Source organism: Enterobacter cloacae complex sp. 277I4 (assembly GCF_050031465.1).
GTDB lineage: Bacteria > Pseudomonadota > Gammaproteobacteria > Enterobacterales > Enterobacteriaceae > Enterobacter > Enterobacter cloacae.
The window spans coordinates 2,739,966-2,797,636 of the sequence record NZ_JBLGWC010000001.1 but is presented as its reverse complement, the minus strand read 5'-3'; the positions used below and the strand labels follow the sequence as shown (position 1 = coordinate 2,797,636).

The following is a 57,671-nucleotide window of genomic DNA, read 5'->3' as shown; positions in this document are numbered from 1 at the left end:
TGACCATATCTCTGTCGCAAGCATATGAGCGTAGACAGCTGCTCAGGGCCTGGCTTACAAAAGTGTTGGACCAAAGACAAAAGACCGTACTGGTGAGACAGGAAAAAATAATATGATTACTTTAGAAGTAATAGTTTGATTATTGGGATAAGCAATACCCCTTTCCCAGGGCTTGGTAAATACAAGGTAAATGGCCGGGAATTGAAGAACCTTTCTAATGCAGTGCTGTGGAAATAACTGGTAATTATAGTATTAACAAACAACTCTTCATAACCTTGCAGGCTGTTGGCTAGGTGTGTTTTTTTGCACCGCTGAGAACGGGTTCATGCACCACTGCTTAGACTAAATGTATTGCATGACGATTGTCATGTTATCGGCAGGATTTCCTGCGAGTTGGAGCGGCAAGGTTGCGACTGATTGAGCTATCATCCCGGCGGCAGCCTTCAACTAGCTCACAAAGCCTGCACAGAAAATTGAGTGAGTGGTGGAAAAGAAGTTGGTGCCTTATGTTCCTCTATTACTATATAGGTGTTTTCTGTGGCCATTCCTCTTATGCCAAATTACGCAGTCGCTTTGAGGCGGAGTAGGTGAAGTTATTAAGATCGTCGCTGATTACTCATCAGTATTTAAATTAATAGGTAAAGCGCGTATGGTTTAGCATATACTGGAATATGCAAAGCCCCAGCAGTTTTGCGGATGCCTCAATGTCGGCGATTCAGTTGTAGTTCTCATATTTGTTGACGAAAATGCTGAAGAACTGCTCAAATGTTGCGGTCTCAAAGTAAAAAGATGGATCTGATTATTTAATTTGAATAGGATATAGCGTATTACTTATTCCGTTCCGTGACTTTACTTACGATGAGAATAAACGCCCTAGTTTTGGGGTTATACCGTAAAGGAACTCGAATGGATGTCTTATGTGCAATAATATAATAAAGAATATCTGCGTAATAATATATTGATAAGAGATGTTGCCACGTCAAAATTTCTGTGTGACTGCTCTATGTAGCAATTAAATGCCCTATTTGATTTTATGGTCAAGAAATATTAATGCTGTCGACTATGGTGAATGGAAGAGAATGTCAACATTCCCATTTCAGGTTTTTTAGCTGAATGCTTTAGGAAGACACCATTACAATGTGAGTAGGGTTATAGTAAGAATTACCCAAATTTCGTCATGTATTTCAAATTATCTATAACCCCAATGATGGGGTTATTCTCTCATATTTGTGCTTTATTTGGCTTGCTGTCATTTAAGTTGTGACAAGAACCAAGCATACTATGGTACGCATAAATGCTCAGGCAGAATTAAAATTATATTCCGCCATGTTGTTGTATAAAAAAACAGATCAGTTACAGCCCTCAGTTTTAGAGGGGAATCTAAAATTCCCATTTCTATAAAGACCTTATTTTTCATGAGCAGACGAGTAACATCTTTCATGCTGTTTTTTGTTTAGTAATTTTCTTCCAGCTAAAATAAATGGTTTCTCAATTGTAACATATAAAACTGAGGCCAGTAAAATTGATATTGACATCATAATAAAAAGTTTACTAAAGCCAACCCCAGTTGATAGCAAAGGGATCGTTGACTGATATTCTTTAAATATGAAGTGTGTAATTATATGAGTTAGGTAAAGACTATATGAAATATTGCCTAAAAACTCTAAATAGCTGCGCGGAATAGTAGATCACTGAAAGGGAACTCAGCCCGGATTGCGCGATCTGATCATTCGCCAAACCAACCAAAACCACCAACCGGACTGAGCGATGCCGATCATAGCACCAATACCCCGTGGCGAACGACGCCTGATGCAGAAAGCTATTCATAAAACGCGCGATAAAAATCATGCCCGCAGACTCACGGCCATGCTGATGCTTCATCGGGGTGAACGGGTCAGCGATGTTGCCAGAACTCTCTGTTGTGCCCGTTCATCCGTTGGTCGCTGGATTAACTGGTTTACGCACTCAGGTATTGAAGGCCTGAAATCCTTACCCGCAGGGCGCTCCCGACGCTGGCCTTTTGAACATATCTGCACCCTGTTACGTGAGCTGATAAAGCATTCTCCCGGCGATTTTGGTTATCAACGTTCACGCTGGAGCACCGAATTACTGGCAATAAAAATCAATGAGATAACCGGTTGCCAGTTACATGCAGGAACCGTTCGCCGCTGGTTGCCATCTGCGGGGCTTGTATGGCGCAGGGCCGCGCCAACTCTGCGCATCCGTGACCCACATAAAGATGAAAAGATGGCGGTAATCCACAAAGCGCTGGATGAATGCAACGCAGAGCATCCGGTATTTTATGAAGATGAAGTGGATATTCACCTTAATCCTAAAATCGGTGCGGACTGGCAGTTGCGCGGACAGCAGAAACGGGTAGTGACGCCGGGGCAGAACGAAAAATACTATCTGGCCGGCGCACTGCACAGTGGCACGGGTAAAGTCAGCTACGTGGGCGGCAACAGCAAAAGTTCAGCGCTGTTTATCGCTCTGCTGAAGCACCTGAAAGCCACTTACCGGCGGGCGAAAACAATCACGCTGATCGTTGATAACTACATTATCCATAAAAGCCGCGAAACACAGCGCTGGTTGAAAGCAAATCCCAAGTTCAGGGTAATTTACCAGCCGGTTTACTCGCCGTGGGTGAATCATGTGGAACGGCTATGGCAGGCACTTCATGACACGATAACCCGTAATCATCAGTGCCGCTCAATGTGGCAGTTACTGAAAAAGGTCCGCCATTTTATGGAAACCGCCAGCCCATTCCCCGGAGGAAAACATGGTCAGGCAAAAGTGTAGCGGTATTAGGCGCAGCTATTTAGCGTCTTATTTTTCTTCATCCCATAAACCTTCTCCCATGAAATAACACATACAAATAAAATCAGAGAGATAACGCCATATCCTTTAGGGCCAATAAATGTACCATATCCCGACATGTAGCAGTATATAACATAAGAAAAGCCTACTGAAATGCAAAAATTAAAAATATATTTGTTGTTGATGTTTTTTAGGTAATCTAAGCAGTTATGGAGTGAAAAGACAATTAAGCCTATAGCAAACTCTAGCATCATTGGAGAGGAATATATTTTTATTAGCCCTATAAATGGACCATCATAATTCGCTGACGTTGAAGCTGTAAGATTATACTCTCCATTATTGAAATATGTCTGAAGAGTTAAATTAATTACTAAAATAATGAGAATACATAGCATTACTCGATGTTTGTGATTTAATGCCATGGCCACCATAAACAGCACATAAAACGCAATCTCATATGTTAATGTCCACGCAGAAAATATGGCCGTATAACCATATACTGGAGCATGATCGTCATAATTTAAATGTATAAAAAATATAGATTTAATAAAATTCAAATCAAAAGTTTGGGAAGTGCTAAAAAATAATAACAGAAGGCATGTTATATAAACAGGATAAATCCTAAAGAATCGCTTGGAAAGAAATGACAATTGAGACTCTTTTTTTTGAGTAGCATAGGCAATTATAAACCCGCTAATCATAAAAAATAAATCGACACCTATCGCTCCGTGCAAGAATAAAAGATTACCTAGATCATTTTGCGCATATACGCCGTTCACTGCCCCTCTAAAATGGAATAGCACAACCAAAACACAAGCTATGCCCCTCATATAATGTAATGAATAGATTTTATTGTCGGCTTTCATTTTTCAACTGAATTTTATTTTAACATTACAACATAATACACTATCTCTGAGGGTAAAGTAAATAATGACGATTTTCAACGTACGCGCGTAATTGCATGGTCTTCCCATGATGGAAATGCCACTAAACTTCCGAATCTCTTAAAGTTGGAGTCAAATAAGGTAGGATTTTGAATTTTGTTTTACGCCATGCCACCATATCTGTTCATTGAAGGCGATGTTCTTGTTGATATGCCTAAGATAGGTATTCTTACGCACCACATTCATCCTGTATCGAATGACGCAAACGCCATCAACAAGTAGTAATCGAAATGCGTATATGACATGTATCTTTCCAGGATTTTCTCGTCTTATCATTCCAGTCGAGCCATCCGTTTGCGAAACTGAGTGCTCAACCGTGTTACCATAAAACTTGAAGCATTCTGCTAGCAGCCGCAGTTTCGACACGCGCGTTGATCAATGGCGGTCTGTTATACTATGCTGGAACGTCGCTGCAGAATATCAGATAGAGGTGGAGCCGACCTTTGTTCGCACGAAAGAAAAACTATGGTACCGAGCACGTCGTTTTACGACCAATAGGCACCGTGCCTTAAGCTATGTCGAGGTCGGCTTCATCGGCCAGATAAGATAGCTCCAACAGCCCATGTTTCGATTGAGACTGTTGGAGCAAAAAAACAATGTGTACAAATGTGCGTATTAAAACTCAATATTAATAGCGGCGCCTGTACTTATCACATTGATTTTAAATGGAAATAAATGCAACCCGATAATCACTATCGTAAGGCATACCATTCCTTATGCTTCAACGGGTTGGCCATTGCACCCAAAATATCGGAAATCACGTTAACAATAATCACCAGCGAACCAATCACCATGACGCCTGCTGAAATGGCGGCGTAATCCTGCTGACGAATGGCGTTAATGAGCCACCGGCCCAGACCTGGCCAGCTAAAGACCATCTCGGTGATCATCGCCAGGGTCAGCATGGTCGAAAACTGCAGCCCAAGGCGCGGAATAACCGGCGGGAGCGCGTTGTGCAGTACGTGACGACGCAAGATAGTCAGGCGTGAAAGCCCGCGCGTGGCCGCAGCTTTAACGTAGTTCTGATCAAACACTTCCATGGTGCTCAGGCGCATCAGGCGGATCACTTCGGTTGTTGGCGCCACCGCAAGCGTTAGCACCGGCAACACCATATGACGCAGGGCGCTGACGATCATTTCGTGACGCCAGACGGAATCAGATAGCCATGCATCAATAATGGCGAAACCGGTCACCGATTTAACCGTGTAGAGGAGGTCAAAGCGGCCTGAAACCGGCAGCCAGCCCATCGTCAGAGAGAAGAAAAGCGTCAGCAACAGCGCCAGCCAGAAGACCGGGATAGAAAAGCCGAGCAGGGCGAGGGCGCTGATAAATTTATCCTGCCATTTATTGCGATAAATCCCCGCCAGCATGCCCACCGGAATGCCCACCATCAGGGCAAAGCCGAAGGCCAGAATGCAGAGTTCCATCGTGGCCGGGAACACGTCTTTCAACTGCTCAGAGATAAGCTGTCCGTTGATACTGGAGACGCCAAAATCCCAGTGCAGCAGGCCGTTGAACCAGAACAGCCAGGCATCCCACAGCGACGATCCCTGAAGCGGGGCGTGCGGCGTAAAGTAGCTCAGGCTGAAGCCCACGAAGGTCAGTAAAAAGAGCGTCACCAGCAGTAACAGGAGTCGACGCAAGGTAAAAATGATCATGGTTTTTTCACCTCTTGTTCTTTTTCACGGTCGACCCCGGCGAAGGAGGCGTTGCCAAACGGGCTCAATACCAGGCCTTTAATATCGTAACGATAGGCCTGCAGACGCAGGGAAGAGGCCAGCGGCAGCACGGGCAGTTCCTTAGCGAGGATCTTTTGCGCTTCATCATAGGCATCAATGCGTGACGAGAGCTGTTGTGACGCCAGCGCTTTTTGCAGAACGGCGTCAAACTCGCGGTTGCACCAGTGAGCGTAGTTGGTCTGTGAGTTTATTGCCGCGCAGCTTAACAACGGACGGAAGAAACTGTCCGGGTCGTTACTGTCAGTCGCCCAGCCCGTCAGCGTAAGGTCATGGTTCATATCCATCAGGCGCGCTTCCTGGAAACGCCCTTCAACCGGAACGATGATCACTTTTACACCGACCTGCGCCATATCGGCCTGCAGCAGCTCGGCGGTTTTCAGCGGGCTAGGGTTCCATGCCTGAGAGCTGGTCGGTACCCAGAGCTGCAGCGTCAGGTTTTCAGCGCCCAACGCTTTAAGCTGTTCGCGTGCTTTTGCCGGATTGTATTCCGTGATTTTGGCTTCACCGTCATACGCCCACGAGGCGCGCGGTAGAATAGAGGCGGCGGTTTCCGCGGTGCCGTAATAAATGGACTGCATCAAACGCTGGTTGTTAATGGCCAGCGCCAGCGCATGACGAACTGCCGGGTTATTCAGCGGCGGCTTATCGGTGTTAAAAGCGAGATAGGCAATGTTCATACCCGGGCGCAGCGTCAGGCGCAGGCGCGGATCGTCGCGTAAAATAGTGAGCTGGCTGGCGGCAGGCCAGGCCAGCACATCACATTCGCCGGTCAGCAGCTTTGAGAGCCGTCCTGTACCGCCAGACCCGAGGTCGACCACAACCTGCGGCATCAGCGGCGTGCCGCGCCAGAAGTGTTCGTGGCGCTGCAGGCGAATATATTGCCCGGCGCGGTATTCGGCCAGCTGGAACGGACCGGTGCCGACCGGCTGGCGGTCAAGCAGCTCCTGACGATCCTGCTTGTTCAGCTTTGCCGCGTACTCAGCGGACATGACGGACGCATAGTGGGTCGCCAGATGCCAGAGGAAAGAGGCATCCGGGCGCGTCAGGGAAAATTCAACCGTCCGGTTATCCAGTTTGCGCACGCTTTTAACGGTGTCGGCAAACTGCAGGCTGTCGAAATAGGGGAAGTTCCCCCCGTTGACGTTATGCCAGGGGTGATGGCGGTTGAAGATACGCTGGAACGTAAAGACCACATCGTCTGCATTCAGCTTGCGCGTGGGGGTAAACCACGGCGTATGCTGAAACGCAACGTCATCACGCAGACGGAAACGGTAAGTTGCGCCGTTGTCCAGCACCTCCCAGCTTTCCGCCAGCTCCGGCACCAGACGGTAGGTGTACGGATCAACATCAAGCAGACGGTCGTAAAGCTGAGCGGCGAGAGTATCCACAATCAGGCCGCTGCCCGCTTTTTGTGGGTTGAAGGTATCAACCTGTCCGCTGACGCAGTAGACGAAGCCACTGTCACGAATATCAGGCTGCTCAGTTGGCTCGGGGGCAGCAAAGGCCTGGCTACTGAACAGACTGAGTGCAAAAAAGGACGATAAAACCAGACGCATAATTTTTAAGGTATGATATGTTAAGTGGCTATCTTACTAATATTAAACGAAATTATCCAGTGTCGTTTATCCCTGAGGGCATCCTGGGGGCAGTAGCGTTTGCAGTCGCTCATTCAGCATACCAACCTGATCGGCATTCATACCGACTCTCCACTTTGAATATACCTCATAAACCATCTTAGCATTTTCATGCCCTGTCTGACTCGCTATAAACGAAGGATTCGCCCCGACAGACCGTATGCGGTTAGCAACTGCGTGCGTGATTGGCTGATGGAACTCACGACTGACATCTTCCCGTTACCTCGCGATGCGATATTGGGTGGGCAATAAAACCCCATAATAAAGTGCGCGCTGTTTATCCTGTGCAAGCATGATGTGATGGCGTGAATTATTATTGAGTCGATGTATTACAATAAGAAATATTCACTAAACGTATACTTGCTTAATTAATGGTTGCGTTACGAGTAATGTTGATTTATATACTGACCCTCTGATCCTGCAATTTGGCAGGGTGAAAGAAAAAAAGAATAAAATGAATCATCATAACATCTAAGAAAATTACAGTTTTCTGTTGGGGCATACCGAACGGCACTGCGCCTGATTGTCTGCTTTTTTATATTTAATGTTAAATCTTTTTCATCATGGACGTCTCGCGTCTTTCTCATGGCATGAGAAGTGACCAAAACATCAGAGAGTTAGAGAATGATTGAACCTTTGGGGCTAATTAAGAATTTTGCACGCGTTCGCACGCGCATATTCGTGACGATTGCGTTTTTCTCATCGGTCATAAATATACTGATGCTGGCACCATCTATTTATATGTTGCAGGTTTACGATCGCGCGCTGTCATCCGGGAATACCACAACGCTTTTTATGTTGACGCTGCTGGTGTTATTTATGTTTGCCGTCATGGCACTCCTTGATTACGCGCGTGGCATCGTCATCATCCGATTGGGTAATCAGTTTGATAATGCGCTTTCGCCTGCAATCTATACCGCTGCATGTGAAAGTAATCTCGTTAAGCACAGCCCGAATGCCGGGCAGGCTATCAGCGACCTCACCGTTATACGCCAGTTTGTTACCGGCCCGGCGTTATTTGCGGTTTTTGATTCCATTTGGTTTCCCGTTTACCTCGGCGTTATTTTTCTTTTTAACACCTGGCTCGGGGTGTTCTCGCTTTCAGGCGCATGTCTGCTGCTGGCCCTGGCGTTTATTAACGAAAAAACGACGCGTCAACTTTTGAATGAAGCGGGGGGGTATGCCTTGATCTCAAATCACCAGGCTAACAGCTCCTTACAATCTGCTGAGACGCTGCATGCCCTGGGGATGACTGACAACGTTAAGGCGCGCTGGTGGCGCGGACATCAACAGTTCCTTTATAGCCAGAGTGCGGCCAGTGAACGCGCTGTATTGATGTCTGCCGTCACCAAAACCGTACGCATGGCGCTTCAGTCCCTGATGTTGGGGCTGGGCTGCTGGCTGGCGATTCTGGGAGACATCTCGCCGGGTATGATGATCGCGGGCTCAATTTTGCTCGGAAGAGCGCTGTCACCGGTGGAACAACTCATCAGCGTGGCGAAAGGCTACCGGTCAGCTCGTCTGGCATGGGAACGCGTGGTTCGTCTGACGGGAGACTTTCCCCCGGCGCAGGAGAGCATACGCCTGCCGGCTGCGCAGGGAGTGCTCACGGTTGAGAATGTCACCGTTTTCCCTCCGGGAAACCCCCGGCAACCCATACTGCAAAACATCACTCTGCGGGTAAACCCGGGTGAGGTGCTGGGAATTGTGGGAGCCAGTGCATCGGGGAAATCCTGTCTCGCCAGAGTGTTGTGCGGTGTCTGGCCTGCCGGAGAGGGGGATGTCAGGCTGGATGGGGCAGATATTTACCAGTGGCAGAAGCAGAAGCCGGGTCCCGGAATCGGCTACTTGCCGCAGGACGTTACGCTTTTCACGGGAACCCTCGCTGAGAATATTGCCCAGTTTGGGGAGATTGATTCAACGCAACTGATCGCCACGGCAAAGCAGGCCGGGATCCACGACATGATTTTGCGTATGCCTGACGGGTATAACACCCTGACCGGCGAGCAGGGTATGGCCCTGTCGGGTGGGCAAAAACAGCGCATTGGCCTGGCCCGGGCGCTGTACGGCAATCCGGCACTGGTGATCCTTGATGAGCCCAACGCTCACCTCGATGAATCGGGTGAGCAGGCTTTGCAGCAGGTTATCCGGCAGCTCCGGCAGCAGAAAAAAAGCGTTGTCATCATTTCTCATCGTCCGGGAATATTGCCGCTGACCAGCCATTTGCTCGTCCTGGAAGGCGGAAAAACCAAGCTTTATGGCCCAACGGCACAACTCTTACAGCAGTCAGCTCGCCCGGTAAATAAGACACACAGCGTCCCTGCTGAACAAGGAAAAGCCCATGCATAATAGCGATGCGCAGAAGACGCCCCTTGTTGACGTCGTTCCGTTTGTCCGCCTTGGCTGGGTAGTGTTGCTGGCAGGTCTGGGATCTTTCTTGCTCTGGGCGGCACTGGCGCCGCTGGATAAAGGTGTTGTTTCCACCGGAACCGTGGTGGTGGACGGCTACCGTAAGGCCGTTCAGGCACCCACAGGCGGTGTGGTGACAAGCATCGCCGTCAGAGAGGGGCAGACGGTACATAAAGGCGACCTGCTGGTGCTGCTCAGCCAGCAATCGACGCTCGCCCAACTCTCCGCTGCGCGCCAGCATTATCTGACGTCGCTCATTGCTGAAAGCCGCCTGCAGTCTGAGCTGGCGGGCATGCAAACGCTGACCTTACCCCCTGAGACAGAAGACGAAGCCCTGCGGGATGCGATCAAGCCCATAGTGGCTCAGCAACGCCAGCTTATGCATGCCCGGCAGGAGGCGCTGAAAAATGCTCAGGAAAACGACGCTCAGGCCATTGCAGGGCTGGCTCGCCAGCGCGATTCGCTTGCCAGAACCTGCGAGACGAAAGCGCAAGGGCTCGCACTGTTAAATCGTCAACTCAAAGACCTGAAACCACTAATGGAAGAGGGCTATTTCCCCCGTAACCGCTATCTCGATATCCTGGTGCAATCGGCGTCTCTGGCGGGCGAGGTGGGTGAAACCCGCAGCAAAATCGTAGAGTTAGGGAATCAGATCGCCCAGCTCAAACGCGGCATGCAGCAGCGGTTGATTGATAACCGGAAAGATATTGAAACGCAAATTGACCAGCTTCGCCTGCAGGTCAGCGAGAGCAAAAAACAGCTGACGCTCTCCGGTGTCGATCTCTCCCTGACCCGCGTTGTCGCACCGCAGGATGGTGTGGTAATGAACCTCGCGCTTGCCAGCGACAGCGCGGTGGTGAGCGCGGGCGAGCAGCTACTGGAAATTGTCCCGCAGGCCTCCCCCCTGATTATCGACTCACAAATTGACGTCGCCCTGATCGATAAAGTCCATAAGGGCATGCCCGTTACCCTGATGTTTACCGCCTTCAACCAGCAAAGCACGCCGAAAATCCCGGCCCAGGTATCGCTGGTGTCAGCGGATCGCCAGACCGATCCCACCACACAGCAGCCGTACTACAAGATTCAGATCGCCGTTACGCCGGAGGGGATGAAAAAGCTGAAGAGCGAGGAGGTTAAACCGGGTATGCCAGTAGAGGTCTTTATTAAAGCCGGAGAGCGCTCGCTGTTGAGCTATCTGCTGAAACCCATTGTGGATCGTGCATCGCGGTCGTTCATCGAGGAGTAAAGATGCTTACCGCAAAATTCATACCTGTTGTGTATCTGCTCGCGCTGATGATGCCCTTTTCAGCAGATGCGCTGACACTGACCCAGGGCTGGTTCATGGCGCTGGACAACGATCCGCAATACCGCGCTGCCGTGAAGGATCAGCTTGCCGGAGAAGAGTACATCCCCATCGGTCGCGCCGGGTTACTGCCAAAAGTCAGCGTTAGCTATCAACGCGCACCGCGTAACTGGCAGCGGCAGCAGTACCAGCAGACAAATTTGTTGGGGGAGCGTTCTGAGGTGGTGCAGCATCAACAATATGACAGTTATTCGGGATCGGTTACCGTTGTTCAGCCGCTGTTTGATTACGATGCCTATGCGGGGTATCGCATCGGCATTATCAAAAAAATGCAGTCTGATGAACGCTACCGAAGCAGTCTGATTGATCTGCAAAACCGCTTCATTACCGCCTGGCTGGATCTTACCGAGGCGCATCAACGGCTCCAGCTTGCGGCTCTGCATCGTCAGGGGCTGGAAGAGCAGAAAAAGCAGGCTCAGCGACAGTTTGAGGCCGGTGAGGGCGCAGTAACGGATGTCACAGAGACCGCCTCTGCGCTCAGCCTGGCGATTGCGGATGAGGTGGAGGCGCGCGATACGCTGGATACGGCTAACGTTGCGTTATCAGCGATCGTGGGTGTGGATCTCTCGCAGACGGCAGCGCTACCGATACTCGGTGAAAAGCCGCTTAAGCTGCCGCTGGCATCAGGAGACTATCGATACTGGGAACAAAAGGCGGCCGCGCATAATCCCGATATTCTTTCTGCCGGACATAACGTGGAAGAAAAACGCTATGAAATTGAACGCAGTCGCGCTGGCGTGCTTCCCCGGGTACAGCTTTACGCGATGCATTCGGAGAACGATTCAAGCAACGACAATACCATTCATCAGAAATATCGTACCGACAGCATAGGCCTGCGCGTCAGCATGGATCTCTTTTCCGGGGGCGGCGTTTCAGCGTCCCTGCGTCAGGCAGCGGCCCGCTATGAGCAGGCAAAATATCTTCATGATGCACAGCGGCTGGCGACCTACAGCGAAATTAAAAAATCCTTAAATAAATGCCTCCATGCGTCAGAGCGCCTTGCTGCCTATGCTTCCGCGGTGGACGCCGCCAGGCGTCAGATTGAAGCGACGAAAAAAAGCATTCAGGCTGGTCAGCGCATGAATATCGATTTATTAAATGCAGAACAATCTTTCTATAAAACCAAAGTTGAGCTTACTGCAGAAAAACATGCTGTCATTAAGGCATGGGTCAGTTTGCTCGCGCAGACGGGCGAAATAAACAATGATAACGTTATGTTACTTGATTCGTATTTTGCTCAATGATTGTTGATAATAAACAGAGGGACGACTATGCCTGTATTCGATTATCAGGGCGAGAAAAACACGCAGCTTATTAAGGATGCACTGACCATTGAAAGTATCAATTTTGGTGCAGCCACGTATGCTGATTATACCTATACAGAAGAAAATGGCTGGAAAGTATTAGACGGGACCACGCTTAACTACAGCGGCTGTACTAATCCCTATGGTGCTTTTTATGGCGAAAGTCTTCTTGAAACCAGTGCCGAATGCAACGTTATGGGAAAATATGACGCCAATGGCAAGCTGGTCAATATAGGCATTAGCTTCTGGGGGACGGGCACTTACGCCAGCGCGCCTTCACTTCAGCATACCATCAATACCGCGATGGATACCGTCAGCGACGTATTATCTGCACTGGTCGACGGCTATGCGGATAACTATGTTCTCAACGCGTATAAAAACCTCATGAGTTCGGTGGCCGCGTTTGCCACGGCAAATGGCCTGACCGGTAATGACATCATCATTACCGGACATAGTCTTGGCGGACTGGCTGTTAACAGCATGGCAACCCTGTCCGCACAGGGCCAGTGGGGTGGTTTCTTTGAGGACGCAAGCTACGTCGCATTCGCCTCTCCGACTCAAAACCTGGCCGATGACAAAGTGCTTAATATTGGTTATGAGAACGATCCGGTATTTCGTGTGTTAACGGGTCATAGCTTGACGCTGGACAGTTTATTTAACCACGACACGCCGCTTGAAACCTGCACCAACAACATCGTCTCCTTTAATGATTACTATGCCGGCCTGACCAACGATTGTAAGATCTTTTCGATCGCGAATATGGCGTCCTGGGCCGGGCACTCCGGTCAGGGCTATACGGACGGTGCATTACGAATTATGGATTCTGAAATCTATGATTTCACCCATCAAAATTCCAATATCATTGTTTCTAATCTTTCTGAAGCATACCGTTCCACGACCTGGGTTTCGGATCTCAATAAATCCGTAACGCATGTGGGGTCGACATTTATTATTGGTACCGAAACAAATGATTTATTACAAGGCGGGAAGGGTAACGATTATCTCTGCGGTGGTGGCGGAGATGACAGTTTTAAAGATCACAGCGGCTACAACGTTATTTATGGCGGCGCAGGGACTAACACCTACGTAACGGAATGTCATATTGCCGATTTTACGTTCAGCCACGATGCAGAAGGGACGCTGTACTTTAAATATTCCACCGGCGATATTACACGGGCGGAAGATATCCATTACGTTAACGCAGACCACACCTTGTTCAGCCTGTTTGGTATTAACATCAACCAGAACGCGACATGGCAGGTCACGGATTATGGCTTAGAAGGTGACAGTGGCTCAATCGCGTATGCGAAAAGCTATTACGCCGATACAGAGAACAGCTTCACTATCTCGACCGCCAGTAATGACAGCTGGTTCTATTCAGGAGCCAATGACAGTGAGATCAGCGTAAACGGGAACAATAACAATGTGGTTTCCGGGTATGCCGATGACGCCATCCACCTTAACGGCAGCGAAAACACGCTTCTCTTCTATGGTGATTTTGGTCATGACACGGTCTATAACCTCTCCGCCAGCGACAGCCTGATCTTTATGGCTAACCAGAACATTGCCGATAATGACAGCTATCTCAACCATCTGTCGTTTGAAGGTGATAATGCCTTACTCACCTACGGCGACAGCAGCGTCACGCTGGTCGGTGTGAATACCGATATGCTTTCGCAGATGCATATTGCGGTAGCATAACTCTTATCCCCGCGGGAACCTCGCGGGGATAAATCCCGTCAGAATGGTTCTGCCCGTCAGCGCATCTGGTGCTTTTTGAGCAATGCCCTTAACTGGTGGTAGGTCAGCCCCAACAGTTCAGCCGCCCCTTTCTGGTTATATTTCGCCATCCTCAGGCTCTGCTCCAGTAGCTGTTGTTCCTGCTTATGCTGAAACTGGCGCAGATCGAGCGGGAGTGAGGGCCCATCGTTCGAACTCGCCGGGGCGGTAACAGATGGCGCGTTACGCTGAAAAGGATCGAGAATAATGTTGTCCAGTTCCGTTTCGCTGCTGCCGTGACGGTAGACAGAGCGTTCGACGACGTTCTTCAGCTCGCGAATATTCCCCGGCCAGGGGTAGTTAAGCAGCGTCTCCCGGGCATTATCGCTAAAGCCCGGAAAGAGCGGCAGACCCAGCTCACGGCACATCTGAATGGCAAACTGTTCCGCCAGCAGCATAATATCGCTGCGCCGTTCACGCAGCGGTGGAAGCTGGACGACGTCAAAAGCGAGGCGGTCGAGCAGGTCGGCGCGAAATTTATCCTCAGCCACCATTTCCGGCAGGTTGGCATTTGTCGCACAGACCAGACGCACGTTAACCTGTAGCGGCTGGCTGCCGCCGACGCGTTCCAGCTCGCCATATTCAATGACGCGCAACAATTTTTCCTGAACCAGCATTGGCGCGGTGGCCAGCTCGTCAAGGAACAGGGTGCCGCCGTCAGCACGCTCGAAACGGCCAGGATGGCGCTTTTGCGCTCCGGTAAAGGCTCCCGCTTCATGGCCGAACAGCTCGGTATCCAGCAGGTTCTCATTCAGCGCGGCGCAGTTAAGCGAAATAAAAGGACCATCCCAGCGCCCGGACAGATAGTGGAGTCGGTTGGCGATCAGCTCCTTGCCCGTGCCGCGTTCGCCGATAATCAGCACCGGTTTGTTGAGAGGGGCGAGGCGTGAAACCTGCTCCAGTACTTCGAGAAAGCTGTTAGCCTCACCGAGTAAATTGTCTTTATATTCAGCCATGATGAAATTAACCACTCCTTAGCGAGATTCACCAGGTGAGCTTAGTTCCACAGTGAGCGAAAATCAATCACATTCAGTGAAATCAATAAGATAAAAAGTTGGCACGGGAATTGTATTATCTATACAGCAGGGCATCGCCCGATAACAGAAATGTGAGGATTGAATTATGGGTATTTTTTCTCGTTTTGCCGATATCGTGAACGCCAACATCAACTCGCTGCTTGAGAAAGCGGAAGATCCGCAAAAGCTGGTGCGTCTGATGATTCAGGAAATGGAAGATACACTGGTTGAAGTGCGTTCTACCTCCGCCCGTGCGCTGGCTGAGAAAAAGCAGTTAACCCGCCGTATTGAGCAGGCTACCGCCCAGCTTAATGAATGGCAGGAAAAAGCCGAACTGGCGCTGCGTAAAGATAAAGAAGATCTGGCCCGTGCCGCATTGATTGAAAAACAGAAACTGGCGGATATGGTTACCGCGCTGGAACATGAAGTTACGCTGGTGGACGACACGCTCACCCGTATGAAGAAAGAGATTGGCGAGCTTGAGAACAAGCTGAGCGAAACCCGTGCGCGTCAGCAGGCACTTACGCTGCGTCACCAGGCGGCAAACTCTTCCCGCGATGTACGCCGTCAGCTGGACAGCGGTAAGCTTGATGAAGCAATGGCGCGTTTTGAGTCCTTCGAACGTCGTATCGATCAGATGGAAGCGGAAGCGGAAAGCCACAGCATCGGTAAGCAAAAATCGCTCGATCAGCAGTTCGCCGATCTGAAAGCCGACGATGAAATCAGCGAGCAGCTGGCGGCCCTGAAAGCCAAAATGAAGCAAGACAATCAATAATAATTCATGCGGCACCTGAGCGTGCCGCCACGCATCGTACGACAAGGAGTACACATGAGCGCGCTTTTTCTCGCTATTCCCCTGACCATTTTCGTGCTGTTCGTGCTGCCGATTTGGTTATGGCTGCACTACAGCAACCGTTCTTCACGGGACGCCCTTTCCCAGAGCGAGCAACAACGTCTGGTACAGTTGTCCGATCAGGCGAATAAGATGCGTGAACGTATTCAGGCGCTGGAAGCTATCCTGGATGCGGAACACCCGAACTGGAGGGAGCGTTAATGTCTGGACTGAATCTGAATAAAAAGCTGTGGCGGATCCCACAGCAGGGCATGGTTCGTGGCGTCTGTGCGGGGCTTGCCCACTATCTGGATGTACCGGTTAAGCTGGTGCGCGTGGTAACGGTGTTATCGATTTTCTTCGGTCTGGCGTTTATCACTCTGGTGGCGTACATCGTATTGTCGTTTGTGCTCGACCCCATGCCGGAAGGCGAACTGGCTGCAGAAGGCGCACCGAGCAGTAGTGACATTCTGAACCAGGTGGATGCTGAACTCGCCGCAGGTGAAAAGCGGTTGCGCGAAATGGAACGTTACGTCACGTCTGATACCTTTACGCTGAGAAGTCGTTTTCGTCAGCTTTAAGAGAGAACATAGATGAACAAAAACTGGCAACAGGCCGGTCAGAAGGTAAAACCCGGCCTGAAAATCGCAGGTAAACTGGTCCTGCTGACGGCGTTACGTTATGGTCCGGCAGGCGTGGCTGGCTGGGCAATAAAATCTGTTGCCCGTAAGCCGGTAAGACTGTTGCTGGCCGTGGCGCTGGAGCCGCTGCTGCAAAAACTGGCCAAACGTTTTTCCCGTCGATACTTATCCTGATCTCCATGTATACCGCAGTCTTTCTCTTATGAGAGGAGGGCTGCCGGCATTTCTCTTCGTTTTCTCCCTTTTCTGTCTTTCTTTGCGGCAGCTCACATTACTGCGCTGAGTTGCCTTGAGAAGACGTTTTTACCCCCTCAGGTCCGTTGACAGATATTTTTCATGGGAGTAGATTGCGTTCCGTGGGACCGCTACCATGGAAAAATAAAGTGAACGATAAAATTAAAAATTTAATCAATCTTGTTTACGGTGAATCGTTTTCTGAGGCGCACCGTGAAACACTGTCAGGGAAAATCTCCAGAGCTGCTGCTGTTATTACCGAAAAGCGTAAATCCGGTTGGGATGAAAAAGATATCGTCCTGATAACCTATGCCGATCAGTTCTACAATAAAGGGGAGAAAGCGCTGCCTGCTTTTACCCGTTTTTATAACAGATGGCTTTCTCGTTCATTTTCTCATGTGCATCTTTTACCTTTTTACCCGTGGTCCTCTGATGATGGTTTTTCCGTTATCGATTACCATGACGTTGCGCCTGAAACGGGAACATGGCAAGACGTTGCTGAATTAAAACAATATGCCAGTTTAATGTTCGATTTTGTTTGCAACCATATGTCAGCGAAAAGCCAATGGTTCGCTCATTATCTTGCGCAAAAACCGGGCTATGAAGATTTCTTTATTTCCGTGGATCCGCAAACCGATTTATCTGCTGTGACACGGCCTCGCGCATTGCCTCTCCTGACACCTTTTACACTTGATGACGGAAGCGTTCGGCATCTGTGGACGACCTTCAGCGATGATCAGATTGACCTCAATTTCGCCTCTCCTGAGGTGTTGATTGCAATGGTGGATGTGCTTCTCCATTACCTGATGGAAGGGGCGCGCTATATCCGCCTTGATGCGGTCGGCTTTATGTGGAAGATCCCCGGAACAAGCTGCATCCATCTTGAACAAACGCACCGTTTGATTCAGCTCTTCCGCGCCATTACGGACGCTGTGGCACCGGGTACGGTGATCATCACTGAGACCAATGTCCCGCATAAAGACAACGTTTCTTACTTTGGTGACGGCAAGAATGAAGCCCAGATGGTGTATCAGTTCTCCTTGCCACCACTGGTTCTGCATGCCGTTCATCGTCAGGATGTACGGGCACTTTGTCAGTGGGCCTCATCGCTGGAACTGCCGTCAAAGCAAACCACCTGGTTTAACTTTTTGGCCTCGCATGACGGGATCGGACTTAATCCGTTACGCGGAATTTTACCGGAATCGGAAATTCTGTCGCTGGTGGAAACACTCCAGCAGGAAGGCGCGCTGGTTAACTGGAAAAATAACCCTGATGGTACGCGCAGCCCGTATGAAATCAATGTAACCTACCTGGATGCATTAAGTGCTAAGAAGGATGAGGATACTCTGCGCATAGCCCGTTTTATTCTGGCTCATGCCGTTCTGTTGAGTTTCCCGGGTGTGCCTGCAATCTATATTCAGAGTATTATTGGCTCCCGTAATGATTATGAGGGTGTGGAGCGGTTAGGGTATAATAGAGCAATAAACCGAAAGAAATATCAGGCCGGTGAAATTGATCATAAACTCGACGATATTAATAGCCTTCGTCATAAAGTTTATTCGGGATTGAGTGCGTTAATTTCGTTACGCCGTCAGGAAAAAGCGTTCCACCCGGACAGTCAGGCGCGCTTTGAAACATCCGGGGAGCATGTTTTGAAAATAGTTCGCATTGCCGATAACGGCGAGCGAATTACAGCACTCTTTAATTTCAGTAATGATATTCAGCACGTCCCTTCAAATAGTCAGGCAGGAAAAGATTTAATAACCGGGAACAATATTAACGATACGACGTTGACCCTAAATCCATGGCAGGTTATGTGGATTAAAGAAAACTAAAAAAGGACCTTAACAATGAAAATGCCGAGAATTGTGCTGATTTCAGCACTGGTTTCGTGCGCCCTGTTATCAGGCTGCAAGGACGACACACAATCTTCTGTGACCATCGAGTTTATGCATTCGTCGGTGGAGCAGGAGCGCCAGGCCGTCATCACGAAACTGATTGAGAAATTCGAGAAAGAGAATCCCTCCATTACGGTGAAACAGGTGCCGGTGGAAGAGGATGCATACAACACCAAGGTCATTACCCTCGCGCGGACGGGCGCACTGCCGGAGGTGATTGAGGTCAGCCATGACTATGCAAAAGTGATGGATAAAGAGCAGTTGCTGGACCGTGACGCAATTGGCGAAGCCATTAAAGCCGTCGGTGAAAAGACGTTTTATGACGGCATTCTCCGTGTTGTTCGCACGGAAGACGGCACCGCGTGGACGGGGGTGCCAATTAGCGCCTGGCTGTCAGGCGTCTGGTACCACAAAGATGTTCTCGCCGCGGCGGGTATTAAAGAGCCGCATAACTGGCAACAGCTGCTGAAAGCCAGTCAGATGCTCAACGACCCGGCTAAGAAACACTACGGTATCGCGCTTCCAACCGCTGAAAGCGTCATGACCGAGCAGGCCTTCTCCCAGTTTGCCCTTTCAGGTGGGGCAAACGTCTTCGACGCGCAGGGCAACATCCAGATCGATACGCCTGAAATGTTAAACGCGCTGGCGTTTTATAAAGAACTGGCGAAGAACACGATGCCAGGCTCGAACGACGTCATGGAGATCAAAGACGCGTTCATGAACGGTTCCGCGCCAATGGCGGTTTACTCCACCTACATTCTGCCTGCCGTGTTTAAAGAAGGGGATCCTGCCAATCTGGGCTTTGTGGTTCCAACGGAAAAATCGTCTGCGGTTTACGGCATGGTGACGTCGCTGACGATCACGACCGGTCAGACTGAAGAAGAAACCAAAGCCGCTGAGAAATTTGTGACCTGGATGGAGCAGGCTCAAAACGCCTCGGACTGGGTCATGATGTCTCCGGGGGCGGCGTTACCGGTGAACAAACTGGTGGTGGATACCGAGAGCTGGAAAAACAACGAGGTCATCAAAGCCTTTGGTCAACTGCCGTATGAGCTGATCGCACAGTTCCCGAATGTGCAGGTATTTGGGGCCGTGGGCGACAAAAACTTTACCCGCATGGGCGACGTGACAGGTTCCGGCATCATCAGTTCGATGGTGCATAACGTGACGGTAGGTCAGCAAGACCTCAACACCACGTTAAGCAACAGCCAGAAACGCCTGACTGACCTGGTTTCACAACGATAGGAGCGCTTCTGCGGAAGGAAATTATGAAGACGTTGTTTTCTGGTCGTTCAGATATGCCTTTCGCCATGCTGCTGTTGGCCCCCAGCCTGATTTTGCTGGGGGGCCTTGTGGCCTGGCCAATGATTTCCAACATTGAAATCAGTTTCTTACGCTTGCCGCTCAACCCGCGCATTAGCGCGGTGTTTGTTGGGCTGGATAACTACATCCGTATTTTGAGTGATGCAGCGTTCTGGCACTCCCTGTGGATGACCTTCTGGTATACGGCCCTGGTGGTGATAGGTAGCACGGGGCTAGGGCTGGCTGTCGCCATCTTCTTTAACCGGGAGTTTCGGCTGCGCAAAACGGCGCGTTCGCTGGTGATTTTATCTTACGTCACGCCGTCTATTTCACTGGTGTTTGCCTGGAAATACATGTTCAACAACGGCTACGGCATCGTGAACTACCTGGGGGTAGACCTGCTGCATCTGTATGACCAGGCACCGCTGTGGTTTGACAACCCCGGCAGCAGCTTTGTGCTGGTGGTGCTATTCGCCATCTGGCGCTACTTCCCGTATGCGTTTATCTCGTTTCTCGCGATCTTACAAACGATTGATAAATCGTTATACGAAGCCGCAGAAATGGATGGTGCGAATGGCTGGCAACGTTTTCGTATCGTCACGCTGCCCGCGATTATGCCGGTGCTGGCTACGGTCATCACGCTGCGAACCATCTGGATGTTTTACATGTTTGCGGACGTGTACCTGCTGACTACCAAAGTCGATATTTTGGGCGTCTATCTCTACAAAACGGCGTTTGCCTTTAACGATTTGGGTAAAGCTGCGGCTATCTCAGTGGTGCTGTTTGTGATCATTTTCGCCGTCATTCTGCTGACCAGAAAAAGGGTAAATCTCAATGGCAACAAATAAACGCGTACTGGGTCGTATTGGCTTTTACCTGGGGCTCGCGGCGTTCCTGATCATCACGCTGTTCCCATTTTTCGTGATGCTGATGACCTCCTTTAAAAGCGCCAGAGAGGCGATATCGCTGCATCCGACTATTCTGCCGCAGGAGTGGACGTTACAGCATTACATCGACATCTTTAACCCGCTGATTTTCCCGTTTGTGGATTACTTCCGTAACAGCATGGTGGTGTCACTGACCTCGTCGATCGTTGCCGTGTTTCTCGGCACGCTGGGGGCTTACGCCTTATCCAAACTGCGTTTTAAAGGGCGCACGACGATCAACGCCAGCTTCTACACCGTCTACATGTTCTCAGGGATTCTGCTGGTGGTGCCGCTGTTCAAAATCATCACCGCGCTCGGCATCTATGACACCGAACTGGCGCTGATTATCACCATGGTGACTCAGACGTTACCCACGGCGGTATTTATGCTGCGCAGCTATTTCGACACTATCCCGGACGAAATAGAAGAAGCCGCGATGATGGATGGCCTTAACCGCCTGCAAATCATCTTTCGCATTACCGTTCCGTTAGCGATTTCGGGTCTGGTGTCGGTCTTTGTCTACTGCTTCATGGTGGCGTGGAACGACTATCTGTTTGCCTCCATTTTCCTGTCCAGCGCCAGCAACTTCACCTTGCCGGTAGGGCTGAACACCCTTTTCAGTACGCCAGATTACATCTGGGGCCGCATGATGGCGGCATCGCTGGTGACGGCACTGCCGGTGGTCATCATGTATGCGCTGTCTGAACGTTTTATTAAAAGTGGTTTGACCGCCGGTGGCGTTAAGGGCTGAGGCGGCCAATTTTAACAAGGAGTGAGTAATGAAGAAGTTAGTTGCGACTGCGCCGCGTGTGGCTGCGCTGGTCGAATATGAAGACCGTCCTGTTGCCGTTCATGAAGTGAAAATTCGCGCCCGCTTTGGCGCACCGAAACACGGCACCGAAGTGGTGGATTTCAGGGCGGCGAGTCCGTTTATCGATGAAGAGTTTAACCCTGACTGGCAGCTGTTTACGCCGCGTGAAGAGGGGGCGGCTCGCGGGATCGAGTTTGGCAAATTCCAGCTCGGGAACATGATCGTCGGGGACATCATTGAGTGTGGCGCTGACGTAACGGAATACCGTGTCGGAGACCGCGTTTGCTGTTATGGACCGCTACAGGAAACGGTCATTGTGAATGCCGTCAACAACTACAAACTGCGCAAAATGCCTCAGGGCGCCTCCTGGAAAAATGCGGTCTGCTACGACCCGGCACAATTTGCAATGAGCGGCGTACGTGACGCCAATGTGCGGGTAGGGGATTTTGTCGTCGTCGTTGGGCTTGGCGCGATTGGTCAGATTGCCATCCAGCTGGCAAAGAAAGCCGGTGCGTCAATCGTTATCGGTGTCGACCCTATCGCGCACCGCTGCGATATCGCCCGTCGCCATGGGGCAGACCACTGTCTGGATCCGATTGGCACGGATGTTGGTCTGGAAATCAAAAAACTGACCGGCAAACAGGGCGCGGATGTGATTATCGAAACCAGCGGCTTTGCTGATGCGCTGCAGTCTGCGCTGCGCGGACTCGCTTACGGCGGCACCATCTCATACGTGGCCTTTGCGAAACCGTTCGCGGAAGGCTTTAACCTGGGGCGCGAAGCGCATTTCAATAATGCGAAAATTGTCTTCTCTCGCGCCTGCAGCGAGCCAAATCCTGATTACCCACGCTGGAACCGTAAGCGAATTGAAGAGACCTGCTGGGAATTGCTGATGAACCGCTATCTCAATTGCGAAGATTTAATCGACCCGGTCGTAACGTTTACCACCAGCGCTGAGAGCTACATGACGTATGTCGATCAGCATCCTGAACTGAGTATCAAAATGGGCGTCACGTTCTGAGCTAAGGAGAGCATGAAAATGAAAATCGCAACGCAAAACCAGGCCTTTTTCCCGACAAATATCCTGGAAAAATTCCAATACATCAAAGCCATGGGCTTTGATGGGTATGAGATAGACGGCAAGCTGCTGGTGGAGAACCTTGAAGAGGTTAAAGCGGCCATTAAGGCTACAGGGCTGCCGGTTACCACGGCCTGCGGCGGGTACGATGGCTGGATTGGTGACTTCATCGAAGAGCGTCGCCTGAACGGATTAACGCAGATCGAACGCATCCTTGAAGCGTTAGCAGAGGTGGGTGGAAAAGGAATCGTGGTTCCTGCCGCCTGGGGGATGTTTACCTTCCGCCTGCCGCCGATGACGTCGCCGCGTAGCCTTGAAGGAGACCGCAAGGCGGTGAGCGCCTCGCTGCGCCAGCTGGATGAGGTGGCGGCCCGTACCGGCACCACCGTTTACCTGGAGCCGCTGAACCGCTATCAGGATCACATGATCAACACCCTCGCGGATGCACGTCGTTACATCGAAGAGAATGGGCTGAAACATGTGCAGATTATCGGCGATTTCTATCATATGAATATTGAAGAAGACTCGCTGACGGAAGCGCTGCACCAGAACCGCGACCTGCTGGGCCATGTGCATATTGCCGATAACCATCGCTATCAGCCGGGAAGCGGCTCTCTTGATTTTGCCGCTCTGTTCGACCAGCTGCGTGCCGATTGTTATCAGGGTTACGTTGTTTACGAGTGCCGCGTTCGCGCTGACGATCCTGCGAAGGCCTATCAGGACTCTCTCACTTATCTGCGTGAATGCTAAGGATGACCAGCGTGATGAGTGCCTTAACACCTTCGCCTCTGCGTGTCGCCATTATTGGTGCCGGGCAGGTCGCGGACAAAGTGCATGCCTCGTATTACTCCACGCGCAGTGATGTTCAGATGGTGGCTGTCATGGACAGCCATCCTGAACAGGCTCAGGCGTTTGCTGAACGCCATGCCATTCCGTCGGCATGGCAGGACGTGAATGAAATGCTGCAGGCGGTCAAACCGGATGTGGTGAGCGTCTGTTCGCCCAACCGTTTTCATTTTGAACATGCGATGGCAGCCCTGGAAGCCGGTTGCCATGTAATGTGCGAAAAACCCCCGGCCATGACGCCACATGAAGCCGACCGGATGCGTGTGGCGGCCCGAACGGCGGGAAAAGTGCTGGCCTATGATTTTCACCACCGCTTTGCACGTGATACGCAACTGCTGCGTGAGGCGGTAATAAACGGGACATTGGGTGAAATCTACTTCACTACGGCGCAGGCATTGCGCCGCTGCGGCGTTCCCGGCTGGGGCGTTTTCACCAATAAAGCACTGCAGGGGGGCGGGCCGCTGATTGATATTGGCATCCATATGCTCGACGCCGCGATGTATGTACTCGGTTTCCCGGCGGTAAAACGCGTGACGGCCCACAGCTTTCAAAAACTGGGAAACCGCAAAAACAGTGGCCAGTTTGGTGAATGGGATCCTGCTCAGTTTACCGTTGAAGATGCCCTGTTCGGGACGATTGAATTTTGCAATGGCGGCATTCTGCGTCTGGATACCTCCTTTGCCCTCAATATCCGTGAGCAGTCCATCATGAATGTCGCCTTTTGCGGTGAAAAAGCGGGGGCAACGCTGTTCCCGGCCCACATTTACACCGATGAAGGCGGAGTTTTGCAGACCCTAACCCTGCGCGAAGAGGCAGACGATCAGCGGCATTTACGCAGCATGGATGCGTTTGTCCGTCACGTCATGGGAGAGCCGGTTATGATTGCCGATGCCGAACAAGGGCTGGTGATCCAGCAACTGGTCGCCGCACTGTACGAGGCGGCAGAAAAAGGGGAAAGCGTAACGTTATGCTGAACCTGTCTGTATTAAACGATCCGGGTTTTTGCCCTCACAGCCTCAATAAATACGCGTCAATCATGGCCTGCGGCAACGGCTATATGGGCATACGTGCGGCGCATGAGGAAAACTACACGCAGCAGACCCGGGGAATGTATCTTGCCGGGCTTTATCATCGTGCAGGTCGTAACGAGACCAACGAACTGATCAACGTGCCTGACATCATCGGCATGGATATCGAACTGAACGGCATCAATTTCACCTTGCTGTCAGGGGAAATTATTGACTGGCAGCGGGAGCTGGATTTTGCCAATGGCGAACTGCGTCGTCGCGTAGTGTGGCGCTCGCCAGACGGAAAGCGCTACCGTGTGGAAAGCCGCCGTTTTGTCTCACTGGATCAACTGCCGTTGGTGGCAATGCAGCTCTCCGTCACTCCGCTGGATGCCGCATCAGACGTTATGCTGAGCACGGGGATTGATGCGACGCAAACCAACAGCGGCCGTCAGCATCTGGATGAAATCTCGGTCAGAGTCTTTGACCAGCACTACATGCAGGGCGTGTATGAAACGCAGGATCGTGCTGCGGATGTGGTGATATCGGCATGCTGTCGTCTCTCAACCACCAGCGACAGCTGCTTTACCGCGAAAAACCGGCGTATCACGGTTCATCACGCCGTAAAGGTGGCTCAGAGTGACACTGTCACGCTTGAGAAGCTGGTCTGGGTGACGCATCGCAGCGATAAAGCGCTTTCACAGGACACGTTTGCCCGCAATGCTCTGGCTGAGCTCAAAACCTGCGCGACAAGAGGGTATGCCGCGTTACTCGAAAGCGCGGCGTGCGCCTGGAAAAAGGTCTGGCATGACTGCCGGGTGGACGTCATGTCGACCGAACATCAGGATCAGCTGGCGCTGGATTACGCGGTCTGGCACCTCACGGCCATGACGCCTGCCCATGATGAACGGAGCAGTATTGCGGCCAAGGGCCTGACCGGGGAGGGCTATAAAGGCCACGTGTTCTGGGACACCGAAATTTTCCTGCTGCCTTTCCATCTCTTTACCCGACCACAGGTTGCCCGCCGTCTGCTGCGCTACCGCTGGCTTAACCTGCCGGGGGCCCGGGAAAAAGCACGCCGGAACGGCTGGCCAGGCGCCTTGTTCCCCTGGGAGAGTGCCGCGAGCGGTCAGGAAGAGACGCCGGAATTCGCAGCGATCAACATCCGCACGGGCGTACGTCAGAAAGTGGCCTCCGCGCTGGCTGAACATCATATCGTGGCGGATATTGCGTGGGCCGTTGTCGCCTACTGGCAGGCAACGCACGATGACGCCTTTATGCGCAATGAAGGCCTGACGCTGCTCATGGAAACCGCGTTGTTCTGGATGGGACGCGCGACGGAAGTTGGCGACCGTCTGGAGATCCATGACGTGATCGGGCCGGATGAATACACGGAGCACGTAAATAACAACGCCTACACCAACTATCTGGCGTGGCACAACGTCGCCAGTGCCTGCCGGTTTATGTCGATGTTTGAGCGTGAAGATGCACGTTTTACGGAAAATGCGCAACGGTTCCTGGCGCGCTTATGGCTGCCCGAGGCTAACGCCGACGGGGTCATACCGCAGGATGACACCTTCATGTCCAAACCGGCGATCGATCTGAGCCGCTATAAAGCCAAAGCGGGCAAGCAGACCATTCTGCTGGATTACTCGCGCGCTGAAGTTAACGAGATGCAGATCCTCAAACAGGCCGATGTGGTAATGCTTAATTACCTGTTGCCGGAACGCTTTACGCCGCAGCAGTGCGCGGCCAACCTGGCATTCTATGAGCCGCGCACAATTCATGACTCGTCTCTGAGCAAAGCCATCCACGGCATTGTGAACGCGCGCTGTGGTGATACAGAAGGGGCTTACGCCTTCTGGCGTGATGGCATTGCCATCGATCTGGGCGACGATCCGCACAGCAGTGATGACGGTATTCATGCTGCCGCAACGGGTGCGATCTGGTCAGGCGTTATTCAGGGATTTGCCGGGCTGCAGATCGTGGACGGGGAGCTACATCTGGCACCCAGGATGCCTGCGCACTGGCAAAGGCTGGCGTTTCCGCTGCGTTGGCACAATGCGCAGCTGCACTTCATCGTTACGAAAGAGACACTCACGGTGACCAGCTCTGCTCCCGTCACGCTAACGCTCTGGGGTAAACCCCTCCAGCTTTCGGGACGGCAGGTCTTGTCCTGCAAGGATTTTCTTACGTCTGTTGCTGGGACCGCTACCACGGAGGGAAGAGATGAACCTTAATGCCGTTGTATTCGATCTGGATGGGGTGATCACCGACACCGCTCATCTGCACTTCCTGGCCTGGCGCGCTGTCGCGAAGGAGGTCGGGATCACCATTGATGAGGCCTTCAATGAAACGCTGAAAGGGATTAGTCGCATGGACTCCCTGCAGCGGATCCTGCGTCACGGTGGCAAAGAAGACGCGTTCGACGAACAGCAGCGCCTGGCGCTTGCGCGTAAAAAAAATGCGCTCTATGTACAGTCGCTGGCTTCGCTTACGCAAGCGTCACTGCTCCCGGGCATTCGTGAGGTGCTGGCCGACATACGCGCGGCAAACGTCAAAATTGGGCTGGCGTCCGTTTCACTCAACGCTCCCGGCATTTTGCAGGCGCTGGGGATCCACAGGGCGTTTGATTTCTGTGCCGATGCGTCCCGTATTGCCCGCTCCAAACCGGACCCGGAAATCTTCCTTGCCGCCTGCGCGGGTCTTAACGTCCTCCCGGAGGAGGCCATCGGGATTGAGGATGCCGCCTCCGGCGTTGAGGCGATCAACGCCGCAGGGATGTTGTCGGTGGGAATAGGGGCAGGCCTCAACCATGCGGGACTTCAACTTCATTCAACGCGGGAGCTGACCTGGAAATGCCTGACAGATTTCTGGGCTTCCCGGACGGTACTGATAAGGAATTAAGAATGGCGCAACTTTCGCTAAAACATATCCAGAAAATCTATGACAACCAGGTCCATGTGGTCAAAGATTTCAACCTCGACATTGAGGATAAAGAATTTATCGTTTTCGTCGGGCCATCGGGCTGCGGTAAATCGACGACGCTGCGCATGATTGCCGGGCTGGAGGAGATCAGCGCCGGTGAGCTGGTGATTGACGGCGTGCGTATGAATGATGTCCCGGCCAAGTCCCGTGATATTGCGATGGTCTTTCAGAACTATGCGCTGTATCCCCATATGACGGTGTACGACAACATGGCATTTGGGCTGAAGATGCAGAAGATCGCGCCTGCCGTCATTGAAGAGCGCGTTAACTGGGCCGCTCAGATTCTTGGGCTGCGCGATTACCTCAAGCGTAAGCCCGGTGCGTTGTCGGGTGGCCAACGCCAGCGCGTGGCGTTAGGCAGGGCGATTGTGCGTGAAGCGGGCGTCTTCCTGATGGATGAACCGCTCTCAAACCTTGACGCCAAACTGCGTGTTCAAATGCGTGCCGAAATCAGCAAGCTGCATCAAAAGCTGAATACCACCATGATTTATGTGACGCATGATCAGACCGAAGCCATGACGATGGCAACCCGCATTGTGATCCTGAAAGATGGATACATTCAGCAGGTGGGCGCGCCGAAGCAGGTCTATAACGAACCGGCAAATATGTTTGTGGCAGGTTTCATTGGTTCGCCAGCAATGAACTTTATTCGGGGGGCGATCAATGAACGCTACTTCGTGACGGAAACGCTGCGTCTGGAGATCCCCGAAGATATGCTCTCGGTACTTAACGCTCAGGGATATCAACGTAAAGCCGTGGTCTTTGGCATCAGACCGGAGGATATTTTCACCTCGCAAGCCAGCGGTGAGGCGATTGCCGCCAAAATCAGCGTTGCCGAACTGACCGGTGCTGAATTTATGCTGTATGCCACCGTCGGGGGCCACGAACTGGTCGTCCGGGCAGGGGCTGCCACTGATTATGCTGCAGGGGATAATATCGGCATTCAGTTCGATATGAATAAGTGTCATTTTTTTGACGCGGAAACAGAAGCGGCAATCAGATAATAAAAATGTTCGCCGGAAATATTAATTTCCGGTTTTTTTGTTTGTCCATTATAAAGGAATATTTTAATGAGTACTCTACTAAGAAGTGCTGCGCTTATTCTATGCGCAGGGGTTAGCTACGCACACGCCTCAGAACCGGCACCACACTGGAATTTTAATATAGGTGCCATGTATGAAATTGAAAACGTCGAAGGTCAGGGGGATGATAAAGACGGATTATATGAACCCTCGGTGTGGTTTAACGCCACATGGGATGCGTGGACGATTTTCCTTGCCATGTATCAGGAAGGCCCCGTTGATTACAGCAGTATGACCCGCGGGACCTATTTTGATCGTCCCGAATTCGAGCTGCGCTATCGTTTTATTGGAACCGATGATTTTACCCTCGGCCTGACCGGCGGCTTCCGTAATTACGGTTATCATTTCAAAGATGAACACGGCGCGAAAGACGGTAGCGCGAATATGCAGCGCTACAAAATACAACCAGACTGGGATATTAAGTTAAGCGATGACTGGCGTTTCGGCGGCTGGTTTGCCATGTATCAGTTTGCCAACGACCTGGAAAAAACGGGTTATGCCGACAGTCGCGTTGAAACAGAAACGGGCTTTACATGGACCATTAATGAAACCTTCGCGGCAAAAGTGAATTACTATTTAGAGCGCGGTTTTAATATGGACAGTTCACGTAATAACGGTGAGTTTTCAACGCAGGAGATCCGCACCTATTTACCCATTTCATTAGGCAATACCACGCTGACGCCGTATACCCGCCTGGGGCTCGACCGCTGGTCAAACTGGGACTGGCAAGACGATCCTGAGCGTGAAGGGCATGATTTCAACCGTCTGGGCCTGCTTTATGCCTACGATTTCAATAACGGTCTTTCAATGACGCTGGAGTATGCCTATGAATGGGAAAACCACGATGAAGGCGAAAGCGATCGATTCCACTATGCGGGCGTGGGCGTGAATTACGCCTTCTGATCGGCTGTTCACCAGGGGCTATCAGCCCCTGGTTTTAGCGAAGAGAATCAGCGAACGAAAAGTGGGTTTCAATCAGCACCTTATGCGGGGCGGGTTTACCGGAGATACGCCTGAAAAGCAGGTCGCAGCTCTCTTCGCCCAGCTTGCGGGTGGGAATATCAAATCCAGCTGGCGCAGGCGTCAGAATCAGGGAGAGCATCGGGTCGCTGTAACCCGCCACGGCAACCTGCTCAGGTAGCATCAAATTTAACTCATCCGCAGCGCGATAAAGACTCAGCAATTTCATGCTGTCGGTGGCGAATACCGCATCCGGTGGGGTGGAAGAAGACAACAACGTAATGGCCGCTGAAAGTGCGCTCTCGTGGGTATAACCGCCATCAATGATCCAGTCCGGGTTAACAGCAATATTCGCCTTTTCCAGGCTGGCTTTATAACCCGCGAGACGATCAATAGACACGTGATAATCGAGTGGCGCATGCAGACAGGCAATTTTTTTCCGCCCGTTTTTAATAAACGTGTCGGTCAGCATCTCGCTGTCACGAAAATTGTCGGTATCGACGGAGTAAATATTCTGAAAGTCGCCTTCAACTTTACCGATTACGACTACCGGCACACCGTACATATCGAGCCGTGAGAAAAAGGATTCATTGGCAGGCGAACTCAGCATAATGACCCCTTTGATCATTTTCTGCTTTATTTTGCTTTCGCATTTTAGCAGGTCATCTTCACTGCTCTTTGACGTTTGCAAAATAACATCAAACCCTTCCTGTTCCGCCTTGGCGGTTATGGCGTGCAATACGTCGGAGAAAAAAGGATTACCGGCAGTGGTTTTTGTTGAGCGGGTGGAAATCACCATAATGGCGTCAAAGCCAGATGAGGTCAGAGCACGGGCAAGTTTATTTGGTTGATAATTTAGCTCTTCAATCGCCTTCAGCACTTTCTCCCGCGCTTCAGGAGAAATATTGGTTTGTTTATTCAACACTCTGGACACGGTTGATTTAGAAACACCAGCAACGCGCGCAATATCATAGATGGTGGGTGACATACACCTTACTCACTCCGGGACGGCAATGTCGTTCATCTTACTGGAGAAAAAAAGGCAATAGCAATAATTATGAATTGATAATCAACGATCTGCCCCCATTTACTGTATTCTGAAGCAAGTCATTCCAGGCTTCCAGCGACGAAGGACGGCGATGAAGCGACTTAAAAACGAACTCAACTCTCTGGTGAACCGCGGCGTCGATCGCCATTTGCGTCTGGCGGTCACCGGGCTTAGCCGCAGTGGCAAAACGGCGTTTATCACGGCGATGGTTAACCAGCTGCTGAACCTGCACGCCGGGGCACGCCTGCCGCTGCTCAGTGCGGTGCGGGAAGAGCGTCTGCTGGGCGTTAAGCGCGTTCCCCAGCGCGATTTCGGTATCCCTCGCTTTACCTATGATGAAGGGCTGGCACAGCTTTACGGTGACCCACCCGCGTGGCCGACACCCACGAGAGGGGTGAGTGAAATCCGTCTCGCGCTGCGTTTTCGTTCCAATGAATCATTGATGCGCCACTTCAAGGATACCTCCACGCTCTATCTGGAGATTGTGGATTACCCGGGCGAATGGCTGCTCGATTTACCCATGCTGGCGCAGGATTATCTCAGCTGGTCGCGACAAATGACCGGTTTGTTACAGGGTCACCGCGCGGAGTGGTCGGCAAAATGGCGGCAGTTATGCGCAGGATTAGATCCGCTGGCACCCGCAGATGAGAACCGCCTGGCGGCGATTGCCGAAGCCTGGACGGATTATCTGCATCAGTGCAAACAGGAAGGGCTGCACTTCATCCAGCCAGGACGGTTTGTTTTGCCGGGCGACCTGGCGGGTGCGCCTGCGCTGCAGTTCTTCCCGTGGCCCGACGTGGATGGCGTGGGAGAGGCAAAGCTGGCGCAGGCAGACAAGCACACCAACGCCGGGATGCTGCGCGAGCGCTACAACTACTACTGTGAAAAAGTGGTGAAAGGTTTTTATAAAAACCACTTTTTACGTTTCGATCGTCAGATTGTACTGGTGGACTGCCTGCAACCGCTCAACAGCGGGCCGCAGGCTTTCAACGATATGCGCCTGGCGCTGACGCAACTGATGCAAAGTTTTCACTACGGACAGCGTACGCTGTTTCGCCGCCTCTTTTCCCCGGTGATCGACAAACTGCTGTTTGCGGCCACCAAAGCCGATCACGTAACGGTTGATCAGCATGCCAACATGGTGTCGCTGTTGCAGCAACTGGTGCAGGACGCCTGGCAAAATGCGGCGTTCGAAGGGATCAGCATGGATTGTCTTGGGCTGGCTTCCGTACAGGCGACGCAAAGTGGGCTGATTGATCTTAACGGCGAGAAAATCCCGGCCCTGCGCGGGAATCGCCTCAGCGACGGCGAACCGCTGACCGTGTATCCGGGCGAAATGCCTGCACGCCTTCCGGGGCAGGCATTCTGGCAGAGTCAGGGCTTCCAGTTTGAAGCCTTCCGCCCACAGGTCATGACCGTCGATCAGCCATTACCGCACATTCGTCTGGATGCGGCGCTGGAGTTTTTGATTGGAGATAAATTGCGATGACGGAACCGTTAAAACCCCGCATTGATTTTACCGGGACGCTTGAGCAGGCGCAGCAGGAGGCCTTTAAAACGGCGCAGACGTTCAGCGGCGAGCAGGCAGAACATTTTGCGCCGGCCCTGACTGACGAGCCGTCCGTTGAGGAGGGCCAGGCGGAAGCGGTCGTTGAGGCTGCTTTACGTCCGAAACGTAGCCTGTGGCGTAAGATGGTTACGGCCGGGCTGGCGCTCTTCGGCGTAAGCGTGGTGGGACAAGGCGTGCAATGGGGTATCAACGCCTGGCAAACCCAGGACTGGGTGGCGCTGGGCGGTTGTGCTGCGGGGGCGTTGATCGTGGGGGCTGGCGTAGGGTCGGTTGTCACCGAGTGGCGTCGACTGTGGCGTCTGAGGCAGCGTGCGCATGAACGGGATGAGGCACGCGATCTGCTGCACAGCCACGGTACCGGAAAGGGCCGGGCATTCTGCGAAAAGCTGGCGGCGCAGGCGGGGATTGATCAGTCGCACCCGGCACTGCAGCGCTGGTATGCCGCCATTCACGAAACGCAAAATGACCGGGAGGTGGTGACGCTCTACTCGCATATGGTGCAGCCTGTGCTGGATGCTCAGGCGCGGCGCGAGATTAGCCGCTCTGCGGCGGAATCAACGCTGATGATCGCGGTCAGTCCGCTGGCGCTGGTGGATATGGCGTTCATCGCCTGGCGTAACCTGCGCCTGATAAACCGTATCGCCAGTCTTTACGGTATTGAGCTTGGCTACTACAGCCGGCTGCGGCTCTTTAAGCTGGTGTTGTTGAACATCGCCTTTGCCGGTGCCAGTGAGCTGGTGCGCGAAGTCGGCATGGACTGGATGTCGCAGGATCTGGCGGCCCGTCTCTCAGCGCGTGCCGCGCAGGGGATTGGGGCAGGGTTGTTAACCGCACGTCTGGGCATAAAAGCGATGGAAGTCTGCCGACCACTGCCATGGATCGACGGAGATAAGCCGCGCCTGGGCGATTTTCGTAGTGAATTGATTGGGCAGCTCAAAGAGACGCTCAATAAAAAACCGGTTCAGTAACCGGTTTGTTTACTTATCGTGCTGGCTGTCAATCTTTCTTGACAGCCATCTTCCGCATCACCGTGTTCTGACATATCATTTTAAGGTTATTGGCTTAAAACGGTGAATTTCCCATGCGTCTTGAAGTCTTCTGTGAAGACCGTCTCGGTCTGACCCGCGAGTTACTCGATCTCCTTGTTTTACGTAGCATTGATTTACGTGGCATTGAGATTGATCCTGTCGGGCGAATTTACCTCAATTTTGCCGAAATTGAATTTAATACTTTTAGCAGCCTGATGGCTGAAATCCGCCGTATCGCTGGCGTTACGGATGTACGCACCATTCCCTGGATGCCGTCTGAGCGTGAGCACCTCGCATTGAGCGCCTTGCTTGAAGCCATGCCAGAGCCTTTCCTGTCACTGGATTTGAAAAGCAAAGTTGAGCGGGTAAACCATGCGAGCTGCCAGCTGTTTGCCCAGAGCCAGGACAAGCTCACTCATCACCATGCCGCGCAGCTGATCCCGGGGTTTAATTTCCAGCGCTGGCTGGACAGCAACCCGCAAAATACGCATAGCGAGCATGTGGTGATCAACGGGCAGAATTTCCTGATGGAGATTACGCCGGTGTACCTGAAAGGAGAGAACGACACTCGCGTTCTGACCGGGGCCGTTATCATGCTGCGCTCTACCGTGCGGATGGGCCGTCAGCTGCAAAATCTCTCCAGCCAGGATGTGGGAGCGTTCAGCCAGATCATTGCCGTCAGCCCGAAAATGCGTCATGTGGTCGATCAGGCCCGTAAGCTCGCCAGCCTGACCGCGCCGCTGCTGATTACCGGTGATACCGGGACCGGGAAGGATCTGCTGGCCCACGCCGTGCATCTTGCCAGCCCACGCGCGGCAAAACCGTATCTGGCGCTGAACTGTGCCTCTATTCCTGAGGATGCGGTCGAAAGCGAGCTGTTTGGCCACGCCCCGGAAGGCAAAAAAGGCTTCTTCGAGCAGGCGAACGGCGGTTCCGTGCTGCTGGACGAAATTGGCGAAATGTCGCCGCGCATGCAGGCCAAACTGCTGCGCTTCCTGAACGATGGGACCTTCCGTCGCGTAGGGGAGGATCACGAAGTTCACGTGGATGTGCGCGTGATTTGTGCCACCCAGAAAAATCTCGTTGAGCTGGTACAGAAAGGGATGTTCCGGGAAGATCTCTACTATCGACTGAACGTGTTGACGCTAAACATTCCGCCGCTGCGCGATTGTCCGCAAGATATCATTCCGCTGACGGAGCTGTTTGTGGCACGCTTCGCCGACGAGCAGGGGGTACCGCGTCCGAAACTGTCAGCCGATCTGGGTACGGTGCTGACGCGCTACGGCTGGCCGGGAAATATTCGTCAGCTGAAAAATGCCGTCTATCGTGCGCTGACGCAGCTGGAAGGGTACGAGTTGCGTCCACAGGATATCCTGTTACCGGATTACGATGCCGGAACGGTATCGGTGGGCGAAGAGGCGATGGAAGGCTCGCTGGATGATATTACGAGCCGTTTCGAACGTTCCGTGCTGACACAGCTTTATCGCAGCTACCCAAGCACGCGTAAGCTGGCAAAACGCCTGGGGGTATCCCATACCGCGATTGCGAATAAGCTTCGTGAATATGGACTCAACCACAAGAAGGGTGACGAATAACGATAAAAGCCTCTGTAAAGAGGCTTTTTTTTGCACTTACTCTTTCGCCAGAGGCGTGGTAACTGCCTCGACTTTTGTCTCTCCCTGAATCCCCGCAATTTTCTGTTCAACCTCTTTCACCTGTTCCTTGCTGTGAAGCAGGGTATAGGTCAGGTCGAACTGCGTGCTGGCGCCAGGTTGTAGCTGCTTAACGCGTTTCTGCTCGCGTTCAATGGTAACGGGATAGGCGTAGCTGGTACCCGGCTCAATACCCGTGACATAGCCCTGTTTGAGCGTATCGGTATTTTTCCATAAGGTCAGGACAGGCAACTGCCGCGTGTCGAACTGAATTGACGCACCTTTGTCTCCCGCTTTATTGACCACTGCCGCCAGGGTTTCATGATTATTATCCGCGAGCGGTTTGATATTGAAGACCATTTCATCAAAGCCCTGAGTGGGGCCAGCGTAGGTTTGCCAGTTATCCAGACCCGCTTTGGCATAGTCATTGAAAGGACCAATGCTGGCGGCCGGCGCAAGGAAGCGGGCACCTTCTTCGAGGATTGGCGTACCAAAGTTGCTGTGATAGATAATCTGATAATCATGAGGATAATCAGCATGGTTGGTCAGAACATCATGCAGGCTGAACTGGTTGCTGCCCGGTACGTAACGCAGTTCGGTCATCGTCTGCAGATCTGCTTTTTTAAACGTGCTCTCTTTGATTAATCCGCGAATGCGAATTTCATGCGGTGCGGCATCAGCAACATCGACTTCCACCTGCGACGCAGGCGTATTTCCCGCCTTGCCGTGCAGGGTATAAATCTGCCCGTCAGCCGTGACCGGGTGGCCTGTCCATTCATAGCCGCAACGAACCATCATTTCGTTGAAACCTTCCAGCCAGCCAAGTCCGTTTCGACTTTCCAGATTGATATAGGCCGGATTCACCACCTCTTTGACAGGCGAATCCCACCCCATTCGGGTACCAAAGCCTTCGACATGCAGCAGATTCATCCCACGCGTCGGGCTGAGGGTAATTGTCAGACCATTTTTGCTGCTTATAACGATTACCTTGCTGCCTTCCTGCTTGCCACCATGCAGGATTTTTTGCTCGATGCTGAAAGGCTGTCCCTGAAACTTCAGCTCATCGCTGGAAATTTTCCAGTTTCCTTTCTCCACGCCGCTTTCAGCGCTTGTCAGCACCCAGGTTTTAGCGGCGGCATGTCCAGATATCAGTACCGCAAGGACCGTAAAAGCCAGTTTAATATTCATATTTAATCCCTTTTGCTGAAACGATTTTTTATCACGTAAGCAAATCTAATGTTTAGGCGAGAAGGGAAATGTGACGGGCTTCACTGGCGGAGAAATTGCGGTTTTTAAACCTTTATTATGTGTTAGCGATCTCATTATGGTGAGAATGGAACGTTTTTATTTCATGATATATGTGATTTTAGAACGTTTTTGCTTTAACGATTCAGCTATTGAGGCAATAAAAAACCCCGCATCGGCGAGGTTTGGAACGCAAGGTCTATTCTTAAATAAACCTTTTATTTCATTACATTGCTAAGCTTTATAAAATGCCTGTAAATAATCAGGCTTTCAGTGATTCCAGCGCAGCGGTGTAGTCAGGTTCGGTGGTGATTTCGTTGACCAGTTCGCTGAACACGACGTTATCGTTTTCATCGATTACCAGCACGGCACGCGCCGCCAGGCCTTTCAGTGGGCCTTCAGCAATGCCAACGCCGTATTTTTCCAGGAAATCCGGGCTGCGCAGAGTTGAAAGGGTGATGACGTTGCTCAGACCTTCAGCACCGCAAAAGCGGGACTGCGCGAATGGCAGGTCTGCTGAAACGCACAGCACCACGGTGTTGTCCATTTCAGTGGCCAGCTGGTTGAATTTGCGCACGGATGCGGCACAGACGCCGGTATCAATGCTTGGGAAAATGTTCAGTACTTTGCGTTTGCCAGCAAACTGGCTCAGTGTGACGTCAGACAGATCTTTAGCCACCAGAGTAAAAGCCTGCGCTTTGCTGCCAGCCTGAGGAATGGAACCTGCTACAGCAACCGGGTTGCCCTGGAAATGAACGAGTTGTGACATAGATATCTTCCTGTTTACATATAGTTAACGTCGAGGCTAGTGTATGCCATCAGCGGATAACACGGCAAACCAATTTTTTCGCCTTACCGGGCTGCAAGGAGTCAGTGATGAGAAGCGTTAAGGTCTATGAAGAAGCCTGGCCATTGCATACCCCGTTTGTGATCTCCCGTGGCAGCCGAAGTGAAGCCTGCGTGGTGGTGGTCGAAATAGAAGAAGAAGGGGTTAAAGGGGTTGGTGAATGCACGCCTTATCCTCGCTACGGAGAAAGCCTTGCCTCGGTGATGGCGCAAATTATGACCCTGGTACCTGACCTGCAAACCGGGTTGACGCGTGAGGCGTTACAGCAGCGTTTACCTGCCGGGGCGGCCCGTAATGCAATTGACTGTGCGCTGTGGAGTCTTGAGGCGGCGAAGCAGCAGATATCCTTACCGTCGCTGGTCGGCGTGACGCTTCCGGAGAAAGTGGTGACCGCGCAAACCGTGGTGATTGGCGAGCCGGAGCAGATGGCCGCCAGCGCAAAAGCGCTCTTTGAGGCTGGCGCCACGCTGCTGAAGGTGAAACTCGACGATCGCTTGATCAGTGAACGCATGGTCGCCATTCGCGCGGCGGTGCCGGACGCCACGCTGATTGTCGACGCCAACGAGTCATGGCACCCGGAAGGGCTGGCCGCGCGCTGCCAGCTGCTGGCCGATCTGGGTGTGGCTATGCTGGAGCAACCGCTTCCCGTACAGGATGATGCGGCATTGAAGAACTTTATCCACCCGCTGCCGATCTGCGCCGATGAAAGCTGCCATACCCGCGACAGTCTCGACGGTTTAGCGGGCTGCTATGAGATGGTGAATATCAAACTCGATAAAACCGGTGGGCTGACCGAGGCGCTGGCGCTGGCGTCGCAGGCACAGGCGAAGGGGTTTACGTTGATGCTGGGATGCATGCTCAGTACTTCCCGGGCGATTAATGCGGCGCTACCGCTGGTGAATCAGGTCCGGTTTGCCGATCTTGATGGCCCGACCTGGCTGGCAGTTGACGTTTCGCCTGCGCTCACCTTCACCAGCGGAGTGCTTCATCTCTGAGGCTGCCAGCGCAGAAGATCTACCATCGCTTTCAGGTATTTTTCGCTGGCTTCGTCGGAAGATATCGGGGGGAATTCAGCGGTGATGCAGTGCAAATCCAGATCGGCGCACCAGCTACCAAATGACCCCGGTGTTTCATAGCCGACGCTGCTGACCAGAGGCAGGGCAAAGGCATCGGCAAGCCACTGTCCCAGCGCGGAGTGACGGGGATCTTCAATACAGGCCAGTGGATCGTGAAATGAGACAACCCACGCGGGGTGGATCTTGTGGATTAACTGGCAGAGCGCCTGTGTTTCTGGCTCTGAGCCGGGTTTTTCTCCCGTCAGTAACACCACGTCACGCTCTTCAGCCGAGCTGTTCCAGCGGTATACCGTTTCACCGGCGCGCCAGTTGGCCGCCGGGAAGTTGCGGTTTAAATCTATCCCTCTCGCATTCGCCCTCAGCCCAAGCTGACAGCCATCCGGGTTGACGGTCAGGATCACATGATGCCGGCGTAGTGTCGGTGCAAGGGTGCGTAACGCGCAGGAGAGGGTGACGATCGAGGAGTTCTCATCGCCGTGCGTTCCCGCAATAATCAGGCCGCTATGACGATCGGCATCCGGTGCGGGAAACCAGATTAGCGGTGCACCTAAGAAAGACTGGCCATAATGTTCGGTGCCTGGCGGGAAAGCGCCACGTTCCGTTCTTGGTCGGGTAACTGCCATAGGAAATCCTGATAAAGAAGTGCTTACTGGCAGTGTTGTGCAAAACCCACGTTTAATCAAATAGTTTCATCGAAGAACGAAGATTGCCAGATATCACCTTTCCGGCTTAAGGTATTTGCATTTCGCCGTTTCGAAACAAATAATTACGCATTCGCGTATTACCGATTTCTAAAGGGGATCTCATGAAGCATCCTGTTTCGCTGCTTTTTTCTGCACTGTGCCTTTGCGGGCTATCGTCATTTTCTTACGCTGCTGATGTGCCAAAGGGGACGGTGCTGGCGCAAAAACAGGAGCTGGTCAGACACATCAAAGACGAGCCCGCGTCGCTTGACCCGGCCAAGGCCGTGGGGCTACCCGAGATTCAGGTGATTCGCGATCTGTTTGAAGGCCTGGTCAATCAGAATGAGAAAGGGGAGTTGACGCCGGGCGTGGCGACGCGCTGGCAGAGTAACGATAACCGCATCTGGACATTTACCCTGCGCGATGATGCAAAATGGTCTGACGGCACGCCAGTCACGGCGCAGGATTTTGTCTACAGCTGGCAGCGTCTGGTTGACCCGAAAACCACCTCGCCGTTTGCCTGGTTTGCTGCTCTGGCAGGCATTAACAACGCTCAGGCGATTATTGATGGCAAAGCCGCGCCCGATACGCTGGGGGTAACGGCGGTGGATGCCAGAACGTTACGCGTTCAGCTCGATAAACCGCTGCCGTGGTTTAGCAACCTGACGGCAAACTTCGCGTTCTATCCGGTTCAGAAAGCGAACGTCGAAAGCGGTATAGAGTGGACGCGTCCGGGCTCCCTTGTGGGCAATGGTGCCTATGTGCTGAAAGATCGTGTGGTGAATGAGAAGCTGGTCGTTGTGCCGAATACCCACTACTGGGATAACGCGAAAACTGTTCTCCAAAAAGTGACGTTTATTCCGATCAATCAGGAGTCTTCCGCCACCAAACGCTACCTGGCAGGTGATATTGATATCACCGAGTCGTTCCCGAAAAACCTGTACCAGAAATTGCTCAAGGATATTCCTGGACAGGTATACACGCCGCCGCAGCTGGGAACGTATTACTATGCATTTAACACGCAAAAGGGCCCGACCGCCGATTCCCGCGTGCGTCTGGCGCTGAGTATGACCATCGATCGCCGGATTATGGCGGAAAAAGTGTTAGGTACGGGAGAAAAACCAGCCTGGCATTTCACGCCTGATGTGACGGCAGGTTTCACGCCAGAGACATCGCCATTTGAGCAGATGTCGCAGCAGGAGCTAAACGCGCAGGCCAAAACCTTGCTGCAGGCGGCGGGGTATGGTCCTCAGCGTCCACTGAAGCTGACCCTGTTGTATAACACTTCAGAGAATCATCAGAAAATCGCGATTGCGGTGGCTTCGATGTGGAAGAAGAACCTGGGAGTAGACGTCAAACTGCAAAACCAGGAGTGGAAAACCTATATCGATAGCCGAAACACAGGGAATTTTGATGTGATCCGCGCGTCCTGGGTCGGGGACTACAACGAGCCATCTACCTTCCTGTCGCTGCTGACATCAACCCACAGCGGCAATATCTCCCGCTTTAACGACCCGGCTTACGATAAGATCATCAATCAGGCGACGCTTGAAACCACCGCGGAAGCCCGTAATGCGGATTACAACCGGGCGGAGAAGATCCTCACGGAAAAAGCGCCAATTGCGCCGATCTACCAGTACACCAACGGACGTCTGATTAAACCCTGGGTGAAGGGATATCCGATCAATAATCCTGAAGACGTGGCGTACAGCCGTACGATGTATATTGTGAAGCACTGAAAAACGAGAGTCCGCTAATTTATTTCCCCTCCTGATACTGCGCTGGCCCGATATCACGTGCCAGCGCTTTTCTGTTCATTCTAGATCGTGAAGATGGCGCTGCATTGATACTGTGTTTTACAGCGCTGGGTATTGCTCTGTTTTTTTAATTAAGAGAAATATTCATATTTTGAATATATTGCATTTCGTTAAAAAAAATTGTCCATTATTGGACTTTTTAATGGGTTACGCGTCTTGCGGCAGCGTGTAAACATTGATGCGGGTCATATTATTAGGTGGCGCTGTAGATATTTTCTCTCGTATTGATTTAAATCAATAACGTTGCTTTGTTTGGATATGGATCTTCATTTTTTCACAGAAATAGCCACTAATGCTGACTATTTTCGGAGTTGTGGTTGATATTTCTTTATGAAAAGGCATGCTGCAAAACCATATTTTATTTCTATAGAGTAAAATTCTTAAGGAATGTCTTAATTTGGCCTTTGATTCCAGGTAGTTGATCTATTGTAGCGTTTTGTTCTAATATCGATTTATTCAGAAACGTCGTTAACTTCAACAAATATTCCTTAAGGAAAGGGACTGCTATGGCTGATACGTTCCAGAACGAAGTGCCTAAGGCACGCATTAATTTAAAACTTGCATTGCATACCGGAGGGGCGCAGAAGAAAGTTGAGCTACCCCTTAAATTACTCACTGTCGGTGATTTCAGTAACGGTAAAGAGAGCAGACCATTATCTGAAAGAAAGAAAATTAACGTCAACAAAAATAACCTCAACAGTGTACTTTCGGAATTTAACCCGGAGGTCAATATGACGGTTCCGAATACGCTGGCGGGTGAGCGTACGGAAGAGAATGTGACGCTGCGCTTTTCAGATATGAAAGATTTTGAACCCGAACAGGTGGCCCGACAAATTCCTCAGCTTCGTGCCATGCTGGCGATGCGTAATTTATTACGTGACCTCAAGTCCAATCTGCTGGATAACGCCACTTTCAGAAAAGAGCTCGAGAAAATTCTTAAGGACCCGGCGCTGTCTCAGGAATTACGTAACGAAATGAGTGCCCTGGCCCCGAAATAAAAACGGGCGCGTCTTTTAATGGATTAAACGAGAGAATGCTGATGTCTGTTAATACTGAAAATGGCTCCGCGCAGGGGCAGACCACTGTGCTGGAAAAAGAGAGCGTCTACGCCTCCCTGTTCGACAAAATCAACCTGACCCCGGCCACAAGCCTGGGCGATATCAATGCGTTTCTGGACGATGCCGCACTGTCTGATGCTCCGGCAGGTGAGCGCCTGACAGCGGCAATGCAGGTATTTATGGACTGCATCCGCAAATCCGGCCAGCCAGTGGAAAAACTCGATAAAACCCTGATTGACTACCATATTGCAGAGCTGGATTTCCAGATCAGCCGCCAGCTGGATGCGGTGATGCATCATGCAGAATTCCAGAAAGTGGAATCCCTGTGGCGCGGCCTGAAGCAGCTGGTGGACAACACCGACTACCGCCAGAACGTGAAAACGGAAATTCTGGATGTGTCAAAAGAGGATCTGCGCCAGGACTTCGAAGATGCGCCGGAACTTATCCAGAGCGGCCTGTACTGGCACACCTATACCGCTGAATACGACACCCCGGGCGGCGAGCCGATTGGCTCGGTTATTTCAGCGTACGAATTTGACGCAAGCCCGCAGGACGTGGCGCTGTTGCGCAATATCTCGAAAGTCTCTGCCGCCGCGCATATGCCATTTATCGGTGCCGTCGGGCCGAAATTCTTCCTCAAGGAATCGATGGAAGAGGTGGCCGCGATTAAGGACATCGGTAACTACTTCGACCGTGCCGAATACATCAAATGGAAATCCTTCCGCGACACCGACGATGCCCGTTATATCGGCCTGGTGATGCCGCGCGTGCTGGGGCGTCTGCCTTACGGTCCGGACACGGTGCCGGTGCGCAGTTTCAACTACGTTGAGCAGGTGAAAGGTCCGGACCACGAAAAATACCTGTGGACAAGCGCATCTTTCTCCTTCGCCTCCAACATGGTGAAGAGCTTCATCAACAACGGCTGGTGCGTGCAAATTCGTGGCCCGCAGGCGGGCGGGGCGGTGAAAGACCTGCCGATCCACCTGTACGATCTGGGTACCGGCAACCAGGTGAAGATCCCGTCGGAGGTGATGATCCCGGAAACCCGCGAGTTTGAATTCGCTAACCTGGGCTTTATACCGCTGTCGTACTACAAGAACCGTGATTACGCCTGCTTCTTCTCGGCAAACTCGGCGCAGAAACCGGCGCTGTACGATACCGCCGACGCCACTGCCAACAGCCGCATCAATGCCCGTCTGCCGTATATCTTCCTGCTGTCGCGCATTGCGCACTACCTGAAGCTGATTCAGCGCGAAAATATCGGTACGACGAAAGATCGCCGTCTGCTGGAGCTGGAACTCAATACATGGGTACGCAGTCTGGTGACCGAAATGACCGATCCGGGCGACGAACTGCAGGCCTCACACCCGCTGCGCGATGCGAAGGTGGTGGTGGAAGATATTGAGGACAACCCGGGCTTCTTCCGCGTGAAGCTGTTCGCGGTGCCGCACTTCCAGGTGGAAGGCATGGATGTGAACCTGTCGCTGGTGAGCCAGATGCCGAAAGCGAAAGCGTAAGTTAAGGCAGGAAGCCAATGAAAACGGAACAACCGTTATGGGGCAGGGGCCAGATGGTCTCTCCCCAGCACTTCCAGCAACAGGCCGCGTATGCGGCCTGGTCTGCGGAATGCATCGCCCGGTTAGGTCTCTCCCATCCCTGGGGAGTGATTGATGCCACTTTCGAACCGGATGCACTGAAACTGGGCCGCCTGCAGGCTCGTCATCTGCACATTCGTTTCCCTGACGGGACGCTTATCGACACTGATAATGCTGACGATCTGCCACCGGTGCTGGCGCTTGAGAGTGGATCACAGGATGCGGTGGTGGTGCTGGCCCTCCCGCTGCTGCGGGCGAATGGCGGCAACTGTCTTACACCTGATGCGGTGGCCGAACGCCCTGTTCGCTATCGCCAGCGCTGGCGGGATATCCGCAACGCTTTTGGGGACGACACCCGCCAGATTGCGGTGATGAAACCTGAGCTGACGCTGCGGTTTACCTGTCAGGACAACAGCGATTATCTGACCTGCCCGGTTGCCCGCCCGCAGCAGGATTCGCAGGGAGCATGGTTACTGGATGAGACGTTTCTTCCACCACTGCTGGCTCTGCAGGGCAGTCGCTGGCTGATGACCCAACTGGAACAACTGATGAGCCAGCTACGTGTACGCCTGAGTCGGCTGTACGGCATGAACGAAGGACTGGCAATACTGGACGCACTCCTCTCCCGCCAGTGGGACAATATCTGGCCGCAGCCTGTGCATGCGCGTATGGAAATTCTCAGCGCGCTCAGCAGGCGGTTACAACAGACGATGCGCACCCTCACGCTGACCTGTATTGACCTCAGCCAGTTGTACCAGACAGAAGAGCACCTGAACGCACTGGGCGACATATTGCAGCGTCTTGAACTGAGGCATGCCAGCCAGCTCGATGCCCTGCGTACCCAGGTCCATAACGCGGCGGTACGGCTGGAAAACAGCGACGGCGGGCAGGAGGCGGGCGGTGCTGTTCTCCCGGCCAGCTTTACGACCCCGGCAGAACACGTCAGGTGGGTCTATGTCGCGCAGCCGGAGCCGCTGCCGGACAGGCAGGTGATGACCGCGCCGCCTCCGGTGAAGCCCTGGAAGCCATTTGTCGCCGGAATGGCGACCATGCTGGTGATTGCCAGCTCAGTGGCATGGGGATGGCAGACGATGCATACACCAGACCCGGCTCAAACACAGCTCGATGCCACTCTGGCGCCTTTACCTGACGAATTATCCAAAGCGCAGTTGCAGGCGCTGCGACAAGCGTCACTATCACCCGTGGCAGGGCTTAGCAAGACGCAAAATCGGCTCGCACAGCTTAGGGAACTGAAACCTGACTGGGCATGGCGCTACGGCGATAGCCTGGTGCAGCAGGCGCTGATCCTTTGGCCGCAAGAGGCGAAACCGCTGGCGCAACAGTGGCAGCAGCAGGTTAACGTTGCTGCACTTCCGCAGCCATATCTGGCTGGCTGGCATCAGGGAATGACCCAATTGCAACAACTGGCGAACCGGCTTAACGCACTTGATGAACATCGGGGTAAGTACATGACGGTCAGCGAGCTGAAATCAGCGGTATTTACCATGATGCAGGCATTTAACAGTGCCGTGCCTGCAGAGGAACAACTGCGGCAGCTGGCAGATCTTCCTGAAAACCAGCCGTGGCCTGCCGCGCAGCAGAGCCAGACAGAACAGCATCTGCAGCAGTTGATTGCCCGTTATGCCCTGATGAAACAAAAAACGGCGGAATAGCTACAAAGGGTTCCCTCGTTTAAGAAGGCGAGGGAGCATCCGGGAAGATAAAAATGGCCGGTCAGCGCAGGGGGCGCAGATCCTGGTTTAACCGTGTGAAAATGAACAGAGGCAACAACGTGTCAGCCAGAGAACGTTTCTTTAAAAAAGTGCAACAGAGTAGCAAGAACACAACGTCAGGTAACACCTCAGTTGAGGCTGAAATCGTTGAATTCTGCGAGCGGTTAGAGGGGCTGGCGCAGCAAATCATTGAGTGGTTTGCGGGCACCAGCATTGAAGTCACGTTATCACGTCAGTATCTTCATGATCTGAGCACATTAGGTTATAGCCTGAGTAGCGGAATTTGCCGCTATGAGATAGCGACTATCCTTCTGCAGAATGGCGAGCGTAGTGTCAGTATCGTGCCAGAGCAGCTCTTTCGTGCAGGAGAAATGGGTTGTGTAAGAATGCGTGTTGAAGCTCCGGGATTTCGTGAGGTGTTTTATCTGAGCATGGCGCCGGAAGCGGGCTGGTTTATCCGGCGCGAGTTTCAGAGCATTAAAGAACGCGCTCTTTTGACGGAAGAACGCTTTTTTGTTGCGGTCGATCGTCTGGCTTGAAGAGATTATGTAAGGAGCAGGTTGCCTTGCAGGCCTATTCCAACAACTTCGCAAATTTCGCCAGCCACTGCGGATGCGCAGGCCAGGCCGGCGCGGTGACCAGGTTACCGTCAACGTGAGCCTGATCGATACCGATATCGGCGTACTCGCCGCCCCTGAGTCGCACTTCAGGCGCACAGGCCGGGTAGGCGCTACAGGTTCGTCCTTTTAAGATCCCGGCGGCGGCCAGCAACTGTGGGCCATGGCACACGGCCGCAATCGGTTTGTGCGCGGCATCAAATGCCTGCACCAGCTTCAATACGTCATCATTTAACCGCAGGTATTCAGGCGCTCTGCCGCCAGGGATCAGCAGGGCGTCATAGTCCTGCTCGTTAACGGCGGAAAAATCGGCATTGAGGATAAAACGGTGACCCGGTTTTTCGCTATAGGTCTGAGCACCGTCGAAATCATGGATAGCGGTCATGACATAGTCACCCTTCGCTTTATCCGGGCAGACGGCGTCAACCTGATGGCCAATCATCTGTAAGGCCTGAAAAGGGACCATGGTTTCGTAATCTTCGGCGTAATCGCCCACCAGCATCAGGATCTTCTTGCTCATCATTTTCTCACTTTTATGGTTAACGACGTTTTAGATATAGCCTGGTGTAGCGCAAATGTCGGAAATAAAAAAGCCCGTCAGAGCACGGGCAAAATAAGCAAGTGATTTAGCAATTCGTTACCAACATAATGGAGGATAACGGCGCATATCTTACGCGCCTGTTGAGTTGGCCGATACCTGATAATTTCGGTAGGTGAAACAACGGATTAAACGTGCGTTACAGCGCGTCGAAAGTGGGGTAAATGCTGTTTTCAATATATTCCGCCACTAACCAGATCTCGCCGCTGAAGATAAACCAGAATCCGAAAATAATAAGCATTAAAATAATTATGGTGAGGATTATTTCTGTTCTTCCCATTGCAGACGATACCCACCCATAGTCTTTTTCATCAAGATGGGCATTGTAGCGGGGCTTTATCCGATACACCAGTTTCATGCCGCCAGGACTTTATTACGGCCATCATTCTTGGCGCGATAAAGCGCGTCATCTACCCGTTTAAAGAGATCGTCGATACTCTCATCCTGGTTGTGCCGCGCCACGCCAATGCTGACCGTAAATCGCGGCAGGCCGGGGATCGAGATGCGGGCAACCGCTGCCCGGATCGTTTCGGCGATTTGTAATGCAGTATCGAGAGAGGTGCGTGGCAGCAGAATGACAAACTCCTCGCCTCCCCAGCGGAACACGAAATCCTCTTTTCGGCTACAGGCCTCCAGGGTACGTGAAAGTGCGATGAGCACTTCATCCCCCTTCAGATGACCAAAAACGTCGTTGATATTCTTAAAGTGATCGGTATCCACCAGCAGTAAACTGAATTGCTGCTGTAGAGGCAGGTGCGTGAGATTCATTTGCTCAGCGATAATATAGAACTGTCGCCGGTTGAGCAGGCCCGTCATGGCATCCTGTAACGCGGCATGTTCCAGCTCAAGCTCCAGCCTTTTTTGCTCGGTGATGTCATGGATAATGCACAACATCAGTTTATCCCCGTAGATCTCAATTGGTCCGGCATAGGTCTGAACATGGCGGGTTGATCCATCGGCAAGGCGGTGCACAAAGTTGAGTGGCTTATGCCCACCCGGCAGAGCGGCGATTTCGCTCATCACTGGAATCACATCGCGCCCCAGAGTGTTGATCTCCCAGGTATGCTTGCTGCACATCTCCTCGTGCGAGTAGCCATAAAAATTAAGCGCGGCGAGATTGGCATCAACAATTTGGCCGTCGCGAGCAGGGTCGATCAGCAACATCGGGGCGCTGTTTGTCAGAAAAAAGCGAGCATAGAATCCTTGCTTTTTTCGCTGGTAAGTAGCGGAGCGGCTCGCTTTAAGCCCGGTCGGTGCCGGATGTGAAATCCCTTCAAAAACGATAATGTCGCCGTACGGCGCATGGTGGGTCAGCGAAAGACGACAGCTCAACGCGGTTTCATGCCCGTCGCGCCAGACTGTCCAGATCTCGATAATCTCCTGGTCCGTTTTCAACTCAGGGATATACATCGACAGCACGTCTTGCGCATTGGCTGAGAAAGCGCCTTTTCGCAGATCATCCAGCGTTTTATCCCCCATCACCTGAACCGCGGCCGTATTCGCAAAAATAATATGGCCAGAAACGGGGGAGATCAGCCACACGGGGGTTTTAATGACATTCAGCGCATCAAAATAATTTTGCGACATAAGGAATTCCTGTACATCGGCACAATATGCCTGACGATCACGACGGAATCGACTCGCGTGGACTCCTCTGAACCATACTCCAGTTAACCCTGTGTAGCATGATTTTTTTGTGAAACAAAAGCGGATTCCGAATGAATTTTACCAATTGGTATAATCTGTTTCTGTGAATTAATCTGCAGCAGTAGCCACGGGATCTGTTCGGCAGGCAAAGGTCTGGCGAACAGAAAACCCTGCAAATAATCACACCCGAGCTCTGTTAACACCGCTCGTTGCTCTTCTGTTTCGATCCCTTCGGCAACAACATACATCTCCATGGTCCGGGCAATATTAATAATGGTCTCCACCAGCTTGCGGCTTTTCTCATTTTCCAGCATTGACGTCACAAAGCTTTTGTCGATTTTGAGCTCTTTTGCCGGAAGCACGCTGAGCATAAGCAGATTAGAATAACCGGTGCCAAAATCATCAATAGAGACGGTGATCCCGGCCTGGTTGAATGCACTCAGTAATTCGATACTGCGGTCGAGATTTTTAAGGGCAGTGCTCTCCGTGACCTCAAGGATGAGCCGGGAAGGTGAAAGATTATATTTCTGCAACAGAGACGATATGGTCTGAAAGATATCCGGCTGTTCAAACTGAACAGGGGATAAGTTAAAAGACAACGTCCAGTGGGCAAAACCTTGTTCAGTCCAGAAATGCAGCTGACGGCATGCGGCCTCAATCGCCCAGTTACCCACGGGAATAATTAATCCCGTCTGTTCAAGCGAAGGTAAAAACAGATTCGGCAGTAGCACGCCTTGTTCGGGATGTCGCCAGCGAAGAAGCGCCTCAAAGCCGTGGATAGTTCTCTCTTCAGCGTGCCAGGTGGGTTGATACCACAGCTCAAACTGATCGCGCTCAAGCGCCTGCGTGAGTTCCTGCAAAAAACCGGGGTTAGCCGGGATCGCCGTCGACATCTCTGTCCGGTAGACCGCCCAGTCGTTTTGGCCTTGCTTTTTAACGTACTGCATTGCCGCATCTGCTTTTAGCTTTAACTCATGCAGCGTTTCGCCATCCTGCGGATAACGACTGACGCCTGCGCTGAGCGTTGTACTCAGCGTATGCCCGCATACGGAAAGCGGGCGGCGCACATCGTCGAGCAGCGTTGAGAGGAGGGACTGGAGTTTGTCGTCATCACATTCTGGAACCAGCAGAATAAAAGCATCGCCCCCCAATCTTGCCAGGGTCATCTCACGGGTAAGCCTCGCCGTGATGCGCTGCGCAATGGTGATTAACAACTCATCCCCGACGTTATGTCCCCAGGTGTCATTAACCTGTTTAAAGTGATCAACGTCGAGGAAGATCACGGCAAATTGTTTATTGCTAAGCAACGCGCTGCGCAGGCAATCCTGCATGCGTAGATCCATCTGGTGGCGATTAGCAAGGCCGGTAAGGGCATCAAACCGTGCCTGTAGTTCAAGCTGTCGATTGAGCGCCTGAAGGTTGTCCGTGAGCCGGTTGGTACGCCAGTGGGAATCAATGAGTGAGATAATCAACATCATGCCGAGCAGGCACAGCGTGGTGACCGACACCCCTATCGATAATCCCAGTTCGCTGATACCGCCGGGTAGGGTATGAGCCATATCACTGAACTGAGCGGCCCGCATGCCAGTGTAGTGCATGGCACAGATGGCAGCGCCCAGAACTAAAGCGGCGAGAATGCGATTGATAAAGATCCCTTTTCGCTGATGCCGCAGGTGAAAGGCCAACCAGAGCGCGGCACCGGAGGCCATTACGGCAATTAATATGGATAAACCGATGATGGGGTGATCCCAGATGATGGGGCTGTCCAGCATCAGTGCGGCCATACCGATATAGTGCATTGATACCACGCCTGCGCTCAGAATTAAGGTAGAGAGAAGCAGTCTGAAGGGAGAAAGGCGAGTGCCCGTGACGGCAATATTCATTGCCAGCATAGACGCCACCACCGCGACGCCCATTGAGGCGAGGGTTAACCAGAGGTTGTAGCTCATGATCATGGGCATTTTCATCGCTAACATACCAATGAAATGCATCGACCAGATCCCGACGCCCAGCGTAAGCCCTCCGGCAAAACGCCAGAACAGAGCGGCCTTTCCGCTGGAAAGCGGGATTTTCCCGGCATTCTCCAGGGACACAAACGAGGCGATAAAGGCCACAAGATAAGAGATGGCTATTAACACTGGGTCCCACGATACATTGAGCATTATGCAATCCCACGCCAAAGGGGTTACTGATTTCGCCAACCGGGACAGATCTTTATCTGGTGCGTGCAGGCGAGTTCAAACAATATTAGTTATAGGGTACGTAAAACGGCCCGCACTATTAAAACGCAAAACTTTAAGCAATATAAAATATATTCTCAGTTCTAACTTGTTAAGCACAGCTAAACAAGGGCAGTTAATTGCAACAAAGTCTCTAAAATAGGGTGGTGATTAACCCCCTTAGCCGCAGGTGATGGTATCGCTTAAGTTCGTGTCAGACCAGTATCACAGTATCCATGGTACAATATTTCCCACAATACGCTTTTTTTGTCTCACTTAAGTTAAATTGCAGGTTGCTAACTGCGAAACGACAAAGCACCGCTATTCGTGAGGACAAACGCCAGTACGAATGCTATAAACCTTAATGCCGACCAAAATATTAAGTTGTGGGAATAATCATGCTAAAAAATATTAGTGTCAGAACCTTCATTGTCTATTTCCTTTTGTCTCTTTTTTTGCTAAACGCAGCTGTCGTCTTTCTATTTACCGGCGCATCGTCACTCTTAATAACGCTCAATGTAATAAATGTGATTGCTCTTTTTTTACTCTGGATTTACATGACCCAATATCTTGTGACACCGATCAATACTGTGAAAAAAAGTATTGAAGAAGTCACGGCAGGGAATCTTGGCGTGACAATCCCCGAGTTTGGCAACAACTGCGCAGGGCGTTTAATTCCCGGGATTAACAGCCTTTCGGGCAATATTGCAACACTGGTCCGGGAAATCAGGGCGTCGTCACAAACCGCCATGACCTTATCGGATCAACTCTCCTCACGCAGCGCGCAGCTATCGGTGAAAACGGAGCAGCAATCGGCTTCTCTGGTGCAAACCGCAGCCAGCATGGAGCAGATGGCTGCGAGCACCAAAAACAATGCTGATAACACCCGACTCGCCAGTGAACAGGCCAATCAGGCAACGCTTCAGGCACGTAAGGGGGGCGAGCTGATGGGGCAAGTTGCTCACAATATGCAATCGATCACCGAATGCGCACAGCAAATGACGGAAATCATCTCAATGATCGACGGCATTGCCTTCCAGACCAATATCCTTGCGCTTAACGCGGCCGTTGAGGCGGCAAGGGCGGGAGACCACGGAAAAGGCTTCTCTGTGGTCGCGGAGGAGGTGCGAAATCTGGCACACCGCAGCGCGGAAGCAGCGAAGAACATCAAAACGCTGATTGATGTCACCAGCAATAACGTTACACAGGGCGTGACGGTAGTGTCAGAAGCGGAAAAAAACATGCGTGAGATTGTGGCCGGCTCCGGCAATGTCAGCCGTCTGATGGATGAAATTTCCAGTTCCACATCCGAGCAGGAGAAGGGAATTTCACAGATTACGCTGGCATTATCAGAGCTGGAAAGGGTTACGCAAAGCAATGTGGCAATGGCGGAGGAACTTAACGGATCCTCTGACGTGCTGCGCAATCAGGTTATCGAACTGCAGTCACGGACACGCAATTTCCGGCTCGACGGGGGATACGCGGCTGATAGTTCGTTATCTACACCGGTTGTTCCGCTGGCGTTCCCGCAGCGACAAGGACATTCCGCCTGAAGGGACACCGCCGTTATCCGTACAATTCCCGAGCGATTTCAGCGCCATGCGGAACATAGTGGTTGCGTAACCTCTGCCGAAAGCTAGACTGACAACGAAAAGCTAAAAGGTGGAGGCGTTGTGGAGAGCATAAAAGGGTCTGAACTGAACGTTCCTGACGCAGTGTTTGCGTGGGTGTTTGACGGTAAAGGCGGTGCCCGGCCGCTGGAAGACAACGACGTGATCGATCACGCGCATCCCTGCTGGTTACACCTGAACTATACCCATCCGGACAGCGCTGAATGGCTGGCATCCACCCCTTTACTGCCAAACAACGTGCGTGATGCCCTGGCAGGGGAAAGCCTGCGGCCACGCGTGAGCCGGATGGGTGACGGTACGTTGATCACGCTTCGCTGTATTAACGGCAGCACGGATGAACGTCCCGATCAGCTGGTGGCGATGCGCGTCTATATGGATGATGGGCTTATTGTTTCCACTCGGCAGCGTAAAGTGCTGGCGCTGGATGACGTGGTAAACGATCTGAAAGAGGGCACCGGGCCGACCGACTGCGGCAGCTGGCTGGTGGATGTCTGCGATGCGCTTACCGATCACGCGAGCGAGTTTATCGAAGAGTTGCACGATAAAATTATCGATCTGGAAGATAACCTGCTCGACCAGCAGATACCGCCGCGCGGTTTCCTGGCGTTACTGCGCAAGCAACTGATTGTGATGCGTCGCTACATGACGCCACAACGTGATGTATATGCCCGTCTGGCCAGCGAGCGTCTCAGTTGGATGAATGACGACCAGCGCCGCAGAATGCAGGACATTGCTGACAGGCTGGGACGCGGGCTGGATGAAATTGATTCCTGTATTGCCAGAACCGCAGTAATGGCGGATGAGATAGCACAGGTGATGCAGGAGTCGCTGGCCAGAAGAACCTACACGATGTCGCTGATGGCAATGGTCTTTTTACCCAGTACCTTTCTGACCGGTCTGTTTGGCGTAAACCTGGGCGGCATTCCCGGCGGTGCTTATCGCTACGGCTTTACCGCGTTTTGCGTCATGTTAGCTGCTTTGATTGGCGGTGTTGCATGGTGGTTGCATCGTAGTAAATGGTTGTAAATTTACGCTTTTTCCACCTTTTGCGCGGATCAAAACGCTCTTTTAATTGAGCAAAGTCAATAAACAGAAACCGTGTAAGGTGCATTATTACTCCCGCAGGTGAATGCAACGTCAAGCGATGGGCGTTGCGCTCCATATTGTCTTACTTCCTTTTTTGAATTACTGCATAGCACAATTGATTCGTACGACGCCGACTTTAATAGTCGGCTTTTTTTTTGCCTCCCGTTTCTCAGGGTCTACCCTAAAAGGGTCAATCCAAAAAACTGGAGGGAAAGATGAACCATCTACTCGCGCTGCAACGGCTGCATTCACGGCAGTCCGATCCGGTCCCGACCGACCCAACGCCCATGCCCGATCCCATTCCTCGTCCGCAGCCTATGCCCGACCCGCCCCCCGATGAAGAACCGATTAAATTGTCGCATCGAACCCCGAGATCTGCGAGGATACGCGCCATCTGACCGCAAAGATGACCACGAGAGACTATTGTGACCGCTTTTTCTACCCTGAATGTTCTGCCTGCCGCCCAACTCGATAACCTCAACGAGTTGGGATACCTCACGATGACGCCTGTTCAGGCGGCCGCATTACCCGCCATTCTTGAGGGGCGCGATGTTCGCGTACAGGCAAAAACCGGCAGTGGGAAAACGGCAGCGTTCGGTCTTGGACTGTTACAGCATACTGATGCCACTCTGTTCCAGACCCAGTCTCTGGTTCTGTGCCCGACCCGCGAACTGGCTGACCAGGTCGCGGGTGAGTTGCGTCGTCTGGCGCGCTTCCTGCCCAACACCAAGATCTTAACCCTCTGCGGCGGACAGCCGTTCGGGGCGCAGCGTGATTCTCTCCAGCATGCGCCTCATATTATTGTCGCGACACCTGGCCGTCTGCTGGATCATCTGCAAAAAGGCACCGTTTCACTGGATGCCCTGCAAACGCTGGTGATGGATGAAGCGGACCGTATGCTGGACATGGGCTTCAGCGACGCGATCGACGAAGTGATCCGCTTCGCGCCGGAAGATCGTCAGACATTGTTATTCTCTGCGACCTGGCCTGACGCTATCGCTGCAATCAGCGGTCGTGTACAAAAAAATCCGCTGACAATTGAAATCGACAGCGTGGTTGCGCTGCCTGCCATCGAGCAGCAGTTCTTTGAAACCTCGCAGCAGGGCAAAATCCCGCTTCTGCAGAAAGTGCTGAGCCAGCACCAGCCCGCCTCCTGCGTGGTGTTTTGTAATACCAAAAAAGATTGCCAGGCGGTGTGTGATGCCCTGAATGCCGCCGGGCAAAGCGCGCTGTCATTGCATGGCGATCTGGAACAGCGCGATCGTGACCAGACGCTGGTTCGCTTCGCGAACGGCAGCGCCCGTGTGCTGGTTGCAACCGATGTCGCCGCACGCGGGCTGGACATTAAATCGCTGGAACTGGTTGTTAACTACGAGCTGGCCTGGGATCCAGAAGTACACGTTCACCGCATTGGGCGTACCGCACGTGCCGGAAACAGCGGGCTGGCCATTAGCTTCTGCGCGCCGGAAGAGGCGCAGCGTGCCAATATCTTGTCTGAAATGCTGCAGATAAAGCTTAACTGGGTGAACACTCCGGGGAACGTTCGCGTTGTGCCACTCGAAGCCGAAATGGCAACGCTGTGCATTGATGGCGGCAAAAAAGCCAAGATGCGTCCAGGCGACGTATTAGGCGCGCTGACAGGGAACATGGGAATGGATGGCGCCGATATCGGCAAGATTACCGTTCATTCAGCACACGTATATGTGGCAATCCGCCAGGCGGTTGCGCATAAGGCATGGAAGCAGCTGCAAAACGGAAAAATTAAAGGCAAAACCTGCCGGGTCAGATTGCTGAAATAAGCGGCAGAAAAAACGCGTCTCAGACGGACTCTGAGACGCGACAGGATTATTTCACTTCAAGTACGTTCAGGCGCAGCTCGTCAAACTGATTATCATCCTCTTCCGGCTGCCAGCCTGCAGGCTGCATGGGGATCTCTTCCCGATCAAACGCCAGATCGCCGCCATTCACCACTTCTGAATCATGGTTGATGCCTTTGAAGTCAAACAGCTCAACATCCGCAAGGTGAGAAGGCACCACGTTCTGCATTGCGCTGAACATGGTTTCGATGCGCCCTGGATAACGTTTATCCCAGTCACGCAGCATGTCACCAATGACCTGGCGCTGAAGGTTCGGCTGAGAGCCACACAGGTTGCATGGGATAATCGGGAAAGCTTTCGCCTGGGAGAAGCGTTCAATGTCCTTCTCGCGGCAATAGGCGAGAGGGCGGATGACAATGTGTTTGCCGTCATCGCTCATCAGCTTAGGCGGCATGCCTTTCATCTTCCCGCCGTAGAACATGTTCAGGAACAGCGTTTGCAGGATATCGTCGCGGTGATGACCCAGCGCAATTTTGGTTGCGCCCAGCTCCGTCGCGGTCCGGTACAGAATGCCACGACGCAGACGAGAGCAGAGAGAGCAGGTGGTTTTGCCCTCCGGGATCTTCTCTTTTACGATACCGTAGGTGTTTTCTTCGACGATTTTGTACTCAACGCCCAGCTTATCGAGATATTCCGGCAGGATATGCTCAGGGAAACCCGGCTGTTTCTGGTCAAGGTTTACGGCCACCAGGGAGAATTTCACCGGCGCGCTCTGCTGAAGATTACGCAGGATCTCCAGCATGGTGTAGCTGTCTTTACCCCCTGACAGGCAAACCATGATGCGGTCGCCTTCTTCAATCATATTGAAGTCTGCAATGGCTTCGCCCACATTACGGCGCAGCCGCTTCTGCAGCTTGTTGAGGTTGTATTGTTCTTTCTTTGTATTTGATTGATTGTCTTGCATTTATTGCTACCTTCGGAGCCAGCAGGGGCAAAAATTTTCAGCGTGCCAGCTTATCGTTAAGCATCAGCACCTGTTCGCCATTCATTTTCCACGCATTCTATGCCGCAACTGTCTGGCTATGAAAGATGGGTTAACGCCGGCAGTCAATGCCAGCGGGCAAAAGTATGTCGCGTATGGTACGGATTCCGGCGGCGAATACCAGCACGTTTTACAGCGATGAAGGATATTGTGCCGACTTGCGGTAAAACGTAATCGGCTTTCTGTTCGCCATCAGCGAGACGTGGTCGTTAAAACAGATAACATACGGTGGGTAAGGGCAGGCAAGCTCCGCTCAATAAAATGGCGGAGCCAGTAAAACGGAAGGACAGATCAGGTGGTTACTTTTCTACAATCTCTTTCACATCCGATTGATGGATCTGATGAATGCTGCCATCTGCATCTTTGTATGAAATTAAACCGGTGTCTTTATCTCGCTCTGGTTTTCCATGTGTGGTCATCATATGTCCATCTTTGGTCGATATAACATAATCACTTGAGCACCCTGTTATTGCTAACGCGACACCTAATGCCAAAAATGCAAAAATACCACCCTTCATATTAACCTCTAATTAACTTTATAGTTACAATCGTTTTAATACAGCATTATTTAACAACAGTGAATTGCAACGCTTCGTCAACGAAAGGGAATTTCCATTTAAAGAAAAAAAGAGCAATAAACGGCCACAGCGTATCCGTATATGTGGCGTTTAATCTTGTGCTTCTTTTTGAAATCCGTCTTTTTTTAGATGTAATCCTTTATGACTATTTCCGTTGCTCTTCATTCGCATCAGTATTGATTTAACTTGTATCACTGCTTATTATCTTGCGTTTCAGCGTATGGGAATGTGCAGCTCGCATGCGACTTTACTGACGTGCTGGCAGCTAGGATTAGACAATCACTGGCGAACGATTCCCTTAAGATGATATCCCACTGGAAGGGGTGAAAGTGTTTAAGTTAAGTTCTTTTGGTTTTATGATTTTATTGTGCTCAGGGTGTAGTTCTGATGTGGTTATCACTCCTGCGGAAAAACCGGTTTATAAGCCAATGCCTGATATAACGCAATCTGTAACACCGTCTCAGCAACGGGCGATCATGGCTGGTGAACGTCCCGACTGGACAGACAGAGCACCGGTCATCACGACCAGGCGTTATTGATTTCTGCTTATCATCTTCAGGCTGCATAGCGCAGCGATTTCATAAGTAGTAGAGAACAACCCGGGACCTCACGATGGGGTCCTGCATGCTGATACGTAGCTTTAACGTGGCCTGCACGAATAGCCACTTAAACTGCACTGTGTTGAGAGTCTATTCATCTTCAGGCTATTAAGCTGTTTTCCCCGTACAAAGCAGGAGGGAAACGGTGATGGCTGTTTTAAAAGTATGTCTTTTAGTTGGGTGCTTCCTGGCGGGTTGTGTCTTGTATCTTCATCTTTTTACGTCAATGAAGGAAGCATGCATAAAAGATACGGCAGGAGAAGTGTTTCACGTGCGTCAGGTTGAAAATGCTACTGATTGTCAGTCTTTTAACTGGAGCACGTATATACAGTGTGGCTATTTTTAGTCGTAAATATAACAAATGATTAACATGCACAAAGCGAAAATTTATATGTGGTAAAAGAAACTGCAATCAGTAAACATTAAGATTTATCTGCTTCTATTTTATTCATTTCTTTCTGGGGTGGGATATGTTAATAGATGGTTGGATAACAGGGTGAAATGAAGTTAAAAATAAAATAAGCATAATGAACATGACAGAGCAAAAAAATATTTTTCGCGAGTGGTTAGATATTCGTTGAAGTAACACAACATACCCTTAATACCGTTGTGCAGTGGTTCCTTTAAAACTGTACGTTATGCTCAACGGCTCTCATTATTAAGGCTCCCGTATGCAAACTGACAAAGACCTTTCCACCTGGCTCACGTTTCGCCGTCTTTGGCCTATAATATCGCCTTTTAAGAAAGGGCTATTGGTTGCGGCATTAGCATTAATGATAAATGCCGCCTGCGATCCTTTTATGCTGTCTTTGCTAAAGCCGTTAATGGATGATGGCGTGGGCAAAATGGACCGCTCTGTCATGTTATGGATGCCG

48 protein-coding genes and 4 pseudogenes (2 of these 52 cut by a window edge) are annotated in these 57,671 nt (G+C 51.8%); 36 read left to right on the top strand and 16 right to left on the bottom strand.

Annotation, left to right across the window (positions count from 1 at the left end; genetic code table 11):
• Nucleotides 1-210: pseudogene (locus tag ACQG19_RS13595) on the top strand (Arm DNA-binding domain-containing protein) (its annotated part extends 172 nt beyond the left edge of the window); the annotation flags it as partial.
• A 1,557-nt stretch (nt 211-1,767) separates the two neighbouring features.
• Nucleotides 1,768-2,799, top strand: coding sequence for an IS630-like element ISEc33 family transposase (locus ACQG19_RS13590; RefSeq protein ID WP_003033020.1), 1,032 nt, complete (start codon nt 1,768-1,770; stop codon nt 2,797-2,799).
• Between the two features lie 5 nt (nt 2,800-2,804).
• Here the strand turns inward: ACQG19_RS13590 and ACQG19_RS13585 are convergent, their stop codons facing one another.
• The 4 genes and pseudogenes from ACQG19_RS13585 to ACQG19_RS13570 form a co-directional block, all read right to left on the bottom strand.
• Nucleotides 2,805-3,683 carry an acyltransferase family protein gene (locus tag ACQG19_RS13585; protein WP_426725924.1) on the bottom strand — a complete coding sequence of 293 codons (879 nt, stop codon included), beginning with the start codon at nt 3,681-3,683 and terminating at the stop codon, nt 2,805-2,807.
• A gap of 770 nt (nt 3,684-4,453) precedes the next feature.
• Nucleotides 4,454-5,419, bottom strand: a complete 966-nt coding sequence (gene sapB, locus ACQG19_RS13580) for a putrescine export ABC transporter permease SapB (RefSeq protein WP_013096396.1) — start codon at nt 5,417-5,419, stop codon at nt 4,454-4,456.
• A complete protein-coding gene (gene sapA / locus ACQG19_RS13575; protein WP_038419595.1) occupies nt 5,416-7,056 on the bottom strand; it encodes an ABC transporter substrate-binding protein SapA in 1,641 nt (546 codons plus the stop codon). Before sapA ends, sapB begins: the two co-directional genes overlap by 4 nt.
• A 66-nt stretch (nt 7,057-7,122) precedes the next feature.
• Nucleotides 7,123-7,287: pseudogene (locus ACQG19_RS13570) on the bottom strand (site-specific integrase); the annotation flags it as partial.
• Between the two features lie 471 nt (nt 7,288-7,758).
• Here ACQG19_RS13570 and ACQG19_RS13565 point away from each other — a divergent pair.
• Genes ACQG19_RS13565 through ACQG19_RS13550 form a run of 4 tightly spaced genes read left to right on the top strand, consistent with a single transcriptional unit; the run spans nt 7,759 to nt 13,911 of the window.
• Nucleotides 7,759-9,483: a type I secretion system permease/ATPase gene (locus ACQG19_RS13565; RefSeq protein WP_274621707.1), complete on the top strand. Its 1,725-nt coding sequence runs from the start codon at nt 7,759-7,761 to the stop codon at nt 9,481-9,483.
• Nucleotides 9,476-10,789, top strand: coding sequence for an HlyD family type I secretion periplasmic adaptor subunit (locus tag ACQG19_RS13560; RefSeq protein ID WP_222168457.1), 1,314 nt, complete (start codon nt 9,476-9,478; stop codon nt 10,787-10,789). Before ACQG19_RS13565 ends, ACQG19_RS13560 begins: the two co-directional genes overlap by 8 nt.
• Nucleotides 10,790-10,791: 2 nt before the next feature.
• Nucleotides 10,792-12,150: a TolC family outer membrane protein gene (locus tag ACQG19_RS13555; protein ID WP_222168456.1), complete on the top strand. Its 1,359-nt coding sequence runs from the start codon at nt 10,792-10,794 to the stop codon at nt 12,148-12,150.
• Between the two features lie 27 nt (nt 12,151-12,177).
• Nucleotides 12,178-13,911 carry a polyurethane esterase gene (locus tag ACQG19_RS13550; RefSeq protein WP_023622385.1) on the top strand — a complete coding sequence of 578 codons (1,734 nt, stop codon included), beginning with the start codon at nt 12,178-12,180 and terminating at the stop codon, nt 13,909-13,911.
• A gap of 56 nt (nt 13,912-13,967) precedes the next feature.
• On the opposite strand, the gene pspF is transcribed toward ACQG19_RS13550, so the two are convergent.
• Nucleotides 13,968-14,945 (bottom strand): phage shock protein operon transcriptional activator, encoded by a 978-nt coding sequence (pspF, locus tag ACQG19_RS13545; RefSeq protein WP_045903069.1) that lies wholly within the window; start codon nt 14,943-14,945, stop codon nt 13,968-13,970.
• A gap of 166 nt (nt 14,946-15,111) precedes the next feature.
• Between pspF and pspA the strand changes: the two genes are divergently transcribed.
• From pspA to ACQG19_RS13470, 15 genes are all read left to right on the top strand, one after another.
• On the top strand, nt 15,112-15,780 hold the full coding sequence (pspA, locus tag ACQG19_RS13540) for a phage shock protein PspA (RefSeq protein ID WP_013096403.1): 669 nt from the start codon (nt 15,112-15,114) through the stop codon (nt 15,778-15,780).
• A 54-nt stretch (nt 15,781-15,834) separates the two neighbouring features.
• A complete protein-coding gene (pspB, locus tag ACQG19_RS13535) occupies nt 15,835-16,059 on the top strand; it encodes an envelope stress response membrane protein PspB (protein WP_013096404.1) in 225 nt (74 codons plus the stop codon).
• Nucleotides 16,059-16,418: an envelope stress response membrane protein PspC gene (gene pspC, locus ACQG19_RS13530; protein WP_013096405.1), complete on the top strand. Its 360-nt coding sequence runs from the start codon at nt 16,059-16,061 to the stop codon at nt 16,416-16,418. Before pspB ends, pspC begins: the two co-directional genes overlap by 1 nt.
• A gap of 12 nt (nt 16,419-16,430) precedes the next feature.
• Nucleotides 16,431-16,652, top strand: a complete 222-nt coding sequence (gene pspD, locus ACQG19_RS13525; RefSeq protein ID WP_013096406.1) for a phage shock protein PspD — start codon at nt 16,431-16,433, stop codon at nt 16,650-16,652.
• 209 nt (nt 16,653-16,861) lie between these two features.
• On the top strand, nt 16,862-18,547 hold the full coding sequence (locus tag ACQG19_RS13520; RefSeq protein WP_246931673.1) for a sugar phosphorylase: 1,686 nt from the start codon (nt 16,862-16,864) through the stop codon (nt 18,545-18,547).
• Between the two features lie 15 nt (nt 18,548-18,562).
• Nucleotides 18,563-19,855 (top strand): ABC transporter substrate-binding protein, encoded by a 1,293-nt coding sequence (locus ACQG19_RS13515; protein ID WP_013096408.1) that lies wholly within the window; start codon nt 18,563-18,565, stop codon nt 19,853-19,855.
• Nucleotides 19,856-19,878: 23 nt separating this feature from the next.
• Nucleotides 19,879-20,760, top strand: a complete 882-nt coding sequence (locus ACQG19_RS13510) for a carbohydrate ABC transporter permease (protein WP_013096409.1) — start codon at nt 19,879-19,881, stop codon at nt 20,758-20,760.
• A complete protein-coding gene (locus ACQG19_RS13505) occupies nt 20,747-21,589 on the top strand; it encodes a carbohydrate ABC transporter permease (RefSeq protein WP_013096410.1) in 843 nt (280 codons plus the stop codon). Before ACQG19_RS13510 ends, ACQG19_RS13505 begins: the two co-directional genes overlap by 14 nt.
• A 28-nt stretch (nt 21,590-21,617) precedes the next feature.
• Nucleotides 21,618-22,670, top strand: coding sequence for a zinc-dependent alcohol dehydrogenase (locus ACQG19_RS13500; RefSeq protein WP_058681300.1), 1,053 nt, complete (start codon nt 21,618-21,620; stop codon nt 22,668-22,670).
• Between the two features lie 18 nt (nt 22,671-22,688).
• Nucleotides 22,689-23,477: a sugar phosphate isomerase/epimerase family protein gene (locus ACQG19_RS13495; protein ID WP_029883669.1), complete on the top strand. Its 789-nt coding sequence runs from the start codon at nt 22,689-22,691 to the stop codon at nt 23,475-23,477.
• A gap of 11 nt (nt 23,478-23,488) precedes the next feature.
• A complete protein-coding gene (locus tag ACQG19_RS13490; protein WP_095439582.1) occupies nt 23,489-24,547 on the top strand; it encodes a Gfo/Idh/MocA family protein in 1,059 nt (352 codons plus the stop codon).
• Complete coding sequence (locus tag ACQG19_RS13485) at nt 24,541-26,820, top strand: glycoside hydrolase family 65 protein (protein WP_246931675.1); 2,280 nt, start codon at nt 24,541-24,543, stop codon at nt 26,818-26,820. Before ACQG19_RS13490 ends, ACQG19_RS13485 begins: the two co-directional genes overlap by 7 nt.
• Nucleotides 26,810-27,487 carry a beta-phosphoglucomutase gene (gene pgmB, locus ACQG19_RS13480; RefSeq protein WP_029883672.1) on the top strand — a complete coding sequence of 226 codons (678 nt, stop codon included), beginning with the start codon at nt 26,810-26,812 and terminating at the stop codon, nt 27,485-27,487. Before ACQG19_RS13485 ends, pgmB begins: the two co-directional genes overlap by 11 nt.
• Before the next feature lie 2 nt (nt 27,488-27,489).
• Nucleotides 27,490-28,572 carry an ABC transporter ATP-binding protein gene (locus tag ACQG19_RS13475; RefSeq protein WP_029883673.1) on the top strand — a complete coding sequence of 361 codons (1,083 nt, stop codon included), beginning with the start codon at nt 27,490-27,492 and terminating at the stop codon, nt 28,570-28,572.
• A 66-nt stretch (nt 28,573-28,638) separates the two neighbouring features.
• On the top strand, nt 28,639-29,553 hold the full coding sequence (locus ACQG19_RS13470; RefSeq protein WP_246931678.1) for an OmpG family monomeric porin: 915 nt from the start codon (nt 28,639-28,641) through the stop codon (nt 29,551-29,553).
• A 34-nt stretch (nt 29,554-29,587) separates the two neighbouring features.
• On the opposite strand, the gene ACQG19_RS13465 is transcribed toward ACQG19_RS13470, so the two are convergent.
• Complete coding sequence (locus tag ACQG19_RS13465) at nt 29,588-30,598, bottom strand: LacI family DNA-binding transcriptional regulator (protein ID WP_013096418.1); 1,011 nt, start codon at nt 30,596-30,598, stop codon at nt 29,588-29,590.
• Nucleotides 30,599-30,749: 151 nt separating this feature from the next.
• Between ACQG19_RS13465 and ACQG19_RS13460 the strand changes: the two genes are divergently transcribed.
• The 3 genes from ACQG19_RS13460 (at nt 30,750) to tyrR (ending at nt 34,851) form a co-directional block, all read left to right on the top strand.
• On the top strand, nt 30,750-32,147 hold the full coding sequence (locus ACQG19_RS13460; RefSeq protein ID WP_246931681.1) for a YcjX family protein: 1,398 nt from the start codon (nt 30,750-30,752) through the stop codon (nt 32,145-32,147).
• Complete coding sequence (locus tag ACQG19_RS13455; protein WP_013096420.1) at nt 32,144-33,196, top strand: YcjF family protein; 1,053 nt, start codon at nt 32,144-32,146, stop codon at nt 33,194-33,196. The genes ACQG19_RS13460 and ACQG19_RS13455 overlap by 4 nt, the downstream gene beginning before the upstream one ends.
• Before the next feature lie 113 nt (nt 33,197-33,309).
• Nucleotides 33,310-34,851: a transcriptional regulator TyrR gene (tyrR, locus tag ACQG19_RS13450; protein ID WP_013096421.1), complete on the top strand. Its 1,542-nt coding sequence runs from the start codon at nt 33,310-33,312 to the stop codon at nt 34,849-34,851.
• A gap of 36 nt (nt 34,852-34,887) precedes the next feature.
• Here the strand turns inward: tyrR and ACQG19_RS13445 are convergent, their stop codons facing one another.
• Both ACQG19_RS13445 and tpx read right to left on the bottom strand, forming a co-directional pair.
• Nucleotides 34,888-36,096 (bottom strand): aldose 1-epimerase family protein, encoded by a 1,209-nt coding sequence (locus ACQG19_RS13445; protein WP_013096422.1) that lies wholly within the window; start codon nt 36,094-36,096, stop codon nt 34,888-34,890.
• A gap of 319 nt (nt 36,097-36,415) precedes the next feature.
• A complete protein-coding gene (tpx, locus tag ACQG19_RS13440; RefSeq protein WP_013096423.1) occupies nt 36,416-36,922 on the bottom strand; it encodes a thiol peroxidase in 507 nt (168 codons plus the stop codon).
• A gap of 107 nt (nt 36,923-37,029) precedes the next feature.
• On the opposite strand from tpx, the gene ycjG reads away from it, so the two are divergent.
• Complete coding sequence (gene ycjG, locus ACQG19_RS13435) at nt 37,030-37,995, top strand: L-Ala-D/L-Glu epimerase (RefSeq protein WP_246931683.1); 966 nt, start codon at nt 37,030-37,032, stop codon at nt 37,993-37,995.
• Here the strand turns inward: ycjG and mpaA are convergent.
• On the bottom strand, nt 37,986-38,699 hold the full coding sequence (mpaA, locus tag ACQG19_RS13430; RefSeq protein WP_013096425.1) for a murein tripeptide amidase MpaA: 714 nt from the start codon (nt 38,697-38,699) through the stop codon (nt 37,986-37,988). The two genes, ycjG and mpaA, sit on opposite strands and share 10 nt — an antisense overlap.
• A gap of 182 nt (nt 38,700-38,881) precedes the next feature.
• Between mpaA and ACQG19_RS13425 the strand changes: the two genes are divergently transcribed.
• The 6 genes and pseudogenes from ACQG19_RS13425 (at nt 38,882) to ACQG19_RS13400 (ending at nt 45,501) form a co-directional block, all read left to right on the top strand.
• A complete protein-coding gene (locus ACQG19_RS13425) occupies nt 38,882-40,498 on the top strand; it encodes a peptide ABC transporter substrate-binding protein (RefSeq protein ID WP_246931685.1) in 1,617 nt (538 codons plus the stop codon).
• Between the two features lie 584 nt (nt 40,499-41,082).
• The gene (tssB, locus tag ACQG19_RS13420) at nt 41,083-41,574 is read left to right on the top strand and encodes a type VI secretion system contractile sheath small subunit (RefSeq protein WP_013096428.1); all 492 of its coding nucleotides are present in this window, start codon (nt 41,083-41,085) and stop codon (nt 41,572-41,574) included.
• A gap of 41 nt (nt 41,575-41,615) precedes the next feature.
• Complete coding sequence (gene tssC / locus ACQG19_RS13415) at nt 41,616-43,151, top strand: type VI secretion system contractile sheath large subunit (RefSeq protein ID WP_246931687.1); 1,536 nt, start codon at nt 41,616-41,618, stop codon at nt 43,149-43,151.
• 17 nt (nt 43,152-43,168) lie between these two features.
• A pseudogene (gene tssK / locus ACQG19_RS13410) lies at nt 43,169-43,819 on the top strand (type VI secretion system baseplate subunit TssK); the annotation flags it as partial.
• Nucleotides 43,817-44,902 (top strand): VasL domain-containing protein, encoded by a 1,086-nt coding sequence (locus ACQG19_RS13405; RefSeq protein ID WP_407200892.1) that lies wholly within the window; start codon nt 43,817-43,819, stop codon nt 44,900-44,902. The pseudogene tssK and the gene ACQG19_RS13405, both read left to right, overlap by 3 nt.
• A 119-nt stretch (nt 44,903-45,021) precedes the next feature.
• Entirely contained in the window at nt 45,022-45,501 is a 480-nt protein-coding gene (locus tag ACQG19_RS13400; protein WP_102752480.1) for a hypothetical protein, read from the top strand.
• 34 nt (nt 45,502-45,535) lie between these two features.
• On the opposite strand, the gene ACQG19_RS13395 is transcribed toward ACQG19_RS13400, so the two are convergent.
• The 4 genes from ACQG19_RS13395 to ACQG19_RS13380 all read right to left on the bottom strand — a co-directional run bounded on the left by ACQG19_RS13395 (nt 45,536) and on the right by ACQG19_RS13380 (nt 49,986).
• Nucleotides 45,536-46,099, bottom strand: a complete 564-nt coding sequence (locus tag ACQG19_RS13395; RefSeq protein ID WP_222168501.1) for a DJ-1/PfpI family protein — start codon at nt 46,097-46,099, stop codon at nt 45,536-45,538.
• Between the two features lie 217 nt (nt 46,100-46,316).
• Nucleotides 46,317-46,535: an Ecr family regulatory small membrane protein gene (locus tag ACQG19_RS13390; protein WP_020689199.1), complete on the bottom strand. Its 219-nt coding sequence runs from the start codon at nt 46,533-46,535 to the stop codon at nt 46,317-46,319.
• Nucleotides 46,532-47,764, bottom strand: coding sequence for a sensor domain-containing diguanylate cyclase (locus ACQG19_RS13385; RefSeq protein WP_222168438.1), 1,233 nt, complete (start codon nt 47,762-47,764; stop codon nt 46,532-46,534). The genes ACQG19_RS13390 and ACQG19_RS13385 overlap by 4 nt, the downstream gene beginning before the upstream one ends.
• An 83-nt stretch (nt 47,765-47,847) precedes the next feature.
• Nucleotides 47,848-49,986 carry a putative bifunctional diguanylate cyclase/phosphodiesterase gene (locus tag ACQG19_RS13380; RefSeq protein ID WP_222168437.1) on the bottom strand — a complete coding sequence of 713 codons (2,139 nt, stop codon included), beginning with the start codon at nt 49,984-49,986 and terminating at the stop codon, nt 47,848-47,850.
• Nucleotides 49,987-50,441: 455 nt separating this feature from the next.
• Between ACQG19_RS13380 and ACQG19_RS13375 the strand changes: the two genes are divergently transcribed.
• The 4 genes from ACQG19_RS13375 to dbpA all read left to right on the top strand — a co-directional run bounded on the left by ACQG19_RS13375 (nt 50,442) and on the right by dbpA (nt 54,559).
• Nucleotides 50,442-51,596, top strand: a complete 1,155-nt coding sequence (locus tag ACQG19_RS13375) for a methyl-accepting chemotaxis protein (RefSeq protein WP_065187069.1) — start codon at nt 50,442-50,444, stop codon at nt 51,594-51,596.
• A gap of 120 nt (nt 51,597-51,716) precedes the next feature.
• Nucleotides 51,717-52,700 (top strand): zinc transporter ZntB, encoded by a 984-nt coding sequence (gene zntB / locus ACQG19_RS13370; RefSeq protein WP_029882921.1) that lies wholly within the window; start codon nt 51,717-51,719, stop codon nt 52,698-52,700.
• 293 nt (nt 52,701-52,993) lie between these two features.
• Entirely contained in the window at nt 52,994-53,158 is a 165-nt protein-coding gene (locus tag ACQG19_RS13365) for a hypothetical protein (RefSeq protein WP_283841960.1), read from the top strand.
• A 27-nt stretch (nt 53,159-53,185) separates the two neighbouring features.
• The gene (gene dbpA / locus ACQG19_RS13360; RefSeq protein ID WP_246931689.1) at nt 53,186-54,559 is read left to right on the top strand and encodes an ATP-dependent RNA helicase DbpA; all 1,374 of its coding nucleotides are present in this window, start codon (nt 53,186-53,188) and stop codon (nt 54,557-54,559) included.
• Nucleotides 54,560-54,605: 46 nt separating this feature from the next.
• Here the strand turns inward: dbpA and ttcA are convergent, their stop codons facing one another.
• The 3 genes and pseudogenes from ttcA to ACQG19_RS13345 all read right to left on the bottom strand — a co-directional run bounded on the left by ttcA (nt 54,606) and on the right by ACQG19_RS13345 (nt 56,137).
• The gene (ttcA, locus tag ACQG19_RS13355; RefSeq protein ID WP_013096454.1) at nt 54,606-55,541 is read right to left on the bottom strand and encodes a tRNA 2-thiocytidine(32) synthetase TtcA; all 936 of its coding nucleotides are present in this window, start codon (nt 55,539-55,541) and stop codon (nt 54,606-54,608) included.
• Nucleotides 55,542-55,578: 37 nt separating this feature from the next.
• A pseudogene (locus ACQG19_RS13350) lies at nt 55,579-55,825 on the bottom strand (site-specific integrase); the annotation flags it as partial.
• Between the two features lie 93 nt (nt 55,826-55,918).
• Entirely contained in the window at nt 55,919-56,137 is a 219-nt protein-coding gene (locus ACQG19_RS13345) for a YgdI/YgdR family lipoprotein (RefSeq protein WP_032618552.1), read from the bottom strand.
• Nucleotides 56,138-57,467: 1,330 nt separating this feature from the next.
• Between ACQG19_RS13345 and msbA the strand changes: the two genes are divergently transcribed.
• Nucleotides 57,468-57,671, top strand: the beginning of a protein-coding gene (gene msbA / locus ACQG19_RS13340) for a lipid A ABC transporter ATP-binding protein/permease MsbA (protein ID WP_045903053.1). 1,554 nt of this gene lie beyond the right edge of the window; the window shows 204 of its 1,758 coding nt (coding positions 1-204); it begins with the start codon at nt 57,468-57,470; the stop codon falls past the right edge of the window.

Coding starts and splice junctions, on each gene's coding strand:
- ACQG19_RS13590 (WP_003033020.1), top strand. CDS start 1,768: ATGCCGATCATAGCACCAATACCCCGTGGCGAACGACGCCTGATGCAG.
- ACQG19_RS13585 (WP_426725924.1), bottom strand. CDS start 3,683: ATGAAAGCCGACAATAAAATCTATTCATTACATTATATGAGGGGCATA.
- sapB (WP_013096396.1), bottom strand. CDS start 5,419: ATGATCATTTTTACCTTGCGTCGACTCCTGTTACTGCTGGTGACGCTC.
- sapA (WP_038419595.1), bottom strand. CDS start 7,056: ATGCGTCTGGTTTTATCGTCCTTTTTTGCACTCAGTCTGTTCAGTAGC.
- ACQG19_RS13565 (WP_274621707.1), top strand. CDS start 7,759: ATGATTGAACCTTTGGGGCTAATTAAGAATTTTGCACGCGTTCGCACG.
- ACQG19_RS13560 (WP_222168457.1), top strand. CDS start 9,476: ATGCATAATAGCGATGCGCAGAAGACGCCCCTTGTTGACGTCGTTCCG.
- ACQG19_RS13555 (WP_222168456.1), top strand. CDS start 10,792: ATGCTTACCGCAAAATTCATACCTGTTGTGTATCTGCTCGCGCTGATG.
- ACQG19_RS13550 (WP_023622385.1), top strand. CDS start 12,178: ATGCCTGTATTCGATTATCAGGGCGAGAAAAACACGCAGCTTATTAAG.
- pspF (WP_045903069.1), bottom strand. CDS start 14,945: ATGGCTGAATATAAAGACAATTTACTCGGTGAGGCTAACAGCTTTCTC.
- pspA (WP_013096403.1), top strand. CDS start 15,112: ATGGGTATTTTTTCTCGTTTTGCCGATATCGTGAACGCCAACATCAAC.
- pspB (WP_013096404.1), top strand. CDS start 15,835: ATGAGCGCGCTTTTTCTCGCTATTCCCCTGACCATTTTCGTGCTGTTC.
- pspC (WP_013096405.1), top strand. CDS start 16,059: ATGTCTGGACTGAATCTGAATAAAAAGCTGTGGCGGATCCCACAGCAG.
- pspD (WP_013096406.1), top strand. CDS start 16,431: ATGAACAAAAACTGGCAACAGGCCGGTCAGAAGGTAAAACCCGGCCTG.
- ACQG19_RS13515 (WP_013096408.1), top strand. CDS start 18,563: ATGAAAATGCCGAGAATTGTGCTGATTTCAGCACTGGTTTCGTGCGCC.
- ACQG19_RS13510 (WP_013096409.1), top strand. CDS start 19,879: ATGAAGACGTTGTTTTCTGGTCGTTCAGATATGCCTTTCGCCATGCTG.
- ACQG19_RS13505 (WP_013096410.1), top strand. CDS start 20,747: ATGGCAACAAATAAACGCGTACTGGGTCGTATTGGCTTTTACCTGGGG.
- ACQG19_RS13500 (WP_058681300.1), top strand. CDS start 21,618: ATGAAGAAGTTAGTTGCGACTGCGCCGCGTGTGGCTGCGCTGGTCGAA.
- ACQG19_RS13495 (WP_029883669.1), top strand. CDS start 22,689: ATGAAAATCGCAACGCAAAACCAGGCCTTTTTCCCGACAAATATCCTG.
- ACQG19_RS13485 (WP_246931675.1), top strand. CDS start 24,541: ATGCTGAACCTGTCTGTATTAAACGATCCGGGTTTTTGCCCTCACAGC.
- pgmB (WP_029883672.1), top strand. CDS start 26,810: ATGAACCTTAATGCCGTTGTATTCGATCTGGATGGGGTGATCACCGAC.
- ACQG19_RS13475 (WP_029883673.1), top strand. CDS start 27,490: ATGGCGCAACTTTCGCTAAAACATATCCAGAAAATCTATGACAACCAG.
- ACQG19_RS13470 (WP_246931678.1), top strand. CDS start 28,639: ATGAGTACTCTACTAAGAAGTGCTGCGCTTATTCTATGCGCAGGGGTT.
- ACQG19_RS13465 (WP_013096418.1), bottom strand. CDS start 30,598: ATGTCACCCACCATCTATGATATTGCGCGCGTTGCTGGTGTTTCTAAA.
- ACQG19_RS13460 (WP_246931681.1), top strand. CDS start 30,750: ATGAAGCGACTTAAAAACGAACTCAACTCTCTGGTGAACCGCGGCGTC.
- ACQG19_RS13455 (WP_013096420.1), top strand. CDS start 32,144: ATGACGGAACCGTTAAAACCCCGCATTGATTTTACCGGGACGCTTGAG.
- tyrR (WP_013096421.1), top strand. CDS start 33,310: ATGCGTCTTGAAGTCTTCTGTGAAGACCGTCTCGGTCTGACCCGCGAG.
- ACQG19_RS13445 (WP_013096422.1), bottom strand. CDS start 36,096: ATGAATATTAAACTGGCTTTTACGGTCCTTGCGGTACTGATATCTGGA.
- tpx (WP_013096423.1), bottom strand. CDS start 36,922: ATGTCACAACTCGTTCATTTCCAGGGCAACCCGGTTGCTGTAGCAGGT.
- ycjG (WP_246931683.1), top strand. CDS start 37,030: ATGAGAAGCGTTAAGGTCTATGAAGAAGCCTGGCCATTGCATACCCCG.
- mpaA (WP_013096425.1), bottom strand. CDS start 38,699: ATGGCAGTTACCCGACCAAGAACGGAACGTGGCGCTTTCCCGCCAGGC.
- ACQG19_RS13425 (WP_246931685.1), top strand. CDS start 38,882: ATGAAGCATCCTGTTTCGCTGCTTTTTTCTGCACTGTGCCTTTGCGGG.
- tssB (WP_013096428.1), top strand. CDS start 41,083: ATGGCTGATACGTTCCAGAACGAAGTGCCTAAGGCACGCATTAATTTA.
- tssC (WP_246931687.1), top strand. CDS start 41,616: ATGTCTGTTAATACTGAAAATGGCTCCGCGCAGGGGCAGACCACTGTG.
- ACQG19_RS13405 (WP_407200892.1), top strand. CDS start 43,817: ATGAACGAAGGACTGGCAATACTGGACGCACTCCTCTCCCGCCAGTGG.
- ACQG19_RS13395 (WP_222168501.1), bottom strand. CDS start 46,099: ATGAGCAAGAAGATCCTGATGCTGGTGGGCGATTACGCCGAAGATTAC.
- ACQG19_RS13390 (WP_020689199.1), bottom strand. CDS start 46,535: ATGAAACTGGTGTATCGGATAAAGCCCCGCTACAATGCCCATCTTGAT.
- ACQG19_RS13385 (WP_222168438.1), bottom strand. CDS start 47,764: ATGTCGCAAAATTATTTTGATGCGCTGAATGTCATTAAAACCCCCGTG.
- ACQG19_RS13380 (WP_222168437.1), bottom strand. CDS start 49,986: ATGCTCAATGTATCGTGGGACCCAGTGTTAATAGCCATCTCTTATCTT.
- ACQG19_RS13375 (WP_065187069.1), top strand. CDS start 50,442: ATGCTAAAAAATATTAGTGTCAGAACCTTCATTGTCTATTTCCTTTTG.
- ttcA (WP_013096454.1), bottom strand. CDS start 55,541: ATGCAAGACAATCAATCAAATACAAAGAAAGAACAATACAACCTCAAC.
- ACQG19_RS13345 (WP_032618552.1), bottom strand. CDS start 56,137: ATGAAGGGTGGTATTTTTGCATTTTTGGCATTAGGTGTCGCGTTAGCA.